General features: G+C 55.4%; 55 protein-coding genes (2 of these 55 running past the window's edge). 33 read left to right on the top strand and 22 right to left on the bottom strand.

The window, feature by feature from the left end; translation table 11 throughout:
• Positions 1–689, top strand: partial view of a LysR family transcriptional regulator gene (locus AC0T7J_RS19350; RefSeq protein WP_473796015.1) — the 3' portion only. It extends 208 nt beyond the left edge of the window; only the last 689 of its 897 coding nucleotides appear in the window; its start codon lies beyond the left edge, outside the window; it ends in the stop codon at positions 687–689.
• Between the two features lie 74 nt (positions 690–763).
• Positions 764–1,201, top strand: coding sequence for a VOC family metalloprotein YjdN (gene yjdN / locus AC0T7J_RS19345; protein ID WP_010252091.1), 438 nt, complete (start codon positions 764–766; stop codon positions 1,199–1,201).
• Between the two features lie 92 nt (positions 1,202–1,293).
• Here the strand turns inward: yjdN and AC0T7J_RS19340 are convergent, their stop codons facing one another.
• From AC0T7J_RS19340 to AC0T7J_RS19330, 3 genes are all read right to left on the bottom strand, one after another.
• Entirely contained in the window at positions 1,294–2,160 is an 867-nt protein-coding gene (locus tag AC0T7J_RS19340) for a nucleoside-specific channel-forming protein Tsx (protein WP_064704963.1), read from the bottom strand.
• Between the two features lie 279 nt (positions 2,161–2,439).
• Positions 2,440–3,795 (bottom strand): sensor histidine kinase, encoded by a 1,356-nt coding sequence (locus AC0T7J_RS19335; RefSeq protein WP_473796010.1) that lies wholly within the window; start codon positions 3,793–3,795, stop codon positions 2,440–2,442.
• Complete coding sequence (locus AC0T7J_RS19330; protein WP_010252086.1) at positions 3,792–4,451, bottom strand: response regulator; 660 nt, start codon at positions 4,449–4,451, stop codon at positions 3,792–3,794. Before AC0T7J_RS19330 ends, AC0T7J_RS19335 begins: the two co-directional genes overlap by 4 nt.
• 353 nt (positions 4,452–4,804) lie before the next feature.
• Between AC0T7J_RS19330 and AC0T7J_RS19325 the strand changes: the two genes are divergently transcribed.
• From AC0T7J_RS19325 to AC0T7J_RS19315, 3 genes are all read left to right on the top strand, one after another.
• The gene (locus tag AC0T7J_RS19325; protein WP_009092546.1) at positions 4,805–5,173 is read left to right on the top strand and encodes a helix-turn-helix domain-containing protein; all 369 of its coding nucleotides are present in this window, start codon (positions 4,805–4,807) and stop codon (positions 5,171–5,173) included.
• Between the two features lie 170 nt (positions 5,174–5,343).
• Complete coding sequence (locus AC0T7J_RS19320) at positions 5,344–6,240, top strand: LysR family transcriptional regulator (RefSeq protein WP_473796006.1); 897 nt, start codon at positions 5,344–5,346, stop codon at positions 6,238–6,240.
• A 110-nt stretch (positions 6,241–6,350) separates the two neighbouring features.
• Positions 6,351–7,556: an MFS transporter gene (locus AC0T7J_RS19315; protein WP_473796003.1), complete on the top strand. Its 1,206-nt coding sequence runs from the start codon at positions 6,351–6,353 to the stop codon at positions 7,554–7,556.
• 55 nt (positions 7,557–7,611) lie between these two features.
• Here AC0T7J_RS19315 and AC0T7J_RS19310 read toward each other — a convergent pair whose 3' ends face one another.
• Positions 7,612–10,002 (bottom strand): glucose/quinate/shikimate family membrane-bound PQQ-dependent dehydrogenase, encoded by a 2,391-nt coding sequence (locus AC0T7J_RS19310; RefSeq protein WP_473796000.1) that lies wholly within the window; start codon positions 10,000–10,002, stop codon positions 7,612–7,614.
• Positions 10,003–10,277: 275 nt separating this feature from the next.
• Positions 10,278–10,877 carry a hypothetical protein gene (locus AC0T7J_RS19305; RefSeq protein WP_473795997.1) on the bottom strand — a complete coding sequence of 200 codons (600 nt, stop codon included), beginning with the start codon at positions 10,875–10,877 and terminating at the stop codon, positions 10,278–10,280.
• A 400-nt stretch (positions 10,878–11,277) separates the two neighbouring features.
• Between AC0T7J_RS19305 and AC0T7J_RS19300 the strand changes: the two genes are divergently transcribed.
• Together AC0T7J_RS19300 and AC0T7J_RS19295 are read left to right on the top strand one after the other, a co-directional pair.
• Positions 11,278–12,519, top strand: a complete 1,242-nt coding sequence (locus AC0T7J_RS19300) for an MFS transporter (protein WP_473795994.1) — start codon at positions 11,278–11,280, stop codon at positions 12,517–12,519.
• Between the two features lie 620 nt (positions 12,520–13,139).
• The gene (locus tag AC0T7J_RS19295) at positions 13,140–13,781 is read left to right on the top strand and encodes a hypothetical protein (protein WP_473795990.1); all 642 of its coding nucleotides are present in this window, start codon (positions 13,140–13,142) and stop codon (positions 13,779–13,781) included.
• A 144-nt stretch (positions 13,782–13,925) separates the two neighbouring features.
• Here the strand turns inward: AC0T7J_RS19295 and AC0T7J_RS19290 are convergent, their stop codons facing one another.
• The 3 genes from AC0T7J_RS19290 to AC0T7J_RS19280 form a co-directional block, all read right to left on the bottom strand.
• On the bottom strand, positions 13,926–14,114 hold the full coding sequence (locus tag AC0T7J_RS19290) for a hypothetical protein (protein ID WP_473795987.1): 189 nt from the start codon (positions 14,112–14,114) through the stop codon (positions 13,926–13,928).
• A 289-nt stretch (positions 14,115–14,403) separates the two neighbouring features.
• Positions 14,404–14,613: a hypothetical protein gene (locus AC0T7J_RS19285; RefSeq protein ID WP_031594373.1), complete on the bottom strand. Its 210-nt coding sequence runs from the start codon at positions 14,611–14,613 to the stop codon at positions 14,404–14,406.
• 217 nt (positions 14,614–14,830) lie between these two features.
• Positions 14,831–15,988: a Gfo/Idh/MocA family protein gene (locus AC0T7J_RS19280; RefSeq protein WP_473795984.1), complete on the bottom strand. Its 1,158-nt coding sequence runs from the start codon at positions 15,986–15,988 to the stop codon at positions 14,831–14,833.
• A 270-nt stretch (positions 15,989–16,258) separates the two neighbouring features.
• Between AC0T7J_RS19280 and AC0T7J_RS19275 the strand changes: the two genes are divergently transcribed.
• Complete coding sequence (locus tag AC0T7J_RS19275) at positions 16,259–17,143, top strand: glucosamine kinase nucleotide-binding domain-containing protein (RefSeq protein WP_473795981.1); 885 nt, start codon at positions 16,259–16,261, stop codon at positions 17,141–17,143.
• 40 nt (positions 17,144–17,183) lie between these two features.
• Entirely contained in the window at positions 17,184–18,302 is a 1,119-nt protein-coding gene (locus AC0T7J_RS19270) for an ROK family transcriptional regulator (RefSeq protein WP_022625245.1), read from the top strand.
• A 56-nt stretch (positions 18,303–18,358) separates the two neighbouring features.
• On the opposite strand, the gene AC0T7J_RS19265 is transcribed toward AC0T7J_RS19270, so the two are convergent.
• Both AC0T7J_RS19265 and AC0T7J_RS19260 read right to left on the bottom strand, forming a co-directional pair.
• Positions 18,359–19,450 (bottom strand): ABC transporter ATP-binding protein, encoded by a 1,092-nt coding sequence (locus tag AC0T7J_RS19265; RefSeq protein WP_473795977.1) that lies wholly within the window; start codon positions 19,448–19,450, stop codon positions 18,359–18,361.
• Between the two features lie 12 nt (positions 19,451–19,462).
• Positions 19,463–20,062, bottom strand: a complete 600-nt coding sequence (locus AC0T7J_RS19260; protein WP_473795974.1) for a GNAT family N-acetyltransferase — start codon at positions 20,060–20,062, stop codon at positions 19,463–19,465.
• A 550-nt stretch (positions 20,063–20,612) separates the two neighbouring features.
• Here AC0T7J_RS19260 and AC0T7J_RS19255 point away from each other — a divergent pair.
• From AC0T7J_RS19255 to AC0T7J_RS19240, 4 genes are all read left to right on the top strand, one after another.
• On the top strand, positions 20,613–21,944 hold the full coding sequence (locus tag AC0T7J_RS19255) for an extracellular solute-binding protein (protein WP_473795971.1): 1,332 nt from the start codon (positions 20,613–20,615) through the stop codon (positions 21,942–21,944).
• Positions 21,945–22,001: 57 nt separating this feature from the next.
• Complete coding sequence (locus tag AC0T7J_RS19250) at positions 22,002–22,874, top strand: carbohydrate ABC transporter permease (RefSeq protein ID WP_010252041.1); 873 nt, start codon at positions 22,002–22,004, stop codon at positions 22,872–22,874.
• On the top strand, positions 22,874–23,689 hold the full coding sequence (locus tag AC0T7J_RS19245) for a carbohydrate ABC transporter permease (protein WP_010252038.1): 816 nt from the start codon (positions 22,874–22,876) through the stop codon (positions 23,687–23,689). Before AC0T7J_RS19250 ends, AC0T7J_RS19245 begins: the two co-directional genes overlap by 1 nt.
• A 103-nt stretch (positions 23,690–23,792) precedes the next feature.
• On the top strand, positions 23,793–25,124 hold the full coding sequence (locus AC0T7J_RS19240) for a glycoside hydrolase family 28 protein (protein ID WP_473796192.1): 1,332 nt from the start codon (positions 23,793–23,795) through the stop codon (positions 25,122–25,124).
• A gap of 1 nt (position 25,125) precedes the next feature.
• On the opposite strand, the gene AC0T7J_RS19235 is transcribed toward AC0T7J_RS19240, so the two are convergent.
• Positions 25,126–26,196, bottom strand: coding sequence for a tartrate dehydrogenase (locus tag AC0T7J_RS19235; RefSeq protein WP_473795966.1), 1,071 nt, complete (start codon positions 26,194–26,196; stop codon positions 25,126–25,128).
• 64 nt (positions 26,197–26,260) lie between these two features.
• Between AC0T7J_RS19235 and AC0T7J_RS19230 the strand changes: the two genes are divergently transcribed.
• Entirely contained in the window at positions 26,261–27,199 is a 939-nt protein-coding gene (locus tag AC0T7J_RS19230; protein WP_473795964.1) for a LysR family transcriptional regulator, read from the top strand.
• A 201-nt stretch (positions 27,200–27,400) separates the two neighbouring features.
• Positions 27,401–28,495: a YncE family protein gene (locus AC0T7J_RS19225; protein WP_473795961.1), complete on the top strand. Its 1,095-nt coding sequence runs from the start codon at positions 27,401–27,403 to the stop codon at positions 28,493–28,495.
• 29 nt (positions 28,496–28,524) lie between these two features.
• Here the strand turns inward: AC0T7J_RS19225 and AC0T7J_RS19220 are convergent, their stop codons facing one another.
• The 4 genes from AC0T7J_RS19220 to AC0T7J_RS19205 all read right to left on the bottom strand — a co-directional run bounded on the left by AC0T7J_RS19220 (position 28,525) and on the right by AC0T7J_RS19205 (position 31,849).
• A complete protein-coding gene (locus AC0T7J_RS19220) occupies positions 28,525–28,818 on the bottom strand; it encodes a DUF1330 domain-containing protein (RefSeq protein WP_010252030.1) in 294 nt (97 codons plus the stop codon).
• 10 nt (positions 28,819–28,828) lie between these two features.
• Complete coding sequence (gene yghU / locus AC0T7J_RS19215) at positions 28,829–29,692, bottom strand: glutathione-dependent disulfide-bond oxidoreductase (protein WP_031593621.1); 864 nt, start codon at positions 29,690–29,692, stop codon at positions 28,829–28,831.
• Between the two features lie 216 nt (positions 29,693–29,908).
• Positions 29,909–30,787, bottom strand: a complete 879-nt coding sequence (locus tag AC0T7J_RS19210; protein ID WP_473795957.1) for a sugar phosphate isomerase/epimerase family protein — start codon at positions 30,785–30,787, stop codon at positions 29,909–29,911.
• 18 nt (positions 30,788–30,805) lie between these two features.
• Positions 30,806–31,849 (bottom strand): Gfo/Idh/MocA family protein, encoded by a 1,044-nt coding sequence (locus tag AC0T7J_RS19205; RefSeq protein ID WP_473795954.1) that lies wholly within the window; start codon positions 31,847–31,849, stop codon positions 30,806–30,808.
• Between the two features lie 335 nt (positions 31,850–32,184).
• On the opposite strand from AC0T7J_RS19205, the gene AC0T7J_RS19200 reads away from it, so the two are divergent.
• The 3 genes from AC0T7J_RS19200 (at position 32,185) to AC0T7J_RS19190 (ending at position 35,458) form a co-directional block, all read left to right on the top strand.
• Positions 32,185–33,210: a LacI family DNA-binding transcriptional regulator gene (locus AC0T7J_RS19200; RefSeq protein ID WP_473796189.1), complete on the top strand. Its 1,026-nt coding sequence runs from the start codon at positions 32,185–32,187 to the stop codon at positions 33,208–33,210.
• Between the two features lie 150 nt (positions 33,211–33,360).
• On the top strand, positions 33,361–34,278 hold the full coding sequence (locus tag AC0T7J_RS19195; protein ID WP_473795951.1) for a TIM barrel protein: 918 nt from the start codon (positions 33,361–33,363) through the stop codon (positions 34,276–34,278).
• A gap of 10 nt (positions 34,279–34,288) precedes the next feature.
• Positions 34,289–35,458 (top strand): Gfo/Idh/MocA family protein, encoded by a 1,170-nt coding sequence (locus tag AC0T7J_RS19190; protein WP_473795948.1) that lies wholly within the window; start codon positions 34,289–34,291, stop codon positions 35,456–35,458.
• Between the two features lie 144 nt (positions 35,459–35,602).
• On the opposite strand, the gene AC0T7J_RS19185 is transcribed toward AC0T7J_RS19190, so the two are convergent.
• Genes AC0T7J_RS19185 through AC0T7J_RS19165 form a run of 5 tightly spaced genes read right to left on the bottom strand, consistent with a single transcriptional unit; the run spans position 35,603 to position 40,991 of the window.
• Entirely contained in the window at positions 35,603–36,619 is a 1,017-nt protein-coding gene (locus tag AC0T7J_RS19185; protein ID WP_473795945.1) for a fimbrial protein, read from the bottom strand.
• Positions 36,616–37,134 (bottom strand): fimbrial protein, encoded by a 519-nt coding sequence (locus AC0T7J_RS19180; RefSeq protein ID WP_473795942.1) that lies wholly within the window; start codon positions 37,132–37,134, stop codon positions 36,616–36,618. Before AC0T7J_RS19180 ends, AC0T7J_RS19185 begins: the two co-directional genes overlap by 4 nt.
• Entirely contained in the window at positions 37,125–39,653 is a 2,529-nt protein-coding gene (locus AC0T7J_RS19175; RefSeq protein ID WP_473795939.1) for a fimbria/pilus outer membrane usher protein, read from the bottom strand. The genes AC0T7J_RS19180 and AC0T7J_RS19175 overlap by 10 nt, the downstream gene beginning before the upstream one ends.
• A 20-nt stretch (positions 39,654–39,673) precedes the next feature.
• Positions 39,674–40,354 (bottom strand): fimbrial biogenesis chaperone, encoded by a 681-nt coding sequence (locus tag AC0T7J_RS19170; RefSeq protein ID WP_473795936.1) that lies wholly within the window; start codon positions 40,352–40,354, stop codon positions 39,674–39,676.
• Between the two features lie 52 nt (positions 40,355–40,406).
• A complete protein-coding gene (locus AC0T7J_RS19165; RefSeq protein ID WP_473795933.1) occupies positions 40,407–40,991 on the bottom strand; it encodes a fimbrial protein in 585 nt (194 codons plus the stop codon).
• A 1,259-nt stretch (positions 40,992–42,250) separates the two neighbouring features.
• Here AC0T7J_RS19165 and AC0T7J_RS19160 point away from each other — a divergent pair.
• A complete protein-coding gene (locus tag AC0T7J_RS19160; protein WP_473795930.1) occupies positions 42,251–43,162 on the top strand; it encodes a ParA family protein in 912 nt (303 codons plus the stop codon).
• Between the two features lie 62 nt (positions 43,163–43,224).
• Here the strand turns inward: AC0T7J_RS19160 and AC0T7J_RS19155 are convergent, their stop codons facing one another.
• Complete coding sequence (locus tag AC0T7J_RS19155) at positions 43,225–43,587, bottom strand: hypothetical protein (RefSeq protein WP_473795927.1); 363 nt, start codon at positions 43,585–43,587, stop codon at positions 43,225–43,227.
• Between the two features lie 274 nt (positions 43,588–43,861).
• On the opposite strand from AC0T7J_RS19155, the gene dnaB-PI reads away from it, so the two are divergent.
• From dnaB-PI to AC0T7J_RS19090, 13 genes are all read left to right on the top strand, one after another.
• Positions 43,862–45,226, top strand: a complete 1,365-nt coding sequence (dnaB-PI, locus tag AC0T7J_RS19150; RefSeq protein WP_473795924.1) for an SPI-7-type island replicative DNA helicase — start codon at positions 43,862–43,864, stop codon at positions 45,224–45,226.
• Positions 45,223–46,932, top strand: a complete 1,710-nt coding sequence (locus AC0T7J_RS19145; RefSeq protein ID WP_473795921.1) for a ParB family protein — start codon at positions 45,223–45,225, stop codon at positions 46,930–46,932. The genes dnaB-PI and AC0T7J_RS19145 overlap by 4 nt, the downstream gene beginning before the upstream one ends.
• A complete protein-coding gene (locus AC0T7J_RS19140; protein WP_473795918.1) occupies positions 46,925–47,182 on the top strand; it encodes a TraR/DksA C4-type zinc finger protein in 258 nt (85 codons plus the stop codon). Before AC0T7J_RS19145 ends, AC0T7J_RS19140 begins: the two co-directional genes overlap by 8 nt.
• Positions 47,172–47,915 (top strand): DUF7168 domain-containing protein, encoded by a 744-nt coding sequence (locus tag AC0T7J_RS19135; protein ID WP_473795915.1) that lies wholly within the window; start codon positions 47,172–47,174, stop codon positions 47,913–47,915. Before AC0T7J_RS19140 ends, AC0T7J_RS19135 begins: the two co-directional genes overlap by 11 nt.
• Positions 47,916–47,999: 84 nt before the next feature.
• Complete coding sequence (locus AC0T7J_RS19130) at positions 48,000–48,593, top strand: DUF2857 domain-containing protein (RefSeq protein ID WP_473795912.1); 594 nt, start codon at positions 48,000–48,002, stop codon at positions 48,591–48,593.
• Positions 48,593–48,823: a ParE family toxin-like protein gene (locus tag AC0T7J_RS19125; protein ID WP_031592641.1), complete on the top strand. Its 231-nt coding sequence runs from the start codon at positions 48,593–48,595 to the stop codon at positions 48,821–48,823. Before AC0T7J_RS19130 ends, AC0T7J_RS19125 begins: the two co-directional genes overlap by 1 nt.
• Before the next feature lie 78 nt (positions 48,824–48,901).
• Positions 48,902–50,158 carry an STY4528 family pathogenicity island replication protein gene (locus AC0T7J_RS19120; protein WP_473795909.1) on the top strand — a complete coding sequence of 419 codons (1,257 nt, stop codon included), beginning with the start codon at positions 48,902–48,904 and terminating at the stop codon, positions 50,156–50,158.
• 250 nt (positions 50,159–50,408) lie between these two features.
• Positions 50,409–51,131: a PFL_4669 family integrating conjugative element protein gene (locus AC0T7J_RS19115; protein WP_473795906.1), complete on the top strand. Its 723-nt coding sequence runs from the start codon at positions 50,409–50,411 to the stop codon at positions 51,129–51,131.
• 13 nt (positions 51,132–51,144) lie between these two features.
• Positions 51,145–53,163, top strand: coding sequence for a DNA topoisomerase III (locus AC0T7J_RS19110; RefSeq protein WP_473795903.1), 2,019 nt, complete (start codon positions 51,145–51,147; stop codon positions 53,161–53,163).
• Between the two features lie 631 nt (positions 53,164–53,794).
• Positions 53,795–54,307 carry an STY4534 family ICE replication protein gene (locus AC0T7J_RS19105; protein WP_473795900.1) on the top strand — a complete coding sequence of 171 codons (513 nt, stop codon included), beginning with the start codon at positions 53,795–53,797 and terminating at the stop codon, positions 54,305–54,307.
• 75 nt (positions 54,308–54,382) lie between these two features.
• Positions 54,383–54,937, top strand: coding sequence for a single-stranded DNA-binding protein (locus AC0T7J_RS19100; RefSeq protein WP_473795896.1), 555 nt, complete (start codon positions 54,383–54,385; stop codon positions 54,935–54,937).
• Positions 54,938–55,027: 90 nt separating this feature from the next.
• Positions 55,028–55,270, top strand: coding sequence for a DUF4160 domain-containing protein (locus AC0T7J_RS19095; RefSeq protein ID WP_473795893.1), 243 nt, complete (start codon positions 55,028–55,030; stop codon positions 55,268–55,270).
• Entirely contained in the window at positions 55,254–55,502 is a 249-nt protein-coding gene (locus tag AC0T7J_RS19090; protein ID WP_473795890.1) for a DUF2442 domain-containing protein, read from the top strand. The genes AC0T7J_RS19095 and AC0T7J_RS19090 overlap by 17 nt, the downstream gene beginning before the upstream one ends.
• A 98-nt stretch (positions 55,503–55,600) precedes the next feature.
• Here AC0T7J_RS19090 and AC0T7J_RS19085 read toward each other — a convergent pair whose 3' ends face one another.
• On the bottom strand, positions 55,601–55,936 hold the full coding sequence (locus tag AC0T7J_RS19085) for an FxLYD domain-containing protein (protein ID WP_473795887.1): 336 nt from the start codon (positions 55,934–55,936) through the stop codon (positions 55,601–55,603).
• Positions 55,937–56,104: 168 nt separating this feature from the next.
• On the opposite strand from AC0T7J_RS19085, the gene pilL2 reads away from it, so the two are divergent.
• Positions 56,105–56,407 carry the beginning of a PFGI-1 class ICE element type IV pilus protein PilL2 gene (gene pilL2 / locus AC0T7J_RS19080; RefSeq protein ID WP_473795884.1) on the top strand. Its footprint extends 1,023 nt past the window's final position, so 303 of the gene's 1,326 nt are visible here — the first part of the coding sequence; its start codon is at positions 56,105–56,107; its stop codon lies off the right edge, out of view.

Here is a 56,407-nt window from a genome sequence, read left to right as displayed (position 1 = left end):
GGCATGCCAGCCTGGTGCTGGCAGAGCTGCGGGTCGCCGAAGAGGATATTCAGCAGCGGCTGGGACTGGGTGGCGGTCAGGTGAATATCGGCGTCGGTGGCAGCGTGGCGCGCACCATTATGCCGCAGGTGATTAATCAGTTTCATCGCGAATACCCGCTGGTGAAGGTGCGCATCGTCGAAGGCCAGCTGGTGTCGATGGTGCATGAACTGCGCCAGGGCGCGCTCGATTTCACCATTAATACCTACGATCAGAGCCATCTCGATCAGGAGCTGATGTATGAGCGGATGATGGAGCGCGAGTACAAGGTGGTGGTGCGCAAAGGCCATCCGCTGGAAAAGGCGCGTTCTCTGGCGGAATTACAGCAGGCGGACTGGACGATGCCAACGCCCAAAGGCAGTTACTACCGTTTGTTGCACGATCTCTTTGGCGAGCGTGGCATGGCACCCAAAATCGTGGTGACCTGTGAAACCTTTATGGCCTGCACCAGCCTGGTGGCGCAAAGCGATTTCATCAGTATTCTCTCGGTCGACGTCATTGACGACCCGATTCTGGGTCGGTCGCTGGTGGCGCTGACGCTCGACGAACCTCTGCCGAAAGCGATCTTCTATCTGATTCAGCGCAAAGACACGACGCTGACCCCAATGAGCAGTTATATGGCACAACTCTTTCGCCGTTATTGCCAGTAAAATCAGTGAGTAAAGTCGATCGTCTACACTGTTAAGGTACTGAAAAAATCCACCCGACAAATATAGAGGTTACGATGCAAGTCAGTCCTTATCTGTTTCTCTATGGCCGTTGCGAAGAGGCTATCGACTTTTACCTGCAGGCGACCGGGGGAGAGTTGCTCTCTAAAATGAAATTCGGTGATATGCCGGATCAGGGTGAGCAGGTCGGCGATCAGTCTGCCGCGCCGCAGCCGCCAGAAAAGATCATGCATGCCCAGCTGCGTATTGGTGACGGCGAGCTGATGCTGAGCGATGGCAACACCGATCAGCCGCCAGCGTCTGAGCATGCCGGTTACGCGGTCAGTCTCTCAACTACCGATGTCGAAAAGGGTAAAGCCTGGTTTGAGAAACTGTCGGCAGGCGGCAAGGTGACAACGGAGTGGCAGGAGACGTTCTGGTCGAACGGATTCGCGATGTTCATTGATAAGTTCAACATTCCGTGGCGCATCAATGTCGAGAAGCCGCAGGAATAATCGGGCCAGCCGGCGTCGCAATTTGCGGCGCCGTATTCATGGTTATTACCCGGATTAATGTGCGGCGGCGCTATTCAGGCCGCCGCACGTAATCAGAAGTTATAACCCGCCACCAGGTAGTAACCCCAGCCAGTCGATTTCACTTCAAACGGCCCATTGCCGAAATTCTGTTCCTGTCCATCCGCCCACTGTCCGCCGTTGTGGAAGTAACGCGCCACCGCAGAGAAGTGCCAGTGATCGTAACCCAGTGACAGAATATGGCTGGAGGCGATGGAGTTGCTGGTGCGTGCTGAACCGCCTTTATCACGGAGATCGGAACCCCAGTCGAAGTTGGTGAAGCCGACATAGCCCAGATTACCGCCCCACAGCGTGGTGATTGGCACGAAGTATTTCACCTTGAAGCGATAGCCATCCCAGCTGTTTTCATTCGCTGCACCGTAGTTTTCCCACTGATATTTGGCGTAGACATTCAGCGACAGGCCGACATCGCTGTGCGTATCGATATCGGTGCCCAGACCCATATACCAGGTGTTCTGGCGGCTATCGCTGTTGCGGCCCATGTCGTAGATGTAGTTGTTAGCAAAATACCACTCTTTGAACGGACCAAAGGCCAGGCTGGTGCCGGTCAGTTTGTCGATAGAGAAGCGCGGCTCAATCTCCATAAACATCGGTGAACCGTGATCAAAAATGCCGTTGGCGTTGCTGTTGCCTGCGCCGAAGAAGTTGGTCAGGTCGAGGTAGCCATAAAAATCGAACCAGTCCTTCTTCGCAAACGCTTCATATTCCAGATAAACGTCGTTGTTAAACTGTGGTCCGAAACGGGTGTGGTAGCTGCCTACCACGTTAACGCTCTGATGCCACCAGTCGGAGACATACTGCGGATCGCTTTCAGCGGCCTGCGCAGCACCACTCAATGAACATGCCAGCACGGCACCTGCTATCAACGTTTTAAATTTCATTATTATCAGCCACATGCTTTTGACCGCCGCACAGCAGACGCAGTCAGAGAGAAATCGGTCCCTTGATGGGAATGAGGGTTTCACAGCAACTAACAGCCAGTTCTTCAGCCCGCGTAGCGTGCCTGTAACAGATCGATAGAAAATAGATTTTGCTCACGTTTGTCAAAAAGTGTTGCATTACAATTCAGCTAAAATGTGATGCACTTCACAATAATGACCAGGATCGAACGGAACCAGGCAACCGTTTACGTTGTCTGGTTCGTGATCAAACGGGCGGGATCAGGGAAGGGTGACGCGAACCTGTAAACCACAAATGGCACCCTGTGGCGTCAGGCAATTGGAAAGGGCGACGTGAATCTGATGCTTCTGTGCGACGTTGCGCACAATGGATAATCCCAGCCCGCTGCCCTGAGCTTTAACGTCAGGCGAACGGGTAAAACGGTCAAACGCGCGTTCGATAAAGGATTCCGGCATGCCTGGCCCGTTATCGACAATATCGACCACTGTTTTACCTGCGACCCGATGCAGCAGCACATCGACCAGGCTGCCCTCCGGCGTGTGCAACATGGCGTTACCAATCAGGTTGTCGAACAGGCTGCGCAGCTCGGAACGGCTGGCCTGCAGACGATACTGCGTGGAGCCATTGAAGCCGATATCGATGCCGCGTTTATCTGCCACCACCATCAACTGCTCAATGCTCTCTTTCAGCAGATCGTCCAGTTCGATATGCTCGACGCTGGCGACCACGCTCTGGTCATCCTGACGCGAGACATTGAGTAACTGCGTGACCAGATGACGGGTGCGGGTGACGCCCGCTTCCAGCTGGCTGAACTGCCGGCTCGCTTCGCCTGGCTGGATATGCTGACGCAGGTTTTCCAGCTGCAAAGTCACCGCCGTTACTGGCGTGCGCAGCTCATGCGCCGCATCTTCCAGGAACTGACGCTGCGACGACCAGGCCTCACGCAACTTACTCAGCAGCGAGTTGTAGGCGGCCACCAGCGGCAGGATCTCATCCGGCAAGCCTTCGGGTGAGACATTGTGCGGATGATGCGTCTCCTGCGCGGCAATCTGACGCGAAGCGACCTGCAGATCCCGGGTGATCTTGCGCACCACCAGCCAGATCACCAGCAGTGACAGCGGCATCATCAGGATCAACGGAATGATCGCTGACAGCGCCCGCTTGACCATCAATGCCTTCATGTAGCTGAGGTTGTGCATCACCTGGATGGTTTTGATCTCACTGCCAGGTAAGCCGGGTCGGGTATAGATGCGCCATTCGCAGTCGTCGCACTGACCCACATGCACGTCGCGATAGCCCCGTTGATTTTGCAGCGGAGCCTGCAGCTCCGGCCATGAGCTGGCCCGTAACTGACCCTGTTCGTCCCATAGCTGCACCACAAAGGCGCTCTTCGCCTTATCAGGCGCAATAAGCATCGGCATCAGGGCGGGCATCTGTTTATTAGTGGACCAGGCATCAGCGATTTTTGCCAGCTGATCGTCCTTCATGGTGCCGACCATATCGCCGTAGCAGCTGAAGAAATACCACGTGACGCCGCCTATCATCAGCAGATGAATAATCAGCAGCGTAGAGAGTAATTTGTTGCGTAATGAACGCATAAAGGTGAAGGGTTTCATATTGCCGGTACCCGCCAGCCCAGCCCGCGCACGTTGCGAATCACGTCGTTATCCAGTTTGCGGCGCATCCCATGGATCAGGACATCCACCGCATTGCTGCTGACTTCATCACCCCAGCCATAGATGCGGTTTTCCAGCTGCTCACGCGACAGAATAGCGCCTGGCCGTTCCAGCAGGGCGTAGAGCAGGGCATATTCGCGCGCCGTAAGCTGCTCGCGCTGGCCTTTGTAGAGCACTTCACGGGTCATCATATCCAGCTGGACATCGCCGCTGCCCAGCACCGAGTCTGCCGCCCCGTGGCTGCGTCGGGTAATGGCGCGCATCCGGGCCATGACTTCCTGTAAATCGAATGGTTTAAGCAGGTAGTCGTCAGCGCCGCTGTCGAGTCCCTGAATCCGCTGCGCCACCGTGTCGCGTGCGGTAAGAATCAGCACCGGCGTGGCGTCGCCGCGCCCGCGCGCCCGACGCAGTACCTGCAGGCCATCATCGCGCGGTAAGCCGAGATCGAGCAGCACGCAGCTGTAGCCGCCTTCGCTCCAGGCATTCTGGGCATAGATGCCATCACGCACCCAGTCCACCGACCAGCCCGCGCCCTCCAGTGCCTGCTGCAGGTTCGCGCCGATCATTTCATCATCTTCAACCAGTAACACGCGCATGGCTGATCTCCTTCATAAAGATAGGGGAGAGTTTACTCACCAATTGTTAGGCCAGAATTATCCGCCGTCATACTTCGCGCTATAGCGGCATTGGCTGTATCTACAGTGCTCCATCAGAACTCTATCCGCATTTTCCAGGCGCGCCTCCATCACTACTGACGCAGCACTTTTTATCTCCCACCTTTTTTTCAGCAGCAATCTCTTCACGAGCTTTCACACTCAAGCCCCGCTGGCCGCGCGATTCCGCCTCCGTTTCCGCCGTTGCTAATTCTGCGCTAATTTTCTGCTAATTAAGGGATAAATTTTAGCGGGTAGAGTGGCTCCACTGCACATCAGCATCAACAGGAGGAACCATGAATCAGCGCGAGTTTATTCGGAGTTTGCTGGACTGGATTGAGAACAACTTAGGACACGATCTGCATCTGGATGAGGTGGCGCGCCGCTCGGGCTATTCGCGCTGGCATCTGCAACGGCTGTTTCGCCAGCATACCGGCTTTTCACTGGCAGAATATATCCGTCAGCGCCGTTTAACCGAGTCTGCGCTCACGTTGCTGAGCAGCAACGAAGCGATACTCCAGGTGGCGATGAACTATGGCTTTGATACCCAGCAGGCCTATACCCGCACGTTTAAAAACTACTTTATGGTGACGCCTGGCCAGTTGCGCCGTCAGCGTCGCGTCGAGCCGGATCGGCTGCTATTCCCTCTGGCGATGGCCAGCTGATGCCTGATAAGACCTTCCCGTCACAGCCTGCGGACGGGAAGGTCGGCCCGCTCTTTGCGCCTCTCTCCTCCTGCTCTTCGCCTCGCCTTTTTTTGCCCTTCAGCCTCAGTGACCTCGTCCGGACGTGTTAGTTTGTTGCCAGCATCCCTTTACTGTCGGAGTCGGTAAACATGGAAAACGGCGCGAATTTAACCGCCATGCTGGTATTTGCACGGGTTGTGGAATTACAGAGTTTCAGTGAGGCGGCACGCGCACTCGGCTTGTCCAAATCCCATGTCAGCCGGGAGATCGCCCGTCTGGAGCTGCGGCTCGGTATCCGGCTGCTGCAACGCACCACCCGGCGGCTGGCGCTGACCGAGCTGGGCCAGGCGTACTATCCCTACTGTGTGCGGATGCTGGCCGAAGTGCAGCGCGCCGAAGCCTTTGTGCAGCAGTTGCATCAGCAGCCCGCTGGTCATATCAGGCTGCAGGCGCCGGTCACGTTTGGCTGCCAGTGTGTGGTTCCCGTCCTGAATCGTTTTCTGCGTCGCCATCTGCATATCAATGTCGATCTTGATCTTACCGATCGCAATCACGATCGGCTCGATGACCAGGCGGATCTGGCGATTGTGATCCGATCCCGATCGCCACAGCAGGGCAATTTTCGGGTACTGAGCGATATCGAGTGGGGGCTCTATGCCGCGCCTGCCTACCTGGCGCAGCGACCCGCCATCACCCATCCTGAGATGCTGCCACGCCATGACCTGCTGCTGTTTCATGGTCCGGCGCACACCGCCGCACTGCCGTTCCGCCGCGATAAACAACGGCTGGCACTGGATGTACGCAGTCGTTTCCGCGCCAATAACAGCATGGCGCTGCTCAATGCGGCACTGGCAGGGAGCGGCATCGCCTATCTGCCCTCCTACATGGCCCAGGAGGCGATGGCGCGCGGGGATATTCAGCAACTGCTGCCGGAGTGGCAGATGGATCGTCTGCAAAGCTATCTGCTGCTGCACGACACGCCTGAACCGGCGTCGCCCGTGACGCTGCTGTGCGATACCCTGGTTGCGGCGCTGAATACAGGCTGATTGTTGCCTGTTGACAACAATCAGCGCCACAGAGTAACTATCCCGCCGCGACTGTTGTTACTCCGCTACGCCGGTTAGCCTGTATCCCTGATCACTCACCGGATATCATCATGCAACAGTCACCCGAAACGGCAGAGTTTCAGCACTGGCGACGTAACTTAGGGGTCTGCGTCGTCGGCTCTTTTACCACTATCGTGGCAATGACGCTGCTGCTGCCGTTCCTGCCGCTCTATGTGCAGCAACTCGGCGTTGAGCAGCCTGCCGCTATCGCCCGCTGGTCCGGCCTTGCCTATGGCGCGACCTTTTTCAGCGCCGCACTGACTGCGCCGTTGTGGGGCAGGCTGGCTGACCGCTATGGTCGTAAGCTGATGCTGATTCGGGCCAGTCTCGGGATGGCGATTGCGATGTCGCTGATTGGCATGGCGACCGCGCCGTGGCAACTGGTGGCGCTGCGCCTGCTGGCGGGGCTGCTGGGCGGTTACGCATCGGGATCGACCATTCTGGTGGCGGCGCAAACGCCGAAAGCGCAGACCGGCTGGGCGCTGGGCGTATTGTCCTCCGGCATTATGGCGGGCAACGTGGTCGGGCCGTTGCTGGGGGGGGTACTACCGCCGCTGATCGGGATTCGTCAGACTTTCTGGCTGACCGGTGCCGTGATTTTTCTCGCCTTCCTCGCCACCACCTTTTTACTCAAAGAGCAGCCACGTGCTAACGCTACATCGCGCGCCAGCCTGCAACCACATCCTGAACCCGGGCCGGTTAATCACAGCCTGATACGGCTGATGTGGCTCTCTGGCATGTTGCTGATCTTCGCCAGCATGTCGATTGAGCCGATTATTACGCTTTACGTGGGCGAGTTTGTGCAGGGCGACCATCAGATCACCCTGATAGCCGGACTGGTGATGTCCGCTGCGGCGCTGGGCACGGTCCTGGCGGCACCCCGACTGGGTCGGCTGGCCGATCGGGTAGGGCACTGGCGGGTGCTGACCGGCGGTTTAGTGATTAGCGGGTTGCTGCTGATACCCCAGGCATTTATCACGGCGGCCTGGCAACTGGTGCTGCTGCGTTTTCTGATGGGGATGGCGCTGGGCGGGTTGATGCCGTGCATCACAGCGATAATTCGGCATAACGTGCCGGGTTCACAGGTTGGGCGGATGCTGGGATATTCGACATCGGCACAATATATCGGCCAGGTCAGCGGCCCGCTGTTCGGTGGGCTGGTAGGCGGTGCATTCGGGATGCGGCCGGTGTTTCTGGCAACCTGCGGGGTGATGCTGTTTTGCGCCTGGCTCAACTGGCGTGGGATGAAAGAGTAGCGCGATCAAAAAAGGCGGACCGGAGTCCGCCTTAGTTTATTCACAGCTGCGTGAATTACTTCTGGTCTGGCAGCGCGTAGGCAATCACATAATCGCCCAGCCTGGTACCAAACGAGCCGTGACCCCCTGCCGCGATGACAACGTACTGCTTGCCATCCACTTCATAGGTCATCGGTGTCGCCTGGCCGCCTGCTGGCAGACGTGCCTGCCATAACAGTTCGCCGGTATCGGTGCTGAAAGCACGCAGATAGTTATCTGCGGTCGCACCAATAAAGAACACCTTACCGGCGGTGGTGATAGGACCACCCAGCATCGGCATCCCCATTTTGAACGGCAGCGGAACCGGTGCACTATCGCGAACGGTACCGATACGCTGTTTCCACACCACGTTGTTGGTCTTCAGATCCACTGCGGAGATGTAACCCCAGGCAGGCTGTTTACATGGCAGACCAAACGGCGACAGGAACGGATTCAACTCGACGCCATACGGCACGCCATACTGAGGCTGAATACCGGTTTCGGTACCTGAACCACCTTCAGCGCCTTTCGGCGGCTCAATCGGGTTGCCTGGGCCACGTGGAATCAGCTTAGAGACAAACGGCAGCGCCATTGGGTTAGCAATCGCGATCTGACGATGAGGATCGACTGCGATGCCGCCCCATTCGAACATACCGAGGTTACCCGGGAACACCAGCGTACCCTGCTCAGATGGCGGGGTGAACGGACCTTCATAGCGCAGGCGCTTGAAGATCACGCGGCACACCAGCTGGTCAAACATCGTTGCGCCCCACATATCCTTGTCCGTGAGATTCTGTTTCGGACGGAAGGTCAGCTCAGAGTAGGGCTGAGTGGCGGCAACATGATCACCTTTAGCAGCACCCTGCGGCACTGGCGTTTCTGGCGCAGGCACGACTGGCTTGCCGGTACGGCGATCCAGTACAAAGATGTTGCCGGTTTTCGCTGGCGCGTAGATAACCGGTACGGTGTTGCCATCTTTGTCGGTGATATCAGCCAGCGTCGGCTGCGACGGCAGATCCATATCCCACAGATCGTGATGCACAGTCTGATAAGACCAGACCAGCTTACCAGTGGTGGCGTTCAGGGCCAGCACACTGCTTGCATAACGCTCCTGCTCTGGTGTGCGGTTACCGCCCCAGATATCCGGTGTGGTCACGCCCATTGGCAGGTAAACGGTATCCAGTTTCGGATCGTAAACTGCCGGTGCCCATGAGTTCGGAGAGTTCATGGTGAAGGTGTGTTCATCAGCCGGAATGGCATTAGGATCTTTTGCGCCTGGATCAAACACCCACAGCAGTTTGCCGGTATTCACATCAAAACCACGAATCACGCCTGACGGCTCGCGGGTTGAGAAGTTATCGGTCACTGCACCCGCCATCACGATGGTGGTGTTGGTAATCACCGGCGGTGAGGTCGGCTCATACATACCCGCAGTGGTCACAGGCTGTTTGTGTTGCAGATCCAGTTCGCCGTTGACGCCAAATGTCGGGCAACGTTCACCGGTCTCTGCGTCCAGCGCAAACAGACGACCATCGTTGACAGGCAGATAGATACGACGTGAGCAGAGTGCAGGCTGGCTGTTAGCAGCATCAGCTGCGGCCGGCACTTCGTGGTAAGAAACACCACGGCAGGTTACGTGCTGGAAGGTCGGGTTGACCTTCATGCCCGGATCAAACTTCCACTTCTGCTTACCGGTGGCCGCATCCAGAGCAAACAGAATCTGGTGTGGCGAACAGAGGTAAAGCGTGTCGCGGATTTTAATCGGGGTGACTTCGTCGGTGATTTCACCTGGATCGTTAGGGGTTTTCATGTCGCCAGTCTGGAACTGCCAGGCAACCTGCAACTCTTTCACATTCTGGTGGTTGATCTGCTTCAGCGGAGAGAAACGGGTTCCCTGCTGGTCGCGTGCATAAGCGGGCCAGTCAGCATCCGGGATGTTGCTCAGTGGCGCAGCCTGCGGAGCGTTGTCAGCGGTTTCGGGAACTGACCCATTGATGACCTGCGGATCGTTGAATACTGCATAGGCCAGCACAATGGCACTGGCAATCAGCGCCACAGCCATGGTACCCAGCGCGGCTTTACTGCCCGCGTTGAAGCTGCGATAAACAAACGGCAGGATCAGCCAGACACCGAAGATCACCAGCACATCGGTGCGTGGTGCCAGTGCCCAGAAGTCGGTACCTACTTCCCATACACCCCAGATCAGGGTGCCGATCAGCAGCAGCGCATAGAGAACCAGCGCGGTGCTTTTACGACGGGAAAGCAGCCAGGCGGTGATAAGCATTACCACACCGCCGAAAACGTAATACCAGGAACCACCAATGGCGGCTAACCAGCCACCGCCAATCAGCATAAACGCGCCCGTCAGCACTGCGAACAGTACTGTCAGGAAACGAATTACGCCAAAAGATGAGGAGTTTTTCCCCATAATATCGACCTCGTTTCGTTGCCATAAAACACACGAAAACAACCAGATAGGCTGTTTCCAGTTATCAAGTACAAATGATTAGGGTGTTCTTAAGTATCTCTTCCGTTAAGACAGACGATCCCTTTGTGTTAAATGTTATAGCAAAATCAGATCGAGGTTTGATTTTTTTGGCTTAAAGCGCTTAACAACTGGAATAATACGACATTTTATGGGGGATTAAAGGACGTTAAGCGCACCGCCGTGTGCCCTTAACGCCGGAAGGCAGGATTTGTGAATCAGCAGCTAATAAGATCGCCGTCCGAGCGTTGCTGTTGCCAGCCGCTGATATTTATCTCAGCAAACTGCTCAGCGGTTAAGGGCGGTGTATGACTTCGTACGATTACCTCTGCCCCTTTTTCACGAAACGTCGCCATAAAAAAGGGAAAGGTAAACTTCTCATAATTATCATTAAAGAAAGATTCGGTTAAAACAATTCCTGAAAAAGGAAAAGATTCCAGCAATCGCCAGTCTGCACCCGGCGGCGCAAAATCATAAAGCCAGAAATCAAATTTATGTGTTAATTCAAGCAGTGACGTACCGTGTGCTGCCAGACTGGAATAATTAATTCCAATCCGGATACGTGCATTTTGTAAATGCATATAGGCGTCCGGAACCGCGATCATTCCCCGTAATCGAATATCTTCCACCGGAACAATCATTAATGCTGCTTCAGTAGCAATTTGATTGTGTAATGAAATAATGTTGTTTGTATTAAGTATATTGCCGCTGTCCTGGTTTTGCTGAAGATAAGGCACGCTATAGCAAATGCCAGTGACATTACGCTTAACATGATGGATTGGTTCAGTAACATAGGGGTTATATAAACTGTTTTTCATTATCTCTATGAAATGCAATAAAAAAGGATTTGTTGATAATTAAGCATATAAAAAGTCGCATTTTTCTAAACGCGTGAATAAATATAGATCACATGCTTAATCCAAATCATCCTTTTGTTGCCTGAGAAAGTAAATAAACCGGTTAGCAAAGCGAAGATAATTCCTTTGGCGTCTGATGATGTACTGGAATATATTCAATAACAGGGACCAATAGGCTGGTAATAATCAGGAGGGGGCTGAAACGCCGTTGCCGGATACGGGCGCGGTTTATCTTACAGGAGGCAGGGCTGGCGTCGCAGGCCTTCTGGTCTCGTTCGGTCTGTTAACCTGAAATCGTTAAAAATCACACCAATAACACCGCGCAACGACGCGGGTTTCCTCACCTGATTTGGGATAAGACATGGGATTTATGGCATCGGCGGCGGAAGAGTCGCTGTGGCGACATCGTACATTTGTCGCCTTCTGGGTGGCGCGTACCTGCTCATCATTTGGTTTTCAGATGTTCTCAGTGGCGATCAGCTGGCAGATCTATGCGCTGACCAACAGCGCAATGGCGTTAGGGATGATTGGCTTAATGCAGTTTCTGCCGTCGGTGTTGCTGGCGCTGCCAGCGGGTCATCTGGCGGATCAATATGACCGTCGGCGCATCGTGCTGTTCGGTCAGCTGGTGGAATTTGCTGCACTGGTGGCATTAGTGGTGCTTACCTTATTCCATACCGCCGATAAGACTGCGTTATGGGGGCTGGTGTTTATGATTGCGGTGGCGAAGGCGCTGGAGTGGCCTGCGATGTCTTCGATGCTGCCGTCGCTGGTGCCGCCGTCGATTCTGGCGCGTGCGATGGCGATGAACTCCGTGGGCGGTCAGGCAGCGGTTATCGTCGGGCCGACGATTGGCGGGCTGCTTTATGTCGCCGGGCCGCATGTGGTGTATGGCGTTTCCGGGCTATTTTATCTGGTTTCGCTGACGCTGGTGAGTCTGCTGCGTTATGAACGCCCGGTGCAGGCTCGTCTGCCGATGAATATGAAGAATCTGTTTGCCGGGATCCACTTTATCCGTGAGCGTAAAGATGTGCTTGGGGTGATTTCGCTCGATCTGTTTGCGGTATTACTGGGCGGCGCGACGGCGCTGCTACCGATTTTTGCCAAAGATATTCTGCATACCGGGCCGTGGGGATTAGGGATGTTGCGCGGTGCGCCCTCGGTGGGCGCCTTGCTGGTGGGCATCTGGCTGAGCCGTCACAAGCTGGAGAAGCATGTCGGGATGATTATGTTTGGCTCGGTGGCGGGCTTCGGCGTTGCGACGCTGGTGTTCGCGCTTTCCACGCAGTTATGGCTGTCACTGGTGGCGCTCTGTGCGCTGGGTGGCTTTGATATGGTGAGTATGGTGATCCGGGGTGCGCTGGTGCAGCTGGATACACCGGATACCATGCGCGGGCGAGTGAATGCGGTTAACGCGATTTTTATTAATACGTCGAATCAACTGGGCGAGTTTGAGTCGGGGTTGCTGGCGGCATGGATGGGTGCGGCACCGGCGGCGGCGATTGGCGGCATCGGTACGCTGGTCGTTGTCGCGCTGTGGATGAAGTTGTTTCCTCATCTGCGGCGGCGTCAGAAGCTGGAGAATGAGGTGGATCCGGTTTGAACAACCGATGCTGGTAAGGCAGATGCGGTTGTAGAATTGTGTGCAGGTTCAGGGAGCATGAGCCTTGCGCAAAGATGCAAAAAATGGCATCCCTGCCAGCTCAGCGCGGGCGATTACGCACCCCATCCCAGAGGTGCGCCCGTAGCCGGGCCAACGCTTTGCGTTGTTCAAAAACGCTCCCGGCGTTTTTATCCGGGCGGCGCGATGCTTTGCTACAGGCGTTTGTTCCCATCGCTTTGAGTATGTAAGCGACCTGAACCTTCGGAAAGGTTGGGTGGGAATGCGGTAATTGGCCGGGCGCAGGCATATGTTCCCATCGCTTTAAGTTTGTTTGTGACCAGAGCCTGTCTGCGCCACTTGAGAGTCCTTTAATGCTTTTCTGATACGAACGGCTCGTTTCCGGCACCTTTAACTGTTCCGCCATTTAGTGATGCTGCGCAGCGGCAATGATTAAAAAATGCCCTTTTCTAATCCCGGGACTTGATCCTTGCATAGGATTGAATGACAAATCAGTTCCAATTAAAACTATATTAATGGCACTTAATAGATCAGTTTTCGTTTACGGAAGGCGGAATGGCCTGATATTTTTCAGGCTGGTATCTAAAACGGTAGAAGAATGAATGGACGCAAAGACGCTCGCCGTATCAGTTGCTCATGGTATTGCTTCACTTCCGATGGATTTTTATTTGGGTATTGAAAGAACCTTTCAGGATCTCAACCTGGCAGATGGCGGCAGAAACATTCAGCGCCGTAACTTCGGTGAGGATGAGAGGATGTATCGGGCTTTGAACAAGCTCTTCCGTAACATAGCCATTCTGGGGCAGATTGCGGAGATGATAATCAAAGACTCTCTTTCCTACCTTCCGGATCCAGCCCTTAAAAAAATCACAGATAAACTCATCGGAGCAGCGTCTTCACTGGGTTCAAGACAGTCCATGCAACTTGCCATTACAGGTTATCTTGGTTCAAAAGTTGTTGGAGGAATGATGGCCAGCGTGATAACGAAGTTATCACTGCGATTATGGACAGGCACCCTTGCGGGCGGCATAGTTCTGCAGGGGGTGCTTTCGCGTGCTTCCGCAGCTTCACGGCGTTTGAGGCATCAAAATCATGAATTATGGTCAAGGCTTTATATACTTGATTTTGAGATGCTTTACTTCCTCTTTGAAGAACCTTTAGCCAATTACATCGAGCTCGGTGAGACTCTACGTAAAAATCCTTCGAAAACGGAGCAATTTCTGGGTGCAATCGAAAATCTTTAGACTAATCAGAAAAGTCATTTCTGAGTTATCAGGGGCGGTTGTTGTCAGCACGGTAGTGATAGGAATTTTTATCGCAATATTTGCGAATGAAGGAATTATGCGCGTTATCGCCCCCTTACTCGTATTTATCGCTGGCCTGGTTCTTTACTGGTTAGCCTGGAAGATTTCATCCAAAGAAGATTGAAACCAGGTCACTAATAAACGCATTACCGTCAGGGATGAAAAACTGTCGCGTATCAGCACAAGATCACCCGGTGCAGGCTCAGCGCGGGCGATTACGCACCTCATCCCTGAGGTGCGCCCGTAGCCGGGCCAACGCTTTGCGTTGTTCAAAAACGCTCCCGGCGTTTTTATCCGGGCAGCGCGATGCTTTGCTACAGGCATATGTTCCCATCGCTTTAAGTGTTTAAGTTGCCTCTGACTAAGACGCAAACCGTACGAGCGCAAATCTCCGGGACGCCTTTCAAACGTTCCTGATTTACACGAAAACGCGTTCCTTGCTATAACTTATCTCTCATCGGCAGGCCTGTGGCCTCCTCAGTCAGCTTAAGCGCTTATAGAGGGTACCGTCATGAATCAGACTCACTTCATTCCGGAAATTTATAATCCTGATGTGCCGTATTCAGTAAAGTGCGAGATCGTGGCGCAGCTGTGCCGGGCACTGGCTTCCCATAAAAACATCCCGGTTAGCGCTCTGAGAAAGTATCTTCTGGAAAAAACGCACGTTGATTTCGAAAATCTGGAGGATAACCCGGTAGGAATGCTGCTGCTGTATGAGTACCTTCACTGCCAGCGCCCCTCGGTCTGCGCCCGGAATGAAAAAAACCTTCATTAAGAGCTGCCTTCAGCAGGGGGCCATTTAATCAGATACGCCTTCGGAGAGAAGAGGGCTGGAGAGGATGCGGTTGAGTTGGCGCTGGCGACGGTTTCCCGAGCCAGCTCAACCTCAATATTGTCACTGGCCCGAAGGCCAGTGCAGGAAGTTACCAGTCATACTGCCATTAAAATCCTGGGGTCAGAGGGGGAGGCCGACCCGCAGGCTGGGGACATCAGGCCCCGGTTTTTCCCAGGTTGGCGTCAAATGTTAGCCAGCTTTCACGCATGTCCACTACGCTGCGGGTTTTACGTGCCTCATCGATTTTTATTGCCGTGAGGCCCGCTTCCAGCGCGTCCACTACTGAAACTTTCAGCGGTGTTCCCTGTTTAATATGTTTAACGATCTCTTCAGCCATCAGCGCATCTGCGCCGTAATGGCCATCATACGCATTGCCGCTGTAGGCGGTATCGACCTCTTTCTCGCCGCTGCGTGCGTTGTGTACGCGGAAGTAGTTGCGCACGAAGTCGCCTTCCGCCATGCCGTCGGTGCCCATGACACAGAAACGGCGGAACTCATCCGGCACATTCAGATTGGCGTGGAAGGCCAGCGTCGCGCCACCTTCGTACTCAATCAGGGCTGTCTGGTAGTCGACAATATCGGCATCGCTGTCGAACACCGCATCGGTGCTTGACCAGCCGCTGGGCTTCACGTGATAAAGTTCTGAGTCAGCGGTGATAGCTCCCTGCGGCGCATGAGCGGGCGTAAAGGATTTCCGGCCACCAAAGCTGGCGACGCGGATCGGGCGCTCCTGCAACAGGCCCTGATAGAGATCGATGTCGTGACAGCACTTTTCCAGAATGTACGGGCCGGCATATTTCTCCAGACGTCGCCAGTCGCGCTGAAAGAATGCGCCGTGATAAGGCTTGATATGTTCTGTCGCCTCAATCGAGGTGATCTCACCCAACTGACCCGCATCGCGTGCCGCCAGCAGATCGTGATAGAGCGGGGAATAACGCAGTACCAGGCCGACCAGAATGCGCGCTTCGCCATACTGACGCACCAGCTTCGCCATCGCCATGGTCTGCTCTTCATTGATCACCACCGGCTTTTCGGTAAACACCGTGTAACCCGCCGCCAGCGCCTGACCTACATGCTCCAGATGCAGAAAGTTGGGAGAGCCAACCAGCACCACATCCATTCCGCCATGTTCCAGAAGAGCATCGATTGACGCAAAGGCCTGGCCGGGCGCGATACCAAAGCTGTGCAGATTAGGCAGTCCGGCGGGTGCCGGATCGTAATAACCCACTACCGAGAAGGCGTCGTCGGCTTTGCTGAACTCTTTGATCACGTGGGACAGACGAAAGCCGAGACCGATAATGCCTACTTTCATGTTAAACCCCTGCTCCTGAAATCGCATGATGCATAGCCCGCCTGTGATCGGGCGCGCCTGTTGATAATCTGACCACCAACTTATTACGACAGAAAAACTAATGTCAATAACGCACTGCGCGTTTTTCGAGGGTGTTTTTGTTATCGTTATGTAAAATAAGAAGAAAATTCAGATATGATTTTGCTATATTTATTTGTTATTGCGATTTAAGTTTTTTTATCCTATCGTTCGCTCATTATGGCTATAACCCTTAATCAGGGAAGGAAGCGCGTGCAACCACACTATCTTCTGGGCATTGATGGCGGCGGTACACAGTGTCGCGCGCGGTTAACCGACCTGCAGGGTCGCATCCTGGCGGAAGCCACCGGCGGGCCTGCCAACGTCTGGTCAGACTATGACGCGGCGCTGACCTGCGTCGGGCAACTGATTGAACGGATATTGTCACAGGCGGGATTAGCCCCGGCGGCACTGGCGCAGACCGCGCTGGTCGCCGGATTAGCCGGTGCGAATGTGGCCTCGGTACAGGCGCGGCTCGCCAGCTGGCAGCCTGCCTGCGCGGCGTTACAGGTGGTCAGCGATGTGGAGATCGCCTGTGCGGGCGCCCATGGCGGCGCACCTGGCGCCGTCTTTATCATCGGCACTGGCAGTCAGGGCGCCGCGTGGGATGGTGAACAGTTTACGCTGCTTGGCGGCTGGGGCTTTGCCTTGTCTGACCAGGGATCGGGCGCTGAGCTGGGCCGTCGTGCGCTGCGGCTGGCGCTGCTGGCCCATGAAGCGATTATTGCCCAGAGCACACTTACCCGGCAGCTGATGGCGCAGTTCGATGACAGCCCGGAAACCATGCTGCTCTGGACGCGCTCAGCGACGCCTGCAGACTGGGCCCGCGTGGTGCCACAGATTTTTGCGGCCGCCGACGCGGGCGATGGTCGTGCACAGGATCTGCTGCATCAGACCGCAGCCGATATCGGCCTGATGGTCCGCCGTCTGACTGCCCTGAGTAGCGGACCCGTGGCGCTGATGGGGGGACTGGCCACGCCGATTCAGGGCTGGCTGGATGACGATATTCAGGCCCGGCTGGTGACGCCGCAGGGCGATGCCCTGAGTGGGGCGCTGATACTGGCGCAGCAGCTGACGCCTGCCCGATTACCGATCTGAAGCTGGCTGAGCATCCTTAGCCAGATAACCCGAGGAATTTATGACCGCTCCCAACGTAACCGCGCGCATTCTGCGGTTGATTGTTGAAAATGCGCCGATCAGCCAGTCAGACCTGAAAGTTCGCAGCGGACTGAGCATGTCGACCGTGTCGCAGGCGACCAATCGCCTGCTGGCACAGGAGATCGTGCAGGAGCTGGGACTGCGTCGTGTGTCGATGGGACGGCCAAAAACGCTGCTGGGACTCAATCCCGATCGTGCCAGCGTGATTGGCATTCAGCTCAATGCGGAACGCAACCTGATCGTCATGACCGATCTCAGCGGCAATCTGCTGGGTGAACAGCAGATGCCGAAAGGCACGCTGACACCTCGCCAGCTCGGCGATGCGCTGGCAAAATTCCTGCGCGGCGTTGAGGAGAAGCGGGTCGGCGCCATTGGCCTGGCCCTGTCGGGACTGGTCGATGCCGAAAACGGCTACTGTATCCGCTCTAAAGTGCTCGACTGGGACAACGTCCCGATTGCGCGCCTGCTGGAAGAGCGTTTCTCGCTGCCGGTATTTATTGAGAATGACGCCAACGCCATGGCAATGGCGGCGCTGGTGTTTGGTCAGCTCGGCAACGCGCAGTCGGCGGTGATCGCTACCTACGGCAAAGGGATCGGGGCGGGCATCATCCTGAATCGTCAGCTCTACCGCGGTCGTCACGGCAAGGCGGGGGAGATTGGCAACGGGCTGGTGGGCGACGGCTCACTGCGTCTGCTGGAAGATGTCGCCTCATCGCGCGCCATTCTGCAACGGCTTGCTGACCAGGAACCGGTGGAAGGCCTCACGTTGCAGGCGCTGGATCAGCGGCCAACGCCTGAGGTACTGGCGGTGCTGGAAGAGGCGGGACGCGAGCTGGGAATTTCACTGGCGAACCTGTCGGTGGCTTACGATCCGGATGTGGTTTATCTGGCGATGGAGCCGCACATGGCGTCACGCATTCTGCTCGATCACATCACCCAGAGCTTCCAGGCCTACCGGCTTAAACTGACGCCGCACATGACGCCGCTGCAGTTCCTGACTGAATCGAACCGTATGTGGGCGCTGGGCGCGGCGGGTTTTGCCGTCAACCGGCTGCTTGATCTGCTGGCGGCGCAGGCCGATGAAGAGCCGGTCACCTGAGTTATCCCTCGAATAAAAACGGGCGCCGCGGCGCCCGTTTTTGTTTCCGCTTTTCCTTAGCGCAGGCGCATTCCCTGCTCATCAAACAGCAGGCAGTGCGCGGCAGAAAAGCCCAGTTCAACCTGCGTTCCCAGATCGCGCGTGGTGGCTTCGCGTTCTTCCACCACCAGCATCTGTTCACGCCCGATATCCAGGTAGAGATAGTTGGTGTGGCCCAGCATCTCGCCGTAGGCCAGTTCGCCGTGAAAGCGCAGTGCGTCGGGCGTCTGTGCGGCAGGCTGGAAATGTTCGGGACGAATCCCCAGCGTCACGATTTGTCCTTCGCGGCAGTCGGCGGCGATTTTCAGCACCAGCCCCTCAATTTTCAGTTCCGGCACCCGCAACTGCACTTCACCCTCGCCTGTGGCGCTGATTTCCGCCTGCAGGAAGTTCATTTTTGGCGAGCCGATAAAACCGGCGACAAACAGGTTATCCGGGTCGTGATAGAGCGTCAGCGGTGCGCCAACCTGCTCAATGCGGCCCTGACGCAGCACGACGATGCGGTCAGCCAGCGTCATCGCCTCCAGCTGATCGTGGGTGACATAAATCATGGTGTTGCCGAGCGAGGCGTGCAGCCGGGCAATCTCAATCCGCATCTGCAAACGCAGCTCGGCATCGAGGTTAGAGAGCGGCTCATCGAACAGGAAGATACGCGGATGACGGATAATCGCCCGGCCAATCGCCACGCGCTGTCGCTGTCCGCCAGAGAGCGCGCGCGGCAGGCGGTCGAGCAGTTCGGTGAGATGCAGGCGGGCGGCCGTCCGGGCAATCGCCTCGTTGATCTCCGCTTTGGACTTTTTCATTACCTCCAGCGGATAGGCCAGGTTGCCGCGCACCGTCATGTTGGGGTAGAGCGCATAAGACTGAAACACCATAGCAATGCCGCGCTCAGTGGCGGGCTGCTGCGTCATGTCCTGCTCCTCAATCAGCAACTGCCCGCTGCTGATCTCCTCCAGCCCGGCGATCATCCGCAGCAGCGTCGATTTGCCGCAGCCGGATGGCCCGACAAACACCACAAATTCGCCGCTGTTGATCGTCAGATCGATGCCATGAATGACATTAACGTGTTCATAAGACTTCTTCACATTCTGCAAGCGCAGGCTGGTCATCGGCTACCTCACTCAGAGTAACTGGCCCATATAGATGGCATTGCTGCGCAGGATTGGGGTGAACCCCATGCGCTGATAAAAGGCACAGACCTGCTCATTCTGCAGGCTGACGCCAAGATGGACACCGCTGACACCGGCAGCACGCAATGCTGCCAGCGCATGTTCAATCATCAGACGACCCCAGCCGCCTTTCTGTGCCGCGGGCAGCAGGTTGATATGCAGATGAGCGGGCCACTGCGTCACCAGCGTGTCAGCGGCCTGATCAGGATGGCGTATTGAGTCGAGCACTTTGCTGTCGAGCGGCGCGCTGGCACGGCGATCACGATATTTTTCCTGCAGCTGTGGCCACCATTCGGCCTGTAGCTGCGCTTCAAACGCGCGGGTATCGGGTGCGGCGACCACATAACCCTGCACCTCACCATCCCGCTCCAGCACAAAAGCAAAGTCAGGCGCGAAACGCGCATAAGGCACAGCAAAACGCTGGCCGGGATAGTCAGGATCGGAATAGAGCGCGCGGGCATCGCCACCTGCATCGGCTGTTTCCAGGCAGATGCGGTAGAGCGCCGGGTAGTCCGCCGGGGTGGCCGGACGAATGACACCTTGATTCGCCATGGTGAATTCTCGTGAGTGAGTGAATCGGTCAGGGATTGAACAGATCCGCAGGTAAAAGTTACGTTAATGAAAGTGGACTTAGTTTTCAAGATAGAATAATTACCTTATCTCACTAACACAGGCGCTTCGGCAATGTTTACCGGCATCGGGATGCACAACTGTGATCGCCAACACGTCCGGATCGCGGCGTCTGGCAGCAGATTCACGGCCAGTGAAATAAGAAAAGTGTGAGCGTGATAGGATTTTCGTATGTTTTATCAGTAGGTTATTTTGCAATGATTGCCCTGGCATCTCCTGCTGTAGAAAAAGTGGCTGGCGACGCGCCGCCACGGTTAATCGCGTAAATGCCAGCGCAGTGTGCTGAATTTCACGCCATGTCGTTGTTTATTTGCGCGTGCTCACAGCGTTGCAATTCCCCGCGCAGGCTGTTTGACTTTATTTTTCTATTAAAGTAAGTATGAGTGAGTGCGTTTGTGTGCGGCTGCAGCCTGCAGGATGTCAGGCGGTGAGATGAAAGGATGCCGATCCTGGTCTGAAGAAGGTGAGCATAATGTCTGTTTCCTCCGTTCGTTCGTTCCGAATTCGCAATGTGGGTCGGCTGCTGGCAGCGGGCCTGCTGGCGGGCAGCGTCTCGCATGCCGCCCACGCCGCCGTTACCCTGAATGAGTGGGATATCTACAACTACCCGGAGCAGACTGCCGCGGTGGATGAAGGGATTAAAGAGTTTTCCCGGCAGAATCCCGGTATCGTGATTAACCGCTCGGTTCACTCCTTTGAAGATACCCGCATTCCCCTGAAGCTGGCGCTGACTGCCGGTGATGGCCCGCAGATCGCTCAGGTCAACCAGGGCGGCGGCGATATGGGCTCGCTGGTTAAAGATAAGCTGCTGCTGCCGCTTGGCAGTTACGCCGCCAGCAACGGCTGGACCACCCGTTTCCCGGACTCGATTCTGAAACGTAACCGCTGGTCAGACAGCGGCGAGTTTGGCAGTGGCAAACTCTACGGTATCGCCAGCCTGGGCGAGATGGTCGGGCTCTATTACAACAAAGCGCTGCTGGATAAAGCGGGCATTGCCGTGCCGAAAACACTGGCTGAGCTGGAAAGCGCGATGGCGAAGCTGAAACAACAGGGCACCGCGCCGATGATGCTGGGCCTGCTGGACGGCAACATGGGGCAACAGTTGCTCAGCACCCTGTGGCAGGCGCAGATTGAGAGCCACGACCGCAAGACGCTGGATAATCTGATTTACGATGTGGGCGGCACCTTTAAAGACAGCAAGCTGGTCAATGCCGCCACCATGATGAAGAGCTGGACCGACAAAGGGTACTTCTTCCCTGGCTTCCAGGGCATTGGTCACGACGATGCGGCGACACTGTTCCAGAACGGCCAGGCCGCGTTCCTGGTCAGCGGGACCTGGTATCTCGGCCAGTTTAAAGACAATAAAGATATTCACTTCGCCGCGATGCCGGCCGGTGAAGGCGTGAAGCAGCCACTGATGGTAGGCGGTACCGATCTGGCGTTCTCCATCACCAGCACTGCCAAAGGCAAAGATCAGCAGGAGGGTGCGGCGAAGTTCATCAACTATATGGTCTCTGATGCCATGGCGAACCGCTGGCTGAAGGTGGGCTTCCTGCCTGCCAGCACCAATAAAGCGGCCAAAATGCCAGCGGACAACCCGCTGCTGGCCGAGGCGTATCAGGTCTGGCTGACGCTCAATGATTACGACGGTTTAGGTCACTACGTGGACTGGGCGACACCCACCATGAACGCCGAGCTGAATCAGAACGTCCAGCTGCTGCTGGCGGGCCGTCAGACACCCGATCAGATGGTAGTTAATTTTGATAACAACTATCAGCGTTACCTGAAAACGCTGAAGCATTAAGCCGGAGGCCCGGCGAACAGCCGGGCCTGAGCCTCGTTCTGAACCACGAGTAGGGTTATGTTGAATTTAAGCGGCTGGCGTAATTTTCTCTATGTTCTGCCTGCGGTGCTGGTCTATGCGGTGTTTCTGCTGTTCCCGCTGCTGGCCTCGCTGGGCATCAGTTTTACCGAATGGGACGGCACCTCGCTGCCGGTGTTTAGCGGCGTCAGCAACTATCTGCGGATGTTCAGCGATCCGGTGTTCTGGATTGCACTGGGCAATAACGCCATCCTGATGCTGTTCTATACCCTGTTGCCGATTGGCGTCGGCCTGCTGCTCTGCAGCTTTCTGTATGACACGCGTAACAACAGCGAACGCAGCGTGCTGCGCATTCTCTTTTTCCTGCCTTACATCATGCCGATGGCGGTGCTGGGCGTAGTGTGGCGCTGGCTCTATAACCCGGCGTTTGGCCCGATCGACCAGATATTACGCGCGATTGGATTGCCCCAGCTGGCACTCTCCTGGCTGGGTGATTTTACCTGGGCGCTGCCCGCTGTGGGTCTGGTCGCCACCTGGTACTTCTTCGGCTTCTGTCTGGTGCTGTTTATGGCGGGCCTGCAGCGCATGGATCCTTCGCTACTTGAAGCCGCCGATCTGGATGGCTCGTCGCGTCGCCAGAAGTTTATGCGCATTACGCTGCCTGGCCTGCGGCCCGAGCTGCGGATTGCCCTGCTGCTGACGGTGATCGCCAGCCTGAAAGCCTTTGACCTGGTCTATGTGATGACGCAGGGCGGGCCGGGCACTTCCACCATGGTCACCAACATCTTTATGTATAAGCAGGGCTTTGACCTGCACTACTTTGGCTACGCCTCGTCGGTGGCGGTATTCAGCATGGTCATTGTTTTAGGGATTAACTATCTGATCCATCTGGCCTTAAAGGAGCGTTACTGATGCGAAGCACGCCGGTGATTTCACGCGCGCTGATCTGGATCGTGGCGCTGATGACGATTCTGCCGTTCCTGATGGCGCTGATGACGTCGTTCAAAACCCAGATGGAGCTGTTTCAGGGGGTCTTCACGCTGCCCGCCTCGCTGAATTTCAAAAACTACCTGACCGCGTGGCAGCAGGGACACTTCAACGTCTACTTCCTCAACTCGGTGCTGGTGGTGATTCCGGTGGTGCTGTTCAGCGTACTGCTGGGCATTCTGGCCGGGTTCGGGTTCGCGTGGCTGAAGATCCCCGGTAAGAAAGTCATCGGGGCGATGCTGGCGCTGGGGATGGTGTTGCCGAGTGAAGCCTTTATCATTCCGCTCTATCACGAGCTGCGCTGGATGGGGCTGACCAACACCTATCTGGCGCTGATCCTGCCGCAAATCGCCCTCTCGCTGCCCTTTACCACGCTGATGATCGCCAGTGCTTTCCAGCAGGTGCCGAAAGAGCTGGTGGAAGCGGCGGTGATGGATGGGGCATCGCGGGTCAAAATTCTGTGGGGCATTCTGGTGCCCGCTATCTGGCCGACCCTCTCAACGCTGGGGCTGCTGCTGTTTATCTGGACCTGGAATGAGTTCCTGATCCCGCTGATTCTGGTCAACAAGGATGAGTTACGCACGCTGCCAATTGGCATGATGTTTTTCCAGAACAAAAATACCATCGACATTCCGGTGCTGATGGCGGGCGCGATGATTGTGATTATGCCGCTGATCGTGGTGTTCCTGATTTTCCAGCGCAAGTTCATTAGCGGCGTCACCGAAGGGGCCGTGAAGTAATCTGTGACAGCCCGCACGAAACGGCGCACTGGCGGCCAGACAAAGGTTTCCCGCGCCGTATCGTGCTGCAATTCCTCCTCCTCAATCCTGCGGGAGACGCATGATGCACCTTTCCCTTGCTGATTTTCACCCTGTCGCCGATGGCGAAACCCCGGATACGGCTGTGCTGCAACGCGCTATGGATCAGATTGCGGCGGCGGGCGGTGGCCGTCTGACTCTGCCTGCCGGGCGTTATCGCAGCGGCTGCCTGAATCTGCCCTCTGATTTTGAACTCCATCTTGAAGCGGGCGCGGTGCTGATCGCCAGTCAGCGGCTGGCTGATTACCAGGCGGTACAGGCGCTGAGCTGTGCTGAGAAGTCCCACAATGTGCTGCTCTATGCGCTGGGCCAGCGCAATATCACCATCAGCGGCACCGGCCGTATAGACGGTGACGGTGAAGCCTGGTTTGCCGCTGAGCGTGATGAGCAGGGCTATCGCCTGCCGCGCACGGACCGGCCGCGGATCATTGTGTTTGAAGATTGCGAGCAGGTAACGCTGACTGGCTTTACCATCGTGCAGGCGCCGATGTGGACGGTGCATCTGGTGAGCTGTCGCCATGTGCATATCGACCATCTCACCATCGACAATGCCATGACCATGCCGAATACCGATGCGCTCGATATCGACAGTTGCGAAGCGGTGTTTGTCAGCAATAGCTACCTCAGCGCCGCCGATGATGCCATCTGCATCAAAACCACCTACAAACCGGCCGCGCTGCGGCGTCCGGCGCGGCAGATTATGATCACCAACTGCCTGCTACGTAGCTACAGCTGCGCCTTTAAAATCGGCACTGAAACCTGGGATGATGTGGAAGATGTCACGGTGACCGGCTGCACCATTTTTGATTCCAACCGTGGCATCGGCATTCTGTCGCGTGACGGTGGCGCGATGCGGCGTCTGCTGTTCAGTAATCTGACTTTTGCCTGTCACCATGCGCTGCCCTGCCACTGGGGAAAAGCCGATCCGCTGCATATTTCGGTGCGCCGCCGCGATCCCGCCATTACGCCCGGCATCGTGGAGCAGGTGCAGTTCAGTAACGTTACGGGCGTGGCGGAAGGGGCGATTAACCTGCATGCGGCAGAACCAGGCTGGATACGCGATGTGGTCATCAGCCAGCTGCAGATGCGGCAGACCGTGGCACCGGTTGCACAGGGACACTATGACGTACGGCCGCCCTGTAACCCGGACTCCCCGACCGGCATGGGGCTGGATAACGCCTACAAACTTGACCCGAAAACCGGCGAAGCTTTTGGCGTAGAGCGCTATCCCGGCGGGCTGCCGGGCCTGTTCGCACGCGGGGTTGAGAACCTGCAACTGCACAGCCTGGCGATAGTACGACCGGAACCGTTACCGCCAGGCTGGCATCCTGAATGCGTGGTGCAGTTGCCGGACTAAATTACAACGCGGCGGCGATGGCTGCGCCGAGCTGTTCGGTACTGGCGTTGCCGCCGAGATCGCGCGTCAGGTGCTCGCCTGCTGCCAGCGTGCGTTCAATCGCCTCTAACACCGCATCACCTGCCGCTTTATAGCCGAGGTGCTCCAGCATCATCGCGCCACACCAGATCTGTCCGATGGGATTAGCGACGCCTTTACCGGCGATATCGGGCGCAGAACCGTGAACCGGTTCAAACAGGCTGGGGAACAGGCCTTCCGGGTTGATATTGGCCGAAGGGGCGATGCCGATAGTGCCGGTACAGGCCGGGCCGAGATCGGAGAGGATATCGCCAAACAGATTGCTGGCGACCACCACATCAAACCAGTCCGGATGCAGCACGAAGTTGGCGGTAAGAATATCGATGTGATACTTGTCGACGCGAACCTCGGGGAACTGACCGGCCATGGCTTCAACGCGGCTATCCCAGTAAGGCATGGTGATGGCTATGCCGTTTGATTTGGTGGCGGAGGTCAGGTGTTTCTTCGGCCGACTCTGCGCCAGCTGATAGGCAAACTTCAGGATGCGATCGACGCCAGTGCGCGTCATCACCGTCTCCTGGATTACCACTTCACGTTTGGTGCCGGGGAACATGGTGCCGCCGACGCTGGAGTATTCACCCTCAGTGTTTTCGCGTACCACATAGAAGTCGATATCGCCGGGCTGACGGTTCGCCAGCGGCGCTTTGACGCCGGGCATTAGTCGCACCGGACGCAGATTCACATATTGATCGAACTCCCGGCGGAACTGCAGCAGCGAGCCCCACAGTGAAACGTGGTCGGGCACCACATCGGGCCAGCCAACCGCGCCAAAATAGATCGCATCAAAGGCTTTCAGCTGTGGAAACCAGTCGTCAGGCAACATTTTGCCATGCTGCTGCCAGTAGTCGGCACTGGCGTAATCGAACCACTCCCAGCGCAGCGGAATGTTAAATTTCTCTGCGGCCGCATTCATGACACGAACGCCTTCCGGCATCACTTCTTTGCCAATGCCGTCGCCAGGGATCACGGCAATACGGTGAATTTTGTCAGTCACAGGGTACCTTTCCGGTTGATGTTCGAATTGTGTACGCAGTATAACTGTCGCTTACGGGGAAATAATGAGCCTGAAAGGCAATCCAGTGTTGAATAAAAGTAGAGAATCCCGCACCTCCACCGATGATTTAGCTTTCTTTGTTCGCCTGGCTGCGCTGGATAGCCTGACTGCGGCAGCGCGCGAACTGGGACTGTCACTGGCGGCGGTCAGCAAACGTCTGAGCCAGCTGGAGCAGCGGCTTGGTGTGCAACTCCTGCGCCGAACCACGCGACGACTGGAGCTGACGCCAGAAGGTCGCCGTTATCTGGCGGGTGCGCGTCCGTTGCTGGATCAGCTGGCGGCGCTGGAAGAGGCGGTCAGCGGCGAAACCGCGCAGCTGCGCGGCACGCTTAACATCAACGCCTCATTTGGTTTTGGCCGTCGGCATATTGCGCCCTGCGTCTCGGCTTTTGCCGCGCTGCACCCGGAACTCTCGCTGTCGCTGCAGCTCAGCAGCCAGCCGCTTAATTTTCTTGATGCCCACATGGATATTGATATCCGCGTCGGGGAACCGCCCGACTCGCGGCTGGTGGCGCGCAAACTGCGTACCAATCCGCGCATTCTCTGCTGCTCACCTGCTTATGCCGCCCGGCACGGTCTGCCGGAGACCGTTCGCGATCTGGCACAGCACAACTGCATTTTACTGCGCCAGCACGACAGCGATTTTACCCTATGGCGGCTGACCTGCGGTGAACAGAGCATCAATCAGAAAGTGCGCGGCAGTCTGATCACCAACGATGGCGAAGTGGCGATGCGGCTGGCAATGGATGGGCATGGCATCTTGCTGCGTTCCTGGTGGGACGCGCAGCACAGCCTGGCGACGGGCGAACTGTTGCCGGTGTTACCCGGCTGGCAGGCACCCGATGGTGATATTTATGCGGTCTGGCAGGCCCAGCGTCAGCTTCCGGCGCGTATTACCGCGTTTGTGACCTTTCTGCAGGCCAATCTGCAACCGGTTGATTAGTCATGCTTTTACAGGCAAAGAATGGTGCGGTCAGACGCCCGCAGGCATTAAATTTACCGCATTAAGCTGATTCGATTGCTTCAGTACGCCGCTCCATTTACAGCGTTTTAGCGGCTGCGTATGATTCTCATTCTTTTTATTTCCTGTCTGTCCTCTGCGTTGTGGCCAGCCGGGAGCAGCAGGCAGATAGGGGAGTTAAGTATGAAAGCGTTGTTCAGTCCGCGTACAGCGGCACTTACACTGGCGATTGTCGCCACCTTCAGCCTGACGGCGTGCCAGATGACGGCGAAAAAAGTGGATGCCAGTGCGCCGGTGGTGATGCAGCCCTCCAGTCCCGATAACCTGATTCAGCGCGAGCTGGGTGAAGGTTTGTATGAGATGGCCTATCTGCCAGCAAAAAATGCCCTCTATGTCGCCAGTGCGCAGGGATTCAAAGATATCAGCGGCGGCATGATCTACCGTCTTGATGCTTCTACGCTGCAGAGCACCGGTGCAGGGCACTTCGACCTGAAAAACTTTGGTCTGATCAGCGCGCCTGACGGCAGCGCACTCTACGCCACCAACACGCTGGATGGCGGTATCTCTAAGATCGATCCTGAAAACGGTAAGGTGCTGAAGCGCCTGATGTTCGACGAGAAAAATGAGAAAGGCATGCCCTATGGCACGCGTGAAATCTTTCTGCATGACGGCCTGCTCTATGTCGGCGGCGTGGGCGATCCGGGCGTGATCTGGGTGGTTGATGCAAAAACCCTGACGCTGAAAACCCGGATAAAAAATGCCGGGAAGTGGGTCACAGGCATTATCTTCTCGCCGGTCAGCGACCGGATTTACGCGGCGAACGGCAGCGGGGAAATCCTGGTGATCAATCCGCGCAGTGCCAGAATCGAGCAGCGCCTGACGGCGGGCGACGGGCAGGCGTATCTATTCCTGAATATGGCCGAGGATCCGGCAACCGGTCGCCTGTTTGTTACGGATAATTCAAAAGCGAAAAATACGCTGGTGTTTGATGAGCGCAGCGGCAAGGTCATTAAGCGGCTGAATCTGGGCGACTCACTGGGGATTAAGTTTAACGGCAAACGCAATGAGATTTATATCAGTCAGCGCGAGTCGAAGAAGGTGCTGCAGCTGGATGGCACCACCTATGAGGTGAAAAACAGCTGGTCATTTGACAGCCACCCCAACAGCCTGCTGGTTTCACCGGACGGGCAGACCCTGTTCGTCACCCTGAAGCAGGGCTTCAATGACGATCACAGCAGTCAGGGGCTGGATGGCGTGGCGCGTATCACGCTGCAATAAAAAAGGCGGCATCATTGCCGCCTGAATCCTTACTTAGCCACACCTTCTACCAGCACCACGCGGTAGTTAGCGCCTTTCAGACGGTGCGCTTTGGCAGCCTGATACTCCGGGCTGTCATACCAGGCATGCGCGGCTTCGCGGCTCGCGAATTCCAGAATCACCACGCCTTCCGCTTCCTGTCCTTCCAGCGTTTCCAGTTCACCATAAAAGGCGAGAGGATTGATCTGATGATCGCCGCGAGCCTCGCCCGCTTTTTCGGCATAGATCGCCATTTCGTCCTGGTTCAGGGTGTTATCACGAATAAATACAACATATGCACTCACAGGTCTCTCCTTAAGCTTTTTTATCCTGGGTTTCGGTATCGAAGTCAGCGGCATCATGACGCTCGTGCAGCTGATCGGCCGGGTCGCCCATGACACGGTTGACCTTGCGGCCACGAATTACAGCAGGACGCAGCGCGATCTCTTTCGCCCAGCGCACCACATTTTTATAGGACTGCACATCCAGGAATTCAGCACCGCCATACTGGTCATTCAGCACCATGTTGCCGTACCACGGCCAGGTGGCGATATCCGCGATGGTGTAGTCATCACCGGCCAGATAGCGGTTATCTGCCAGCTGACGATCCAGCACGTCGAGCTGACGCTTCGCTTCCAGCGTGAAGCGGTTAATGGCGTACTCAATTTTTTCTGGCGCGTAGTGATAGAAATGACCGAAACCACCGCCCAGGTAAGGCGCTGAGCCCTGCAGCCAGAACAGCCAGTTCAGGGTTTCGGTGCGGCCAGCAATATCTTTTGGCAGGAAGTAGCCATACTTTTCTGCCAGATAGAGCAGGATATTGCCCGATTCAAATACCCGAATAGGCGGCGTTGCTGAGTGGTCGCTCAGCGCCGGGATTTTCGAGTTCGGGTTTATGTCGACAAAACCGCTGGAGAACTGATCGCCTTCGCCGATACGGATCAGCCAGGCATCATATTCCGCATCGTTGACGTTAAGCGCCAGCAGCTCTTCCAGCAGGATGGTCACTTTCTGGCCGTTAGGCGTACCAAGCGAATAGAGCTGTAAAGGATGTTTGCCGACCGGCAACGCTTTTTCATGGGTGGGACCAGCGAACGGACGATTAGTTTTAGCGCCGTTACCTTTGGCTTCAGGGTCCCAGGTCCAGACTTTTGCGGGCTGATATGCATTTTCCGACATAATGAAAGTTCGCCTTATGGTGTGGTATTGGTCTGGAGTGTAGCAGGTGCTGCAAAGGGGGTTTAACTCTGCTGGCTGCGCAAGGGCGTGCTGCAGGGGCTGATGTCAGGCGGGCAGCGGCACAGAGGAAAAGTGAATGAAAGTGTGTCAGACGGGGGGTCGTTGTCCTGAGCGGAGGTGGCCGTGCAGTCAGCAGCGACTGCACGGCAGGCAGGGTTACAGCAGTTCCCGCTCAATCAGTTCGCGGGTTTCTACCGCCTGAACCTTCATCTTTTCCGGGTAGCCAAACAGAGACGCCGCGATGATCGGTTCACCGCCGACTTTATAACTGCGGGTGGCAAAGCCGGTGTCGCGCAGCGTTTTGAACAGGGTGTCGAAGTCCACTTCGCCTTCGCCCACGCCGACATGCTGGTGAATGGTGGCATCCACCCCTGGCGGGTTAACGATGTAGCGACAGTGCTTTGTATGGTTCATGGTATCGGCGATCAGCATGTGCGACAGATCGTCACCGGCATACTCCAGCATCGGTTTCACATCACCTTTGCCTTTGTCATAAAAGAAAGTGTGTGGCGCGCTGTAGATATACTTCACGTTATCGCTGCGGAACGACTTCACGATATCCACGGTTTCGTTGTTCTCTTCGCAGAAATCCCACGGATGCGCCTGGATTTCGACGCGGATGCCTTCACGTTCGATGAGCGGCAGCAGCTCTTCCATGGAGCGATAGAACATCTCTTCACAGATTTCCGGCTCATTAGGCGTGCCGGAGAGTTCGGTGTTAATCACCTGCACACCCATCTCAACTGCAATCTCAATCATCCGCTTCCAGTTCTTTACCGCCGCCTGACGACGCAGCTCATCCGGGCCGGACCAGCGATAGACCACGATAAACGAGGAGATCTCCAGCCCGGTGGCGTTTAACGCATTCTTATACTCGGTGATGATTTCACGGCTGGCTTTAGGATGCTTATAAAACGGGTTGATCTGCGGATGCGGCGACTGTTCGATATATTTGTATCCCCAGTCGGCCACCTGATGAACCATACGGGTGATGCCTAAATCTTTAATTACATCCACATCAAAAGCGATTTTCATCTTTCTGCTCCGGGCACATTAAGGTTGCTGTTCTTCATTGAAGGTCACGCCAATCTGCTGCCTGACGTTGTCCATCGCGGCCAGGGTGGTAATCGCCTGGTCAAGCGAATGGATGGGCGAATCGATCCGGTTCTGGTCGATACACCAGGCGAAGTGGTTAATTTCATGACAGAGCTGTTCATAGCGGCTGGCCGGCTCCTGCCACTGCAGGTGATGACGCCGATCGCTGGAGGTCAGGGTGAAGTTACCAGGCGCATAGAACTGGCCCGCCAGTTCCAGCGTGGCCTCGCGTCCGGCGATCACCGCGCAGCCTGGCGTGTTGCTGAACAGGGTGGTGTTCAGTACCGACTGCATGCCGTGCTGATGGGTAAACAGCATCGACGTCTGACCGTTAACACGCCCATCGGGGACGGGCTGGCCCCGGGCGATGATTGTGTCAGGCGCACCGCCGCCAACAAACACGCTAAGCGCCACCAGGTAGCTGCCCAGATCCAGCATCGGGCCGCCCGCCAGATCGGCGTTGAAGATGCGGTGGTCTGGTGTGAAAAACTCGCCATGATCCGCAATCAGAGTATGAACGTCGCCGAGCACGCCATCCTCCAGCAGCTGACGGATAACGTCATATTTCGGTGTGAAGTTGCACCACATCGCCTCCATGCAGAGCAGCTTTGCAGCAGCGGCTGCGTGTTTAAGCTGAGTCCCCTGCTGAGCATTCAGCGCCAGCGGCTTTTCAATCAGCAGATGCTTTCCGGCGGCAATTGCGCGCAGGCCATCGGGAAAATGGTGGTTGTGGGGCGTGGCGATATAGACCGCATCAACATCCTCCCGTGCCAGTAGCATGTCGAGACTGCCCGTGGCATGGCCGATTGACCATTTGTCGGCAAAGGCCTGTGCTTTTGCCGGGTCACGCGCCGCCACCGCGGTGATCTGCTGGCGGGTGTGCTTGCGCAGTGCAGCGGCAAAATGGTCGGCGATCCAGCCCGGCCCGATAATGCCCCAGCGCAACGGTGGAACCTGGCTGGCAGCGGTCAGACGTGGAAGCGGAAGCGTTGAAGGGAACATGACTTTTCCTTTTGTACGTGCAGGCAGGGTTTGTTCAGGACTTCACTATAGAAAGCCTGCTGTCGCCGCTCTAATCTTTTAATGAGGTGATCCCATCAACCCGATCGGCGCAGAATTTTTATCCGTTTTAGCAAATGGGCGTTTTAAAGAGAATGCAGAAAGAAATGAATGTTTCATTTTGCGAAGGCGATCAAGATTAGCGCTAATTTTCTATCAAATAAATGAGAGGAAACGGCTGCGCCGCGATAGAGTGTGGATGTTTCAGACAACAGAACAGAGAAGGCTGACCCGTGTAGCGTCAGCTAACGCCACAGATTGATGCAGGGAGAAGGATGATGTCAAAAGTGACGATGACCGCCATTGCGCAGGCGGCGGGCGTGGGCGTGGCCACCGTGGATCGGGTGCTGAATGGCCGCGCACCGGTGCGCAGCGTGACCGAGCAGAAAGTGCTGGCTGCGGCCCGCGAGCTGGGCTATCACCTGACACAGGCACACACCCGGAGAACGTCACCCCTTGCCGCAGCAACCGTTCGCGTGAGCTTTATCCTGCTGCCCGCCCGTTATTCCTTTTATCAGCAACTGGGCGAGATGCTGAAACAACAGCTTAAAGCGCAGCAGCCACAGGGCAGCGAACCTGAATTTTGCTGGCATGATATTCACGAAGTGGAGGCGGTGGCACACTCGCTGCGTCTGCTGGCACAGCGCAGTGATGTGATCGCGCTGGTGGCGCTGGATCATCCGCTGATTCGTCACGCGATTCAGGATGTGTCCCGACTGGGCGTGCGGGTTTACGCACTGTTTTCTGATTTTTCGCCCTGCGAGCATGCGGGGTTTGTCGGCATTGATAATCAGAAAGCGGGGCGTACGGCGGCGTGGATGGCACAGCATCTGCTGCGTCAGCCGGGATGCGTCGGGGTGCTGCTGGGCGATCACCGCTTTACCTGCCAGGAGAGCAGCGAGATCAGTTTCCGCTCTTACCTGCGCGAGTCAGGCATCACCCAGCGGGTACTGGAACCGTTAAAGACTTATGAGTCGGGTGACGGCGGCTATCAGGCAACCCGGCAGCTGCTGGAGACCCATGATGATCTGGTAATGATTTATGCGCCCTGCGGCGGCATAGAGGGGGTGGTGCAGGCGCTGCGTGACAGCGGACGCAGGCAGATCGATCTGCTGTGTCACGGTCCGTTGCCGGGGGATGAGCTGGCGCTGATTGACGGCACCATCACGCTGATGCTGCGTCATCGTCTTGATGTCATGGCCGGGGCGGTGGTCGCCACCTGTCTCAACAGCCGGATGGAGCAGCGCGATCATTTTGCGCAGGTGACGGTGCCATTTGAAATCGTAACGCGTGAAAACCTGTAAAAAGAGAAGGTTAGCGTTTATTTGATAGTAATCTATCATTTTGTGGAATATTTAAACGCGATCTCTATCAAAAAATGAAACTTTCATTGTTGTCTGAGATGAAATTTTTATTTGATACTGCCAGCAGTTCTCACTGCACAGGCAAATATCATGACCTTTCATATTGCGAATGCGCCCTGTAGCTGGGGCGTGGACGATCCCGCTAATCCCTGGCTGCCGCCGTGGCAGAAAGTCCTGACCGAGGCCGCTCAGGCTGGCTATCCCAGTATCGAACTTGGTCCCTGGGGCTATCTGCCATCCGATGCAGCCGAACTGACCCGGCAGCTTAACGCGCATCAGCTTTCGCTGGTGGCGGGTACAATTTTTGATGATTTGGTCAGTGAAGCGCATTTCCCTGAACGGGTCACGCTGACCCATAACCTGTGTCGTACGCTGGCCAGTGTGCCGACCGCCGTCAAAACGCCCGGTGCCAGTGCGCCTTATCTGGTGATCATCGACTTCGGGAATCCGGAGCGGGCGAAATATGCTGGTCAGTCAGAAAAAGCGCCACGGCTCTCCGCTGTCGACTGGCAGCGCATGATGCGACACATCACCATTCTGAGTGAGATTGCCTGGCAGGAGTATGGCGTGCGACCGGTAATTCATCCGCATGCGGGCGGCTGCATTGAGTTTGCCGATGAGATTGCACGGCTGGTCAGTGATATTCCGCATCAGGTCGCTGGTTTATGTCTGGATACCGGCCATCTCTATTACGCCGGAATGGATCCGGTCGCTTCGCTGCAACATTACTGGAACCGCATCGATTACCTTCACTTCAAAGACGTTAACCAGCCGGTCTGGCGTGACGCACTCTCTCGCGGACTCGATTTTTTCACTGCCTGCGCGCAGGGAGTGATGTGTCCGCTGGGGCAGGGCGCAATCGACTATCCGGCGGTGCGCACGCTGCTGACTGAGCGTAACTATCAGGGCTGGATCACCATCGAACAGGAGCGTGATCCGCGCCATGCCGACACCAGTCTGCGGGATGTTAAAGCCAGCCTGGACTATCTCCGATCAACAGGATTCTGAGGACAACAGCATGATTAACGGTAAAAAAGCGGCAAATCGCTCACTGCGCTGGGGCATGATCGGCGGCGGCGGCACCAGCCAGATTGGGTATATCCATCGCTCTGCGGCACAGCGTGACGGAAATTTTGTGCTGCTGGCGGGGGCGTTTGATATTGATGCCGCACGCGGGCGTGAGTTTGGTCAGGCGCTGGGTGTGGCACCTGACCGCTGTTATCCCGATTACGCCAGCCTGTTCGCCGGGGAAGCCGCGCGTGAAGATGGCATTGAAGCCGTGTCTATCGCCACGCCTAATAATACGCATTTCGCCATTTGCCGGGCGGCGCTTAATGCCGGGCTGCATGTGGTGTGCGAGAAGCCCCTCTGTTTTACGGTCGAAGAGGCAGATGAGCTGGAGCAGTTAAGCCGGGAGAAGCAGAAGATTGTTGGCGTCACTTACGGTTACGCCGGGCATCAGCTGGTTCATCAGGCCAGGGAGATGATCGCCGAAGGGGCTCTGGGTGAGATCCGCATTGTTAACATGCAGTTTGCTCACGGCTTTCATAATGAGGCGGTGGAGTTGCAGAGTGAAAGCACCCGCTGGCGGGTCGATCCGCGCTTTGTCGGCCCGAGTTACGTGTTAGGCGACCTGGCGACGCATCCGCTGTTTATCGCAGAAACGATGTTGCCACAGCTGACAGTGACGCGTCTGCTCTGTTCGCGGCAGAGCTTTGTCGCGTCGCGTGCGCCGCTGGAGGACAACGCCTTTGTGATGATGGAGTATGACAACGGCGCGGTCGGCACGTTATGGGCGTCGGCGGTGAATGCCGGATCGATGCACGGACAGAAGATTCGGGTCGTTGGATCGAAAGCCAGCCTGGAGTGGTGGGATGAGCAGCCGAACCAGTTGCGGTATGAAGTGCAGGGCGAGCCGGTGCGCATTCTGGAGCGCGGTATGGGCTATCTAAGCCCGCGTGCGCTGGAAGAGGATCGCATTGGCGGAGGGCATACAGAGGGTTTATTTGAAGCCTGGTCCAATCTCTATCGTCGCTTCGCGCTGGCGATGGATGCCACCGATCGCCGTGACACCGCCTTCCTGCAGGATTTCTGGTATCCCGATGTGCATGCCGGATTAATGGGCGTGCGCTGGGTTGCGCAGTGCGTGAAATCGGCGGATGCCGGTGCAGTCTGGGTGACGTGCTGAAGCGAGTCTTTAGCGTAAACGAAAGGGTTTGCACGCCGGCTGTACAGAGAGAAGCACTCTTGCCAATGATCTGGACAATAAACCGGCTGGCTCTGGTTCAGGGAGCCAGCCTTGCCTGGCCGGTCTGCTCAGAAGGTAGATCTGTTACTGATAGGAAAACGTAATACTTGCCAGTGCATTCGCCGTTCCGGGCACCAGGTCGCCCGTACGGATATACTGCGCCTGGAAGGGCAGTGACAATACCTGGTTTGCCGATGAGGTTGTCTGGATAAAGAACTGGTTGAGCGTGCCATCAGCTGTGCTGTCCGGCCCCATACTCAGAGGACCGATACCGTTATAGAAGAACTGTACACCCACGCCAGAAGCGGTAGAGTCGCCGGTCAGCGTCACCACCGATGAACTGTTTGACGGAGTTGTCTGGTCGGTCATGACCGCATTCACCGCGATGTTTTGATCACAGGTGAGTGTGACGTTGAACGTCCCCGACGGTGAGGTGCTGCCCACGGTTGAAAGTGTGCGAATATCCAGCGTGCCCAGATCGACGTTCGCACTTTTGGTGTTGACCGTACAACCGCTGGCGGCCACCGTGATGGTGGTGGGGTTGATAATGACCTGTGCTGTTTTGGTTTCATTATTGTAGGCCGTCAGAATGGCCGCATGGATGGCTGGCGTGGTGTACAGGCCAGATTTCAACGCAGTTCCCGTTTTAATGAATGTCACTTTCGCTGACCAGCCAAGCTTTGTGGCATAGCCACTGGTACCGCTGGCTGGATAGCTTTGCGTGATCCCTGTTTGCAAGGGCACATATTCCGAGCCGTTAAAATCTTTTAGCCCGATGATGTAGCCAATACCCGGTATACCCGTTTCGAAAATTGTGTAGTTTTGACCATCAACGGTGACCGCCATGCCGCTGGATATAGCCGATGGAGAGGGCTCAAGTGTGCCCTTTGAACAGGTCCATACCAGTCCGCACCAGAACACCTCCTCCACATTGGCCGTGGCGCTCCAGGTTGAACCAATAATGTCACCAGGCATCACCGAGTCTGCTGGTCCGGAATATTCCATTGGCTGGGGTGAGAGCGTAATGTCTGATTTCCAGTCCATAGCCAGCGCGCTGGCAGAGGCAAGAAAACAGGCAAGCAACACTAAATTACGCATCATTGATACTCCGTAGTCCAGGTGGCGATGGCTGACACGTTGCCAGCATTAACCTCCGCACTTGTGGCGATTAATCGGGCATAAAAATTCATCTGCACGCTGTCATTCCCCTCCACACCATAGGCGGTTGTCTGGGTATCGAGTGGGACAAGCGCGCCATCTTTGTCGAGGATTTGCACCGCCACGCCTGTCGCTCCGCCCTCTGCCACTTTAATCAGTCGCGGATCGCTATCATCCGGCGTGCCGCTAAAGCGGATCTTTACGCCAGAAAAGGTGGGGCCGCACGCTTCCAGCGTGAGCGTGAACGGAGATTTAATATTGCTTACCGCACCTGCTTTATTTAATTGTCTGGTACCGATGTCGCCAAGGGGGACATTTTTCTCCAGCGAGTCGGCGGCGACGACGCACGTATTGGCGATCAGATTACCCTTTACCGACACCAGCACATCGTAACCCTGCACCGGCCACGTGCAGGCGAACAGAAGTACGATGCATACCAGGCGGGTTATTACTGACATGCTCCCTCCAGAGAATAGAGGCCCGTGCGGGCGTTAAACTCCTGCTTATTGAGCTGATAACGAACAGAACAACGGGCCGCGTTATCTTTTCCCCAGACCGCGTTAAGCGTACCTTTCAACGGCAGACCCGATAAATAGATGCTGCCACCATCACCCACAATGCTGCTGACCTCGCTGTCTGCTAACGCGACGACGGTACCAAAAGGTAATTCCTTGCCGTTCTGGCGTAAGACAAACATCGCTTTTGCACCCTGCTGCGTGGTGATAGTGGCTCGCACCAGCGCGCCGTCGGTTGGTGTTTTGCTGATGATGGCATTGTCGAGTTCAACGTCACTGCCTGCGGTCGTGGCGTCGAGGCCGACCCGATTAACGCGGTACGGCGTGGCGTAGGGGATGACGGCATAGCCCCGGCTGTCGGTTTTTATACTGCGGTGATTAAGAACGGCAACCTTGCTGGCTCCAGGTGCTTTGATCAGAATATTGGTATTGCCCAGCGGCTGGCTCAGCGTCAACCCATCTTCGTGTAAAACGGCACCACCACTGATGCCATAGCTGAGATTCCGGGCATCACGCCCGTAGCTATAACCCAGGTTGTACTGGCCCCGAGCGTCTTTATATTGCAGTGCCGCATCGCCGCCATATTGCTTTTGTGCGTTGTAGCGCTGATTTACGCTGTAATAAAGTTCATCTTTTCCAGGCACATAACCACTGACGCCACTGCTGTAGGTTGTTCCTGCCGATTTCCCCTGAGTGGTAGAAAAACGTGCGCGTGTCGAATTTTGGGTATCGCCAAAAGGTATCGAGAGCGACAAGGCCAGAATGTTATCTTTACTGTCATCATAGAGACTGGTGCTGCGCTGGAAGCTCACGCCCAGCGAGGCAGTGCGGAATGTCGTATTCCATGCAAACTGAATCCCCTGTGTCGTTTTCGAGGTATGCCAGTAGGTTTGCTGATCCCAGGAGAGCGACAGAGAGCCATATTCGCCCATCGGCTGCGAGAGCTGTAGCTGGTTTCTGGCCTTGCGTGACATCCGAAGGTCGTAGAGATTTTCATAGCGGGTGGTGACAGAGCCATCCGCTTCCACGACCTGTTCTGGTCTGCCACCGCTCATTCTTTTATAAGCCGTATCGCTGAGGTTATAGAACCCTTGTGTGGAGTAACGCAGCGAATAGAAATTTACGCGTGTCCCGATGTCGTTGATCAGTTTGCTGTAGCGCAGGCGTACGGAGTCGCCCGTATAGCGCTTATCGTCTGCAAGCTGGCTTTGAGCATGGGTAACATCCAGCGAATAGGCACCCAGGCGGCCCAGGTTCTGACCAATGCCCGCTGCAACCCCGCGATAACGCTCGGAAAGCTGAGCGCCGCTATAAAAGGTCAGTCCATATCGCCAGCCATAAAAGAGTTCACCCTGGGCAAATGCCGGTGCATCCTGATTATTCACCGGCTGGAATTTACCCGCACTGAGGGCATATTTAACCTGGCCGCTGCGGACCAGATTAGGCACGCTGGCGAAAGGCACATTGAATTGAGTTTCGTAGCCGTCGCTCTCCCTGATAGTGACAGAGAGATCACCTCCCGAAGAGGTGGGATAGAGATCGCTGAGCACAAATGGCCCGGGCGATACGCTGGTTTGATAAATAACATTGCCGTTCTGTCGTACGGTGACGATAGCATTGCTGCGTGCAATCCCCCGAACTTCGGGTGCGTAACCGCTCAGGCTTGCAGGCAGCATGTTGTCATCAGTTTTAAGCGCCAGCCCGCGAACACCGACGGAGTCAAACACCTGAGAGGAGGTGTAAGTTTCTCCGGCATAAAGTTGTGCGCCCAGCGCCGGAACATCGCGTTGCAGCCAGGTCTGTAGATGGTTCAGCTCATTGGTGTCTTTGGTCCAGGTGGTATAGTCGCGCAGCCGCCATGCGCCAATGTTTATGCCGCTGTTCAGGCTGGCAAACAGCTGCTGATCGCGGGTTCTGTTATTCCCTTTGTAGGTGTTATTTGAGCCGTTAATGACATAGTTCAGCCACCCGGCATGAATGCCATGCTCCCAGTTTTCCGGACTGACGTAGCCGCGTGGCAGATTGCGCATCCTGCTCTGCGGTACAGTGATGTTGAGCGTGAGGGTTTGCGGCTCATAGTCCGTGCTGCTGCCGGGAAACAACGTGTTGAGAAAATAACACTGTTTTGCCAGCGGCAGGCTGACACCCTCTGCCTGTGCCATGTCCACGCCGAGCGCATCAAGCTGACTGGCCGTAAGACACGCCGCAGTGACGTCCTGCCCGCTGGATTTATCCACCGCAAAGATGACGTTGCCCGTGAAGGCATAGTTCTTGTTGATATAGACGTTGATATTATATTCGCCTGGCGGTAAAGCACTGCCTGTATTTACCCAGGATAAATCAACCACTGACGCGCTCTCGCCACTAAGGAAGGCGGGATTAAAGTATAAATCGCTCTCCGCGGCTGTGGTATACCGCATGGCATGGAAAGCCACCACCGCACAAACGATTTTTATTTTCACGCAATCATGCCTCAACGAGTCTATTTACGGTTCAACGGGGCGCGGGTTACAGGTGTCCATGCACCGTAGTCATTGATGGTCTGAAAGGTCAGCGATGTCGCCTGGCTAAAATTCTCTGCCAGCGTGGTACCTGATTCAGGTGGCAACATCACAGGCTTAACCGTCTTACCATCAACCTTGAGATTGATCGTGGTAATGAACCAGGGTGTTGGGTTGCGCAGCACAACTTTGCCCGCACTGTATTCACCGGTAATTTTTTTCCATGCTTCGTTAGCATTACCCGAAAGTGAAGCGGGACGATAAAATACCTTAATACGATTCGCAGAGGCGAACTGCAGGGAATTACCTGCACTATTTTTCATTTGTTGTGGAATCGCTTTTACCGTCATCCAGTAGAGGGATTCACGATCCTGCGGCAGAGATCGGCCATTAAAGATAATTTTCACCACACTTTCGGTTGCCGGTTTTAAAACATAAAGCGGGGGCGTAATAACGAAATCCTGTGAACGTTCACCGCTGGCATTCTCCACCCAGGACTGAATCAAAAATGAGGCTGTCGCATGGGTATTTCTGACCTGAAGAGTGGACTGTCTGGAATCAGCAGGATAGATCATACGTGTTGCACCTAACCCCACTCCCCCTGCGTATACCGCCGATGAACATAATGTGGCAGCCAGATAAACCCAGGTTAAAGAACGCATTTTTTTCTCCTGAACGTCTATTCATGCCCGGTCGTTACACCGGGCATGACGATTACGAGTAGGTTACGGTGTAGGTGGCAACTGCACTGGCATCGCCCGCAGTGGCATTGCCAGTTGGTGAGTAGTATTTTGCACTGAAGTTCAGCGTGTTAGCGCCTTTACGCAGTGGGGTTGCTGTAGCCGCTTCGCCCAGTTTCACAATGTTCCCCTGTTCGTCATAAAGACGAATGGCCACATTCTGCGCGGATGCTGCGCCGCCGTTTACACCTGTTGCCAGGCTGTTGGCATCATTACTGTCAGGTGTACCTGAGAAGGTCACTGCGACAGTGGTGGCTGCAACAGGGTTCTCATCTGTAGATATTGAGGTATCAGCAATTGCGCAATCCTCAAGGGCGATAGAAAACGTTTTAGCAACGCTTGCTTCACTGCCTGCAGCGGCCAGCGTAGCAGTACGCACTTCGCCCATGTTGACATCAATCTCTGCGCTGTTAGCACTGATGGCGCAGGCTGATGTCACGACGCTTCCGTTAAAATTGACAGAACCACCGCTGGTTGTTGCCGCCAGCGCTGAGCCCATCGGGAACAGCGCTGAAACACCTGCTACCAGAAGCGCTTTTTTCTTAAATCCTGATTTCATGTAATCACCTTTTTATTGGGTTTGATTTGTTGTGTTTTGTAAATAACGACTGACAATAAATATAAAATTTATTTTTAGTGTAAGTTTGAGAAAATATTGGCGATTGAGTGTTTATATATAATTTATTTTTTCTTTGTTATTTATTAAGGTGCTGCATTGCAGGCTGGGTAATGTCCTCTTATTAATAAAATATGGGGGCATTATAATTTATTTAAGAAAAAAGCACCTGTGGTTTTTTATTATATTATCCAGGTGGCGATAAATAAGTATTGTATATTGAGCACTCATGTTAATGAGCTATTTAATTATTAATTAAAATAGTATTATTTATGAGCATGCGATTATTATTTGGGAATGGTTGATTATTTCAGCGTCATTTGAGAGTTATTTTGATTCGTATTTCAGTGGTGATAAAAGAGAAGTATGTTATCTCTCCTGTCCACAGGATATGCCTTGATAGAGATCAGGAAAGATCGTTTGCAATGATTTAAAAAAATCATTCTGAACCGTCGGTTAAAATGGGGCTGGTCCAGACAAAGAGAAATCAGCAGGCTCTCTCCCGGTTTATGACAGATAGCGTTATGGCATTGTCTTTCGTGAGATGGCCGCTGGCAGAACTGATAAGTTCTGGGAAGCGAGCAGAGGGTTATTGAGGCTCAGTTCAGAGCTGGTCGCGGTTATGACTGACGCCGGACAACGGCAGAATGGCGTACCTCTATTGAGCAGGAGATCTGGGCAGGAAGAGGTGACGGAGACGGGCGTTGATCATTACGCAAAAAAAACGGACCTCAGTGGAGGTCCGTTCATGTTGAATTCTGGTGCCCGGACAAAAATGCCGGGAGCATTTTTGCATCGCGCGGCTTCGCGCGACCCGGAGGGTGAGCCACAGGATGTGGCGAGTGTATCGAACCTTCGGTAACGGGTTCGCGGCACAAAAGCAAAAAACCCGCCAGAGGCGGGTTCTTAAAATTTTGGTGCCCGAACCCGGACAAAAATGCCGGGAGCATTTTTGCATCGCGCGGCTTCGCGCGACCCGGAGGGTGAGCCACAGGATGTGGTGAGTGTATCGAACCTTCGATAACGGGTTCGCGCCACAAAAGCAAAAACCCGCCAGAGGCGGGTTCTTTAAATATGGTGCCCGAACCCGGAATCGAACCAGGGACACGGGGATTTTCAATCCCCGTGTTGAAGTGTTAAATTTCGCAGCCATAAGTTGTTAATATGTTAAATCGAACCTGTTTTCTTACAGGTAAGATTAAATGCATTCAAAATCAGTAGCTTGCCATTCCAATTTAGGGGCTAAAGTCATTCCTGTAGTCTCTACTAAAGGTGGAGAAGGTAAATCGACGCAAACCGCCAATCTGGGTGGTTTCCTGGCCGATTCTGGTTTGAAAGTCCTTATCATCGATGGCGATCACGCTCAGCCTACCGCCAGCAGTATATTTCCTCTGGATTATGAAGCCCCCTGCGGTCTCTTCGAAATGCTCATGCAGACCGTCGATCTCTCCGTGGCCGGCAACATCATTTCACGGACGAAAATCGATAATCTCCATCTCATCGTTTCAAACGATCCGCGCAATCTTCTCCCAACTTACATGCTTAACGCCCCGGATGGCCGTGTCCGCCTGCGCAATGCGCTTTCGGCACCGCTGTTTAATGAATATGACGTCATTTTGATCGATTCACAGGGCGCGAAGACGGTGATGTCAGAGCTGATTATCCTTGCCTCAACGGGTGAAATGATTGGCATGGTAAAGCCCGTACTGCCTGACGTTCGCGAATTCATGCGCGGAACCGTTACCCTGATGGAAGATCTTGTGCCGTATTCTGCATTTGGCATAAATCTTCCTGCCATACGTATGCTGGTCAACTGCATGGATTACACCAACCTGGCCGCAGAAACGCTGAAACAGGCTGAGCAGATAATTCATGATAAAGCGTACAGCGCACAGTCTGAGCGGATTGCGATCTCGATGCTGCAGACCCGTATTTACGATTTGACGGTCTACAAGCAGGGACACGCAAGCGGGCTGCCGGTTCACCGTCTGGAGAAGAAAACCAGCCGTACCAGTGACTCGGCCTTTGATTCTATGCACAAACTCGCCTGCGAACTGTTCCCTGAGTGGAAACACAGGTTCGATGTGCTTGCCGAAAAAGGGGATACGAAATGAGTTTTCCGCTTTTTTATCATTCATCTGAAACATACCGGCAGTCTCTGCCGGTATCTCTGTTATCAGTGTTGTCCCCTGAAAGGATCGTCAAGCCAGTCCAGTTTCTTTTCTGTCATGTACCGGAACGACTTTCCGCCTGGCTGAGCATAAAGAGCAGATCTCACTTCCGTCAGCGCCAGCCATTTGTGCTTAACGGAGAGTTTCTCAACATCTCCGGGGAACCACCCATGATGCTCAGTAATCGCATAGTCCAGCGCCTGTTCAGCGTTCAGACCTGCCCGGTTGCAGGTTTTCTTCAGCGTTTCGCCGAGCCAGAGCAGGCGAAAGCTATCCTGCCGCTCATAACTGTCTTTAAGAGGGGCGGTTTGTGCCCAGAACGAGAGGCTGAGGGTGTCAATAATGTCCTCAGTAAAGAAAGAATCCATGTCGGATCTACTTTGTTATATGTGGATGATTTGTTAACTCATTCACTTACGCCCCTGTCTGTCTTCCGTCCCCCAACTTCGGACAGGCAGGCTGTTGTCAGTGAAAAACATAATACTCCTGGCAAAGGAAGATCCGGCACCCTTTTATCCGGGTGCCTGGCACCCTTTACGTATATTTTTGTTAATTTCAATTCTTTGAAAAGACAACACTTATCTGGGATGAAACGTTGTCTGATCCGTCCCACGGTAACGCCCTCCCTGAATGGAGGTGCATATGACTGACAACCGCAGAAATATTCCGGGCCTGTACTCACGGGACGCTGAACAGAGCGTCATTGGCGGCCTGATGCTGGACAATGACTGCTGGGATGAAGTTGTGCTGCGCATCAGCGCGGGTGACTTTTTTAATCACGTTCATCGCGAAATCTTCATGGCGATGTCGCACCTCGTGGCGGCCGGCAGGCCGATTGACCTGCTGACATTGTCCGAGAGCATTGAAAGCCGGGGCAAAGACTCGCTTGAACAGCTGGGTGGTTTTGCCTATCTGGCCGAGCTTGCCAAAAACACCCCGAGCGTGGCCAACATCACGCACTACTGCGACATCGTGGCCCGTTACAGTCGCGGTCGCCAGCTGGCGGCAATCGGTAATGAGATACACGCGTCAGCCACCGCGCCGGGCGCGGATATCGCCGCTGTGATGGAAACGGCCGAGCAGAAAATCACAAAGCTGGCAGAGCGGGCTGAACCGCAACAGGGTGTAACCATCGTAGACGGTCTGGAAAAGCTGGCAGCCGAGCTCGAACGACGCTGCCAGACCCCTGACGGCATCACCGGCACGCCGACGGGTTTTAATGAGCTGGACGCCTTCACCAGCGGTCTCCAGTCGGGTGACCTCGTCCTCATTGCCGCGCGTCCCTCGATGGGGAAAACGGCGTTGCTAATAAACATCATCATCAATTCTCTGATGAAAAAAACAGATTCCAGCGGCCAGTTTTACAGCCTGGAGCAGCCTACAGAGCAAATCCTGATGCGCATGGTGTCGTCGCTCGGCAACGTTGACCTGACCCGTATGAAAAGCGGAATGATGGATGGGGAAGACTGGGCCCGCGTGTCAGGTGCCTTTGGGTTACTGACAGGGGATATCAAAGAGCGTCTGGTCATTGATGATAGCAGCGGCCTGACGCCGGCCATGCTTCGCGTCCGTGCGCGACGTAATGCACGACGCTACGGTAATCCCTCCATCATCGGCCTCGACTACCTGCAGCTCATGCGCTGCCCGGACCAGGAAAACCGTACCCAGGAAATCGCCGAGATATCACGCTCGCTCAAAGCGCTGGCGAAAGAGATGGCGTGCCCGGTGGTGGCGCTCTCCCAGCTTAACCGGGCACTGGAAAGCCGTGCCGATAAACGCCCCAACAACGGCGACCTGCGTGACTCAGGTGCGCTTGAGCAGGATGCTGACGTCATCATCTTTGTTTACCGTGATGAGGTCTACAACGCAAATTCTCCGGACAAGGGTTTAGCTGAACTCATCATCGGCAAACAGCGTCAGGGTCCTGTCGGCACACTGTGTCTGCGGTTTGAGTGCCGATACACCCGCTTTGAGAATCTTCAGGCCGATGCGGGGAGGTTCGCATGAGCAACATACGTAATCTCGATCTGGGAAAAGCTATGCTGCAGAAGGGCAAAAGCCCCATACAGCTGGCTGAAACGCCTGCTGCTCCGCTGCCGGTCAGTGAGATGGCAATGGTGCTGACGCTCGATCAGCTCAGGCCCAATCCTGACAATCCGCGCAATGCTAAAAACCCTCGCTATGAAGATATTAAAGCTTCTGTCAGGGCACGTGGGCTGGATTCAATACCAAAAGTCACCCGCGATCCGGACGGAGAGGACGTTTACATTTTCAGTGACGGCGGCAACACCCGCTATCAAATCCTCAGTGAGCTCTGGCAGGAAACCGGTGACGAGCGTTTCTATCGCTTTCATACCGTCTTCAAGCCCTGGCCTGGGCGTCTCAAATGTCTCGTTGGCCACCTTGCGGAGAATGAAGTCAGGGGAGATCTGACATATATAGATAAAGCATTAGGGGTGCATAAGGCACGGGTCATTTATGAAGAGCAATTAGGGAGGAGTGTTACTCTCAGAGAGCTTTCTGATCTGTTGGGCAAAGAGGGCTATCCAATTGATAACTCCAGCGTCAGTAGAATGGAAGACACGCTGAATTATATTTATCCGTATATGCCTCGCATGCTGGAAAATGGCATGAGTCGGGGTCAGGTTATGCCACTGCTCAGCCTGCGGTCCTCAGCGTTAAAAGTCTGGAAATCTTTTAGCGGGGATATAAACTCCAGCCTCACTCTCGATGACGTTTTTGGTGAAACCTGCCGTGTGTTTGATGATCCCGACAGCTATTCTCTGGAAATTTTCAGGGATGAGTTTATCGGCCAGCTGGTGAAAGCTCTGCCGCATCCCAGCCTCAACTATGATCGCTGGCTGATTGAGCTTGACCCTAAGGAGCAGAAGCGCCGCGAGCAGTTTGGCGAGCCTCCTGCCATGCCGTCGCTTACACTTACTCACCCGTCTGAAGGTTCTGGCGGTAAGGCCACGCCTGTCACCGTTCTGTCGGATGATACCACCGCTGTCATCCCTCTCACCGGCCTGCGCTCAGGCACCCTTACCGGCTCAACCCGCCCCGAGCCGGCCCCTGAGCCAGCGGACAACATCGTATTGCCTGAAAGTCACGGGATCAGCCCCTGCAGCCTTCCGCGCAGTGAAATCCAGAATGATCTCTTTGGTGGACGTCCCGTTATTACCGGTAACGGCGTTGGCATTAACGGTGAACACGGCTCGGGTCTGGTTTCTCCGGGCAGCCTTTCCCTTGCCTCGGCGTTTGGCGAGCAGGACGACGCGGTGCCGGTATCAGCCGGGTCCGTGAGCTTTGCCGAAACCGGTCTGGAGCCGGTCAGCGACATCTGGCTGATCCCGGCTCTGCAGGATGATGTTGAGCACCTCCAGGACATGGCCTACCGGCTGGTCTATGAAATTGCCGAGGCGATGGGCTGTGAAAGCGGCATTAACGAGGACAAAACTCCCGCGTCTGCCGGTTTTTCCGTCTCAGGCCACAGTGACGGGTTCAGTCTGTTCCTTGCCGGCCTGTCCGGCCGTCTGCCAAATCAGCAGTGCAACATGTTCATGTTCTGTCTGAATTTTTTTGGTTCACAGGAACCGGCGGACACGCCGGTATTTGACGACGTCATGGTGGTCAAAATGATGCGCCTTATCCGCATCATTCGACGCCTGCGTGAGCTGCAGCGCCTTGCCGCAAATGGGGGAGAAAATGTCTGATGATTTGAACGACGAGATGGCGCAGGCCAGCACGGCCTTATTTATTCAGCACGGTATTGACGCCGTCCGGTCACAGCTCCGTTCTGATGAGCCGTCAAAAGAGTTCTGTGAGTGTTGCGGAGCTGACATTCCGCTGGCCCGTCAGCGTGCGATGCCCGGTGTGAAGCTTTGCGCAGGCTGTAAGGACGTCGATGAGAAAAAGGCCCGCCATATTGCGGGCAGTTACAGGGGGACGCGTCATGTCGGATAAGTCAAAACTCGCCCGGCGCATCCGTCGTCTGATGGCCCTGGGGACGCAGAACAGTAACGCTCACGAGGCCGCCCGGGCGGTGGCGGTGGCCCAACGTCTCATGCGACGTCACGGCCTGACTGATGACCAGCTGGCGATGAGCGGAATTAGTGAGTCGGTCTGTGAGCGGCTGACCAGCAACGCGGAGAAAGTCCCCGCCTGGATGAATTCGCTCGCCACGGTGGTGTGCATGGCCACGCAGTGTCGGTGCTGGTTTGGCTGGTACGGTTATGTGAGTCCGGACGGATTGCGCATGTTCCGCCGGTCGCTTCACTTTTACGGCTTTGGGGAACGTCCTGAGCTGGCCCTCTATATCTATACCGTCCTGCAGCGCAAGCTGCGGGCGGCAACAGACAGCCATATGTCAACTTACCGCAAGCGACGAATAATGAAGAGTACGCTGCGCAGCCGCGCCGACCAGTTCCGTGAGGGCTGGGTCTCCGGCGTCTGGCAGGTGCTGCAGTCCTTCAGTACGCCCGACGGTGAAAATCAGGTGCTGCAGCGCTGGCTGGCACAGCGGCATTCCGGCCAGAGTCTGATGGCCGTGAACACGCGTGAGGCGAAACGGTGTCGCGGCGACATGTCGGCACGCACGGCGGGATGGTTTGCAGGCCGCCAGACCGAACTCAGTCACGGCCTGGCGGGTTCGCAGGCCACTCAGCAACTTACGGCGGGAGAAGCGCACAATGATTAACACACTCTTATGGTGTGCCTGCCTGTCGGGCTGGCTCTGTGATGCAATATTGCTGACCAGCCAGGTCAGCCCGGGAGGTGGTTTATGAGCCAGCAGAATCTTTCCGGCGCCACGGTGGCCATTCTGAGCTCGCTGCTGATGGACCTCAAGAGCGGCAACATCCGGCGCTGCGAATCTCTGGGCATGTCGGTCGAGGAGATACGGGCACTCAGCGGGCTCAGCCTGGACGAGCTGCATTATATTGGTCAGTCAAAGGTGTCAGTTATGGACGTCACACTCAACCACGAGAACTTCTGGCTGATACTCAACCAGGCCCGCAACGAGCAGGCCCGCATGCTGATGATAGACCGCGCCCTTGAGCTGGGCGGCTCCATGGAGCTGATGGACAAATACTTTGGTATGTCACCCTCTGACGTGAGCGCACGTCGACGGCTGATGGGCATCGAGAGCCGTCAGGGCAGGACACAGTCGCTGACCGAGGAGCAGGACGCGCAGCTCTGGACGGAGTGGAAAAATGCCGGTCTCACTTCACCGGAATCGCATCAGGCGCTGGAGGCGATGATGCTGGCGGCAGAACTACACGGCCTGTCGCTGACCGCCGTGTGGACGAAGGTATGCCAGTGGTGCCGGGAGGCAGTACATTCCCTGTCTGGAACTGCGCTACGTAAGGAGGCCTGATGCGGTTAAGTGATTTTACCCGGCGTCAGCAGGTCTCTCCGGCTGTGCGCCGCCGTGCTCAGAAGCTGTTCCTGGCGGTCTGCAGCGGTAAAAAGGTGTTCCGGCGGCTTGCCCGCAACGGCTACCTCAAGATTGACGTCGGCCCCTGCTGGCGAATTCTCAGCAAGGACGGAGGCCGGCAGTGGTGGCTGATGGACCATGAGACGTATAACCGTGAAATACGCCGGTAACGGACGACCAGCGATGACCAGACAGTGCCGGGTTTATCCCGGCACTGTGCTGTCTCAGGCAAAAAAGGGGAACAGGACATGAACATACCCGCCGACAGCATCGTGACACACACGCTGTCACGCATGGAAAAAAATCTTGAACGCAGGGCTGTTAACGGCGACGCCGGTCAGGAACGGAGCGGCCTGCTGTTTATGGGCAACGTCCACGACGCGTTTCCCCGCCGGCTCTTTCTCGACACGCGTCTGTCGCCGCTCGATAAAACGGCCTGGGTGATGATACGGCTTTACGCGCAGCAGAATGAGGGGGCCGTGTTTCCGACCTATGACGAACTGCAGGCGCAGCTTGCCTCCGCGCACTCTGACAAAGCCTCGCGTGAAACCGTGAGCCGCACGCTACTGATGCTGCGGCTCACGGGCTGGATTAGCCTGTGCAAAAAGGTCCGCGACGAGGGGGGCCGGGTACGTGGCAACATTTATGCCCAGCACGATGAACCGCTGGGCTACCGTGACGCGGAGACCTTCGATCCGGGCTGGCTGGCGCTGGTTGAGCAGAGCTGCCTGAGCCGGAACAAATCTGTGCGCATGACGGCGCTGGCCATCGTCAACGACATTCTGCAGGACACGGGTATGCGCCACCGTCACAGCCGACTGGCGCTGATTGAAAGTCGCCTCTCAGCAGAGTTAACGCCATCGGCGATGGTACTAAAACGCAGCGATTCCCGACCAGGTCCGAAAAACGAACTCAGTCAGAAACCTCGTGAAAAACCCCCTGAAATACTGAGTTCGGAATCCGAACTCAGTCAGGATAAAGACGGCATAACACTGAGTTCGGATTCCGAACTCAGTCTGAAATCAGTCACTTACAACTCAGTTCGAAAATCGAACCGTAACGTACGTTCTTTCACACAGAGTGTGATTAAAACAACGTACGTCTCTGACGCGCCGGTTCTGCCTGACAGCTTTCTGGCCATGCTGAGCAGCGAAGACCGCCAGATGGTGAGCGTGCAGTTTGGTGGCCTGCCGGTGCCGGTGGCTGAAGGGCTGAGCGGACTGCTGCAGGAACAGCTGCGCAAAGGCCGCCTGGCGAATCCTGCAGGCTGGATGTTCGCCATGCTGAAACGCGCCAGACAGGGTGCATTCCGGCAGCCTGAGGCTCCGTGCACACCTGCAGTTCAGGGGGGATCGGGGCCAGTCAGCGGTGCCGCAAACAGGCATGCACCGGTTGCCGCCTCGTCCGTCACTGCTGCGGTGCTGCCTGAGAACCGGGCATCGGCTGAACAGGTTGTCGCTGCCATTGCCGCTATCAGGCAGCAGTTTACTAAAGCGCCACAATGAATTTGTTCAAAAAACAGTCTTGCTGCGGGGCGCAGCAAGGTTAAAAAACAACCAAACCGGATAATGTTACCGGCGAGCCAGGCTGGCTCAGCCTGGAAATGGTTAAAAAATAGCCTTGCTGCGGGGCGCAGCAAGGCTAAAAAACATACAGGCTGTAATTAGTAGATTGGGATTATGAGTTTCAGGCTGTTGTAAAATTTATACATTCAGGATCATGCCGTTTCATCTTAACTGAATGCAGGTATTAATGATGGCAGAGCGGAAAAACAGGGCCGGTGCGCTTCAGTCTGAACTACGAATCGAGCTGCACACTAACTACGCGATTGGTTTATGGGAAGGCCGTAAGGCGGAAAAGCGTGATGACGGTAAGAAAGGAAAGCAGCCGATTATGGGGATGCCTCAGTTCCTTCACAGGGCCACTCAGATCAACCGGGATTCTCAGCAAAACGAACCCTGGGCTGATATGGCCATGCTGACCCTTCAAGAAAAAATTGAGTATGCCAGTCAGCAGATGAATGAGCTTATCGCATCCCTTGATAAGCAGATAAGTTTTGTGCCTCCTGGTGTCAGTATTACAGATGCGCAGGCAACTGAAACGCTTGATCTGACAGTATTCAGTGGCACCCCCCTCGGTTATCGCTGCGTTTTTTTACTGATGGGATTTGATCAGTATGCAAAAAGGGTTTTGCAGGCCGCCCATTATGGCATCATCTCCCGCAGTCAACGTTATGACATGCTGGGGAACGGAAGCCGTTTGCTGAGAGAGATTTATGGTTCTGTTTTGCGCTATCGCAAAGTAGGCGCAACCCGTCTCGACGCAGCTGAAAATAACGATATATGGCGCACTGCGTGCGAGACGGCCGGTGAACCTGACCGCGCCGTTCTGCTCGGTGAAAAACGCTCGGCGTTTTCCCCGCCTATTAACGAGGCCAGCGTGAACCTTCTGCGCCTGCGTTATAAAGCCGGACAGTAAGCAGAGGCCAGCCATGCGCTTGTTCATGTGTGAAAAGCCTTCTCAGGGGCGTGACCTCGCCGCCGTACTGGGCGCGACCCGTCGCGGTGACGGTTTTATGACGGGTAATGGCGTAACGGTGACCTGGGCGGTTGGGCATCTGCTTGAGACCGCACCGCCAGAGGCATACGGGCAGCAGTACGGTAAGCCCTGGTCGCTGTCTGCGCTGCCAATTCTCCCTCCAGTGTGGCAGGTTGTGGTCAAAAAGGAGACACAGGAGCAGTTTAAGGTCATTGAGAAACTGCTCAGGCAGGCCGATGAGGTGGTCATTGCGACCGACGCCGATCGCGAGGGTGAAGTCATTGCCCGCGAGCTGCTGGACTATTGTGACTGGGAAGGCCGGGTTCTGCGCCTCTGGTTTTCAGCACTTGACGAGCTCAGCGTCAGAGCAGCACTTGCGGATCTGCGCCCGGGTCAGGCAACACTCGGTATGTATTATGCCGGGCTGGGACGCTCCCGCGCAGACTGGCTGGTCGGCATGAACCTGTCACGGCTCTATACGCTTCGGGCCGCCGAGGCAGGTTTTGAGGGCGTGGTCTCAGTCGGGCGGGTGCAGACGCCCACGCTAGCGCTGGTTGTCCGCCGGGACCGTGAGATAGTGGCATTCGTGCCGAAGCCTTTCTGGCAGGTTAAGGCCGTGCTCAGTGCTTCGGGTATCAGTTTTCAGGCATCGTGGGTGCCGGCCGCCGTCTACACGGATGAGGTAAAACGCTGTATTCACCAGAACGTCGCTCTGCAGGTGGCGCAGCTCTGTCGGCAGGCGGGTGTTGCCACCGTGACCGAGTACGAAACGAAACGGGAGAAAGAGGGCGCCCCGCTGGCATTTTCACTGGGTACGCTGCAGCGGGCCTGCGGCAGGCTCTGGAATATGTCTCCGCAACAGGTGCTGGACACCGCCCAGAGCCTGTATGAAAAGCACAAGGCCACAACCTATCCCCGCACTGACTGCGGCTGGCTGCCTGAGTCAATGCGTGAAGAAATCCCGGCCGTGTTTGATGCCATGGCCCGGACTGACCCTTCCCCTGAATTTGCATCCCTGTTGTCACAGCTGGACAGAGGATTTGTCTCACGCATCTGGAACGATAAAAAAATCACGGCGCACCACGGCATTATCCCCACGCGCAATGCCGTTCAGCTGTCCACCCTGACCGAGACTGAGCGTCAGGTTTACCTGCTTATCCGCCGCAACTATCTGGCCCAGTTCCTGCCGCTCTGCGAGTCGGACGCAACGCGTATTTCCTTCGATATCGGTGGCCAGCTGTTCCGCACGACCGGCCGCACCGAAGTCTTTAAGGGTTGGAAGGTGCTGTTTGCAAAGGACGAAGAGAATAAGGACGCTGCTGAGGAAGACAGCGCTGGTGCCCTGCCGGCGCTCTGCAAAGGGGCACAGTGTAGCGTCACCGGCGCAGAGGTTAAGCAGCTGATGACTCAGCCGCCTGCGCACTACAGCTTTGACACGCTGATTGGTGCCATGATGAACGCGGCTGCGTACGTTACGGACCTTCAGTTGCGTAAAATCCTCAAAGAAAACGCCGGTCTCGGCACTGAGGCGACGCGGGCCGGCATTATTGAACAGCTGCTTAGCCGCCGTTTTATTGAACTGAAAGGCAGCAAACTTCTGGCAACAGATTTGGGTGCGGACGTCATCGATGCCCTTCCACCGCAGCTGACTGACCCAGGTATGACCGCGCTCTGGGAGCAGGCCCTTGATGAAGTAGCTGCCGGACGGATGAACCTCAGCGACTTTCTCCAGCGTCAGACCGCCTGGACCACGACGTTAGTCAGCCAGGGGATGCAGCAGCGCATCAGCATCCGGGTGCCGCCTTCGCCACCGTGCCCGCTCTGCGGCAGCAAAACTGCCCTGCGCAGGGGTCCTAAAGGGGAATTTCGCAGCTGTACGCGCTACCCGGAGTGCAGAGGCATCATCAGTCTGGATACCGGTAAGCGTAAAAGCGCTGGCAGGGCTAAGTCGCCAAAAACAAAAAAGAATTAACCCGCCTTATCCGATTGCGGGTCGTGTGTGCCTTTGTTATTGTGACGCCGGCTCTGAAGCCGCACCCCGTGACTGCGGGCTCTGTCAGCATCTAATGCATGTGCTGCCGGAATACAGTCTGGTCGCCCCCTGCTGCCTGTTCGGGAGGCGGCAAGGCACGAAAACTCCGTGAAACCCGTGCCGGGAACTGAACACGCCAGCGGAGCCTCTGCCTCAGGCAGCTTTACTCAGGGTTGAAGGTGCAGACCCCCATGGCGGTGCCGCGAGGTGCCGCTTTTTATTATCCGCGCACTGATGAATTTTCACACGTAGCGAGATTGACAACCGCTGCGTCCCGATAAAAGATAAAGAGGCTAACCGTTGTCCTTCCGACAACTGCCAATGTTCCGGTGATCTGAGAGGAACGCCTTCGGGTGATCACATGCCAATGCCATCACAACCTGAGAGATGGCGCTTTCGGGCGGTTTAAACCTGTTAACCTTTGCAAACAGGGACCTGTTCTCCAGGTTAAGGTCCTCTTCACCAATACAGCCTGTCGGCAGTTATCTGCTGACCCCCTGCGGGAAACTCTCTCCCGCACGGGACTGATGTTTCTCCGCACCCTGTTTCGTTTTACTCCGGAGATAACACCATGACTGTAACTGCAAACACCCCTGCTTCAAATAACGCCTCAGCTGCTGCCGGTACATCAGGTAACAGCCCTAAAGAGAAAGAGTATTTCAACCTCAATGTAAGCGGTATCGGCTATCTCAGTACGATACGTCGTGTTCAGGGCCCTAACGGCGAATTTACCTGTGCCGTGATCAATGCCCTGACCGGTCCGACTGACAATGCCTCCTACACCCGCTTTGATGTCACCGTTTCGGGTATAGAGGCAACCAGACTCATTAACCGCTGTCACAAAGCGGTCGATGAAGAGGAAAAAATCCTGATTGGATTTGTCCTCAGCGGCCTGAAAGCCGACGTGTTTACCCTGCAAAGCGGTGAGCATGCCGGTGAATCCCGTCCCTCGCTGAAGGCCCGCCTGATTAAGGTCGAGTTTATCAAAAAGGGTCAGGACGTCGTTTATAAGGCCCCTAACGCTTCCCAGTCGCCAGAAAACGGTCCTGCCACTCAGAAGGCTTACGACCCGGAATCTTTCTAAGCGTCACGGACACACCGCCGGAACACATCCCGGCGGGTGTGTTCCTCTCAACTCCATTTTTAAGAGGAATTCATTATGTCCGCACGCGGCGTCAACAAAGTTATCCTGGTCGGCAACCTCGGTCAGGACCCCGAAGTTCGTTACATGCCAAACGGTACTGCGGTGACCAGTCTTTCGCTGGCCACTTCCGAAACCTGGCGTGACAAACAGACCGGTGAAAACCGCGAAAAAACCGAATGGCATCGCGTCGTGCTGTTTGGAAAGCTGGCTGAAGTTGCCGGTGAATACCTGCGTAAGGGTTCACAGGTCTATATCGAAGGCAAACTCAGAACCCGGGAATGGCAGGATAGCGAAGGTACTAAACGCTATACGACCGAAACCGTGGTTGATGTAAACGGAACGATGCAGATGCTGGGCGGAGCAAAAAACAGCACCAATACCAGTGGAAACAATAAGCCGTCAGGCCAGCAGAGTGGATGGGGCCAGCCACAGCAGCCACAGCCTTCTCAGCCACAACAGTCGGCTCCCGGAAATCCGGCGAACGAGCCGCCAATGGACTTTGACGATGACATACCGTTCCTCGGACACGGCTATGGCGTCTGTCGTAAGGCCATTTATGCCATTTCGTAAAGTATTCATTAAGTTATACCCTCAGGAGCGCCAGTTTGACTGGCGCTTTTTTATTCACCATAATCGAGCCATGCGCAGGGTAAAACGTCTATGCCCGTTATACTCAGAATACGTGGATTCAAATTTTTCTTTTATTCAAACGAAGGTAACCCCCTCGAGCCTGCGCATATTCATGTTCGCAGTGCTGAGGGTGAAGCTAAATTCTGGACGCAGAGTGAAGTCCGGCTGAGTACTAATGATGGATTTGATTCAAGAACGCTCAGAGAGTTAACAAAGCTGGTTAAAGATAACCAGACGCTTTTTGTGGAGGCCTGGAATGACTATTTCAGCTAAAACGGTAAAGTTCGACGAAAGCACTATGTGGGTTGAGCTGAGCGATGGAAGAACTGTGGGAGTGCCACTGGTTTGGTTTCCAAAACTTCTCAACGCATCAGAGCGCGACAGAAACGACTTTGAGCTGAGTAAGCGGGGCATTCACTGGGATGTACTCGATGAAGATATATCAGTGGATGGCCTTCTGGCTGGTCGTGGAGACGTGACTCACACTCATCACCATGTTGCATGATGATTCAGAGACTAAAACGCCAGCTCAAAGCTGGCGTTTTTTATAACTGACAGGAACTGCCTTTGGGATGTCAGATCAGAACCCGAAGCAAAATTCTTTTAATGAGCGTTGATTTGCGTGACTTTAAAGCTATCAGGCTTGAATTTGTCACTGACGAATGGAGCGCTGATTGTAAATTTTTGGTCGGACTCAATGTTGTTTGCTCCACTGATAGCCTCACCGATTACTACACCATCTTTTAGAAGATTGAAGTGAACAAAAATATTTGCCAATCTCTTGCCGGAAATATTTTTTCCGATGCCATCAATCTCATAAATACCGCCTGAAGTCTGATTAAGCTTTAGGTCACTTACGTCCACCATTTTTCCCTCAGCATTGACATGGCCTGACGCGAGAGAGGCAAAAATCAGTGCTGAGACAAGTAATTTCTTCATAAAAAATCCCTCTTAAATTTGAGTTAGACATTAATCGGTCGCATTGCTAATGCTTTATCGGCCATCTTCTTTTTTTTCTTTAATATCCAGACAGAGTTTCACATTGCCCGTGATTATGGCACAGCCAGAATAGCAGTCCTGATTAAGACTATTCCTGGGGTGAACCTGATGGCAGTACCTTCCGGACAGGCCGCTAAACGCGCCGGCATCATTGCCTGCACGGTGATGCTGGCAGGCTGTGTGAATGCAGCCCCGACTGACACCGCATCGGTGTATTCCCGCAGCCGCATGCCGGCCCGGTTTGATGATATCTACCGCAACCATTCGCCTGAGGTGGTGCGCTACGATCGCTATACCCTGGTCAGCACCCGGCCTGCCGATGCGCAGATGGACCCGCTGAATCAGGTGGTTGATATCACCATGCCCGCGCAGCTGGTCAGCACGGTCGGTGAAGGCTTCCGCTATCTGCTG

This window comes from Pantoea sp. E956-1 (assembly GCF_982223955.1).
Note: the sequence above shows the minus strand (reverse complement) of the source record. Positions and strands in the feature narration are given on the sequence as shown.

Excerpts from the sequence above, each read along its gene's own strand:
- yjdN (WP_010252091.1), top strand. The coding sequence starts at position 764 with ATGCAAGTCAGTCCTTATCTGTTTCTCTATGGCCGTTGCGAAGAGGCT.
- AC0T7J_RS19340 (WP_064704963.1), bottom strand. The coding sequence starts at position 2,160 with ATGAAATTTAAAACGTTGATAGCAGGTGCCGTGCTGGCATGTTCATTG.
- AC0T7J_RS19335 (WP_473796010.1), bottom strand. The coding sequence starts at position 3,795 with ATGAAACCCTTCACCTTTATGCGTTCATTACGCAACAAATTACTCTCT.
- AC0T7J_RS19330 (WP_010252086.1), bottom strand. The coding sequence starts at position 4,451 with ATGCGCGTGTTACTGGTTGAAGATGATGAAATGATCGGCGCGAACCTG.
- AC0T7J_RS19325 (WP_009092546.1), top strand. The coding sequence starts at position 4,805 with ATGAATCAGCGCGAGTTTATTCGGAGTTTGCTGGACTGGATTGAGAAC.
- AC0T7J_RS19320 (WP_473796006.1), top strand. The coding sequence starts at position 5,344 with ATGGAAAACGGCGCGAATTTAACCGCCATGCTGGTATTTGCACGGGTT.
- AC0T7J_RS19315 (WP_473796003.1), top strand. The coding sequence starts at position 6,351 with ATGCAACAGTCACCCGAAACGGCAGAGTTTCAGCACTGGCGACGTAAC.
- AC0T7J_RS19310 (WP_473796000.1), bottom strand. The coding sequence starts at position 10,002 with ATGGGGAAAAACTCCTCATCTTTTGGCGTAATTCGTTTCCTGACAGTA.
- AC0T7J_RS19305 (WP_473795997.1), bottom strand. The coding sequence starts at position 10,877 with ATGAAAAACAGTTTATATAACCCCTATGTTACTGAACCAATCCATCAT.
- AC0T7J_RS19300 (WP_473795994.1), top strand. The coding sequence starts at position 11,278 with ATGGGATTTATGGCATCGGCGGCGGAAGAGTCGCTGTGGCGACATCGT.
- AC0T7J_RS19295 (WP_473795990.1), top strand. The coding sequence starts at position 13,140 with ATGGACGCAAAGACGCTCGCCGTATCAGTTGCTCATGGTATTGCTTCA.
- AC0T7J_RS19285 (WP_031594373.1), bottom strand. The coding sequence starts at position 14,613 with ATGAAGGTTTTTTTCATTCCGGGCGCAGACCGAGGGGCGCTGGCAGTG.
- AC0T7J_RS19280 (WP_473795984.1), bottom strand. The coding sequence starts at position 15,988 with ATGAAAGTAGGCATTATCGGTCTCGGCTTTCGTCTGTCCCACGTGATC.
- AC0T7J_RS19270 (WP_022625245.1), top strand. The coding sequence starts at position 17,184 with ATGACCGCTCCCAACGTAACCGCGCGCATTCTGCGGTTGATTGTTGAA.
- AC0T7J_RS19265 (WP_473795977.1), bottom strand. The coding sequence starts at position 19,450 with ATGACCAGCCTGCGCTTGCAGAATGTGAAGAAGTCTTATGAACACGTT.
- AC0T7J_RS19260 (WP_473795974.1), bottom strand. The coding sequence starts at position 20,062 with ATGGCGAATCAAGGTGTCATTCGTCCGGCCACCCCGGCGGACTACCCG.
- AC0T7J_RS19255 (WP_473795971.1), top strand. The coding sequence starts at position 20,613 with ATGTCTGTTTCCTCCGTTCGTTCGTTCCGAATTCGCAATGTGGGTCGG.
- AC0T7J_RS19250 (WP_010252041.1), top strand. The coding sequence starts at position 22,002 with ATGTTGAATTTAAGCGGCTGGCGTAATTTTCTCTATGTTCTGCCTGCG.
- AC0T7J_RS19245 (WP_010252038.1), top strand. The coding sequence starts at position 22,874 with ATGCGAAGCACGCCGGTGATTTCACGCGCGCTGATCTGGATCGTGGCG.
- AC0T7J_RS19240 (WP_473796192.1), top strand. The coding sequence starts at position 23,793 with ATGCACCTTTCCCTTGCTGATTTTCACCCTGTCGCCGATGGCGAAACC.
- AC0T7J_RS19230 (WP_473795964.1), top strand. The coding sequence starts at position 26,261 with ATGAGCCTGAAAGGCAATCCAGTGTTGAATAAAAGTAGAGAATCCCGC.
- AC0T7J_RS19225 (WP_473795961.1), top strand. The coding sequence starts at position 27,401 with ATGAAAGCGTTGTTCAGTCCGCGTACAGCGGCACTTACACTGGCGATT.
- yghU (WP_031593621.1), bottom strand. The coding sequence starts at position 29,692 with ATGTCGGAAAATGCATATCAGCCCGCAAAAGTCTGGACCTGGGACCCT.
- AC0T7J_RS19210 (WP_473795957.1), bottom strand. The coding sequence starts at position 30,787 with ATGAAAATCGCTTTTGATGTGGATGTAATTAAAGATTTAGGCATCACC.
- AC0T7J_RS19205 (WP_473795954.1), bottom strand. The coding sequence starts at position 31,849 with ATGTTCCCTTCAACGCTTCCGCTTCCACGTCTGACCGCTGCCAGCCAG.
- AC0T7J_RS19200 (WP_473796189.1), top strand. The coding sequence starts at position 32,185 with ATGTCAAAAGTGACGATGACCGCCATTGCGCAGGCGGCGGGCGTGGGC.
- AC0T7J_RS19195 (WP_473795951.1), top strand. The coding sequence starts at position 33,361 with ATGACCTTTCATATTGCGAATGCGCCCTGTAGCTGGGGCGTGGACGAT.
- AC0T7J_RS19190 (WP_473795948.1), top strand. The coding sequence starts at position 34,289 with ATGATTAACGGTAAAAAAGCGGCAAATCGCTCACTGCGCTGGGGCATG.
- AC0T7J_RS19185 (WP_473795945.1), bottom strand. The coding sequence starts at position 36,619 with ATGATGCGTAATTTAGTGTTGCTTGCCTGTTTTCTTGCCTCTGCCAGC.
- AC0T7J_RS19180 (WP_473795942.1), bottom strand. The coding sequence starts at position 37,134 with ATGTCAGTAATAACCCGCCTGGTATGCATCGTACTTCTGTTCGCCTGC.
- AC0T7J_RS19170 (WP_473795936.1), bottom strand. The coding sequence starts at position 40,354 with ATGCGTTCTTTAACCTGGGTTTATCTGGCTGCCACATTATGTTCATCG.
- AC0T7J_RS19165 (WP_473795933.1), bottom strand. The coding sequence starts at position 40,991 with ATGAAATCAGGATTTAAGAAAAAAGCGCTTCTGGTAGCAGGTGTTTCA.
- AC0T7J_RS19160 (WP_473795930.1), top strand. The coding sequence starts at position 42,251 with ATGCATTCAAAATCAGTAGCTTGCCATTCCAATTTAGGGGCTAAAGTC.
- AC0T7J_RS19155 (WP_473795927.1), bottom strand. The coding sequence starts at position 43,587 with ATGGATTCTTTCTTTACTGAGGACATTATTGACACCCTCAGCCTCTCG.
- dnaB-PI (WP_473795924.1), top strand. The coding sequence starts at position 43,862 with ATGACTGACAACCGCAGAAATATTCCGGGCCTGTACTCACGGGACGCT.
- AC0T7J_RS19145 (WP_473795921.1), top strand. The coding sequence starts at position 45,223 with ATGAGCAACATACGTAATCTCGATCTGGGAAAAGCTATGCTGCAGAAG.
- AC0T7J_RS19140 (WP_473795918.1), top strand. The coding sequence starts at position 46,925 with ATGTCTGATGATTTGAACGACGAGATGGCGCAGGCCAGCACGGCCTTA.
- AC0T7J_RS19135 (WP_473795915.1), top strand. The coding sequence starts at position 47,172 with ATGTCGGATAAGTCAAAACTCGCCCGGCGCATCCGTCGTCTGATGGCC.
- AC0T7J_RS19130 (WP_473795912.1), top strand. The coding sequence starts at position 48,000 with ATGAGCCAGCAGAATCTTTCCGGCGCCACGGTGGCCATTCTGAGCTCG.
- AC0T7J_RS19125 (WP_031592641.1), top strand. The coding sequence starts at position 48,593 with ATGCGGTTAAGTGATTTTACCCGGCGTCAGCAGGTCTCTCCGGCTGTG.
- AC0T7J_RS19120 (WP_473795909.1), top strand. The coding sequence starts at position 48,902 with ATGAACATACCCGCCGACAGCATCGTGACACACACGCTGTCACGCATG.
- AC0T7J_RS19115 (WP_473795906.1), top strand. The coding sequence starts at position 50,409 with ATGGCAGAGCGGAAAAACAGGGCCGGTGCGCTTCAGTCTGAACTACGA.
- AC0T7J_RS19110 (WP_473795903.1), top strand. The coding sequence starts at position 51,145 with ATGCGCTTGTTCATGTGTGAAAAGCCTTCTCAGGGGCGTGACCTCGCC.
- AC0T7J_RS19105 (WP_473795900.1), top strand. The coding sequence starts at position 53,795 with ATGACTGTAACTGCAAACACCCCTGCTTCAAATAACGCCTCAGCTGCT.
- AC0T7J_RS19100 (WP_473795896.1), top strand. The coding sequence starts at position 54,383 with ATGTCCGCACGCGGCGTCAACAAAGTTATCCTGGTCGGCAACCTCGGT.
- AC0T7J_RS19095 (WP_473795893.1), top strand. The coding sequence starts at position 55,028 with ATGCCCGTTATACTCAGAATACGTGGATTCAAATTTTTCTTTTATTCA.
- AC0T7J_RS19090 (WP_473795890.1), top strand. The coding sequence starts at position 55,254 with ATGACTATTTCAGCTAAAACGGTAAAGTTCGACGAAAGCACTATGTGG.
- AC0T7J_RS19085 (WP_473795887.1), bottom strand. The coding sequence starts at position 55,936 with ATGAAGAAATTACTTGTCTCAGCACTGATTTTTGCCTCTCTCGCGTCA.